Annotated in this window: 61 protein-coding genes (1 of these 61 only partly in view); 27 read left to right on the top strand and 34 right to left on the bottom strand. The window is 48.9% G+C overall.

What is annotated here, in order from left to right:
* Positions 1 to 184 precede the first annotated feature (184 nt).
* A complete protein-coding gene (locus tag K0335_RS01400; RefSeq protein WP_000457334.1) occupies positions 185 to 364 on the bottom strand; it encodes a YoaH family protein in 180 nt (59 codons plus the stop codon).
* 73 nt (positions 365 to 437) lie between these two features.
* Between K0335_RS01400 and pabB the strand changes: the two genes are divergently transcribed.
* The 4 genes from pabB (at position 438) to K0335_RS01380 (ending at position 5,658) form a co-directional block, all read left to right on the top strand.
* Positions 438 to 1,799, top strand: coding sequence for an aminodeoxychorismate synthase component 1 (gene pabB, locus K0335_RS01395; protein ID WP_000855131.1), 1,362 nt, complete (start codon positions 438 to 440; stop codon positions 1,797 to 1,799).
* Between the two features lie 2 nt (positions 1,800 to 1,801).
* Complete coding sequence (locus K0335_RS01390) at positions 1,802 to 2,380, top strand: CoA pyrophosphatase (protein WP_000456806.1); 579 nt, start codon at positions 1,802 to 1,804, stop codon at positions 2,378 to 2,380.
* Positions 2,381 to 2,563: 183 nt separating this feature from the next.
* A complete protein-coding gene (gene sdaA / locus K0335_RS01385) occupies positions 2,564 to 3,928 on the top strand; it encodes an L-serine ammonia-lyase (RefSeq protein WP_046077486.1) in 1,365 nt (454 codons plus the stop codon).
* A 176-nt stretch (positions 3,929 to 4,104) separates the two neighbouring features.
* Complete coding sequence (locus K0335_RS01380) at positions 4,105 to 5,658, top strand: EAL domain-containing protein (protein ID WP_219393698.1); 1,554 nt, start codon at positions 4,105 to 4,107, stop codon at positions 5,656 to 5,658.
* Between the two features lie 2 nt (positions 5,659 to 5,660).
* On the opposite strand, the gene yoaE is transcribed toward K0335_RS01380, so the two are convergent.
* Positions 5,661 to 7,220, bottom strand: a complete 1,560-nt coding sequence (gene yoaE / locus K0335_RS01375) for a CNNM family cation transport protein YoaE (RefSeq protein WP_000394965.1) — start codon at positions 7,218 to 7,220, stop codon at positions 5,661 to 5,663.
* A complete protein-coding gene (locus tag K0335_RS22675; RefSeq protein ID WP_370918230.1) occupies positions 7,208 to 7,366 on the bottom strand; it encodes a hypothetical protein in 159 nt (52 codons plus the stop codon). The genes yoaE and K0335_RS22675 overlap by 13 nt, the downstream gene beginning before the upstream one ends.
* A 314-nt stretch (positions 7,367 to 7,680) precedes the next feature.
* Between K0335_RS22675 and manX the strand changes: the two genes are divergently transcribed.
* The 6 genes from manX (at position 7,681) to mntP (ending at position 11,886) form a co-directional block, all read left to right on the top strand.
* Complete coding sequence (manX, locus tag K0335_RS01370) at positions 7,681 to 8,652, top strand: PTS mannose transporter subunit IIAB (RefSeq protein WP_000150517.1); 972 nt, start codon at positions 7,681 to 7,683, stop codon at positions 8,650 to 8,652.
* Between the two features lie 61 nt (positions 8,653 to 8,713).
* Positions 8,714 to 9,514 carry a PTS mannose transporter subunit IIC gene (gene manY, locus K0335_RS01365; RefSeq protein ID WP_000406455.1) on the top strand — a complete coding sequence of 267 codons (801 nt, stop codon included), beginning with the start codon at positions 8,714 to 8,716 and terminating at the stop codon, positions 9,512 to 9,514.
* A 12-nt stretch (positions 9,515 to 9,526) separates the two neighbouring features.
* Positions 9,527 to 10,378 (top strand): PTS mannose transporter subunit IID, encoded by an 852-nt coding sequence (gene manZ / locus K0335_RS01360; protein ID WP_002431581.1) that lies wholly within the window; start codon positions 9,527 to 9,529, stop codon positions 10,376 to 10,378.
* Between the two features lie 54 nt (positions 10,379 to 10,432).
* A complete protein-coding gene (locus tag K0335_RS01355) occupies positions 10,433 to 10,891 on the top strand; it encodes a DUF986 family protein (protein WP_000156309.1) in 459 nt (152 codons plus the stop codon).
* Positions 10,892 to 11,200: 309 nt separating this feature from the next.
* Positions 11,201 to 11,323 (top strand): hypothetical protein, encoded by a 123-nt coding sequence (locus K0335_RS22400; RefSeq protein ID WP_024256429.1) that lies wholly within the window; start codon positions 11,201 to 11,203, stop codon positions 11,321 to 11,323.
* Positions 11,320 to 11,886: a manganese efflux pump MntP gene (mntP, locus tag K0335_RS01350; RefSeq protein WP_002431582.1), complete on the top strand. Its 567-nt coding sequence runs from the start codon at positions 11,320 to 11,322 to the stop codon at positions 11,884 to 11,886. Before K0335_RS22400 ends, mntP begins: the two co-directional genes overlap by 4 nt.
* Here the strand turns inward: mntP and rlmA are convergent.
* From rlmA to mgrB, 5 genes are all read right to left on the bottom strand, one after another.
* Positions 11,883 to 12,692 (bottom strand): 23S rRNA (guanine(745)-N(1))-methyltransferase, encoded by an 810-nt coding sequence (gene rlmA / locus K0335_RS01345; RefSeq protein ID WP_104919672.1) that lies wholly within the window; start codon positions 12,690 to 12,692, stop codon positions 11,883 to 11,885. The genes mntP and rlmA overlap by 4 nt on opposite strands.
* 156 nt (positions 12,693 to 12,848) lie before the next feature.
* Positions 12,849 to 13,058 carry a transcription antiterminator/RNA stability regulator CspE gene (gene cspE / locus K0335_RS01340; protein WP_001062678.1) on the bottom strand — a complete coding sequence of 70 codons (210 nt, stop codon included), beginning with the start codon at positions 13,056 to 13,058 and terminating at the stop codon, positions 12,849 to 12,851.
* A gap of 12 nt (positions 13,059 to 13,070) precedes the next feature.
* On the bottom strand, positions 13,071 to 13,214 hold the full coding sequence (locus K0335_RS01335) for a DUF2627 domain-containing protein (protein ID WP_015953346.1): 144 nt from the start codon (positions 13,212 to 13,214) through the stop codon (positions 13,071 to 13,073).
* Between the two features lie 825 nt (positions 13,215 to 14,039).
* Positions 14,040 to 14,327: a YebO family protein gene (locus K0335_RS01330; RefSeq protein WP_001006712.1), complete on the bottom strand. Its 288-nt coding sequence runs from the start codon at positions 14,325 to 14,327 to the stop codon at positions 14,040 to 14,042.
* Positions 14,328 to 14,400: 73 nt separating this feature from the next.
* Complete coding sequence (gene mgrB, locus K0335_RS01325) at positions 14,401 to 14,544, bottom strand: PhoP/PhoQ regulator MgrB (RefSeq protein ID WP_024256427.1); 144 nt, start codon at positions 14,542 to 14,544, stop codon at positions 14,401 to 14,403.
* Between the two features lie 154 nt (positions 14,545 to 14,698).
* On the opposite strand from mgrB, the gene K0335_RS01320 reads away from it, so the two are divergent.
* A complete protein-coding gene (locus K0335_RS01320; protein WP_001219155.1) occupies positions 14,699 to 14,938 on the top strand; it encodes a YobH family protein in 240 nt (79 codons plus the stop codon).
* 210 nt (positions 14,939 to 15,148) lie between these two features.
* Here K0335_RS01320 and kdgR read toward each other — a convergent pair whose 3' ends face one another.
* Positions 15,149 to 15,931 carry a DNA-binding transcriptional regulator KdgR gene (gene kdgR, locus K0335_RS01315; RefSeq protein WP_000168755.1) on the bottom strand — a complete coding sequence of 261 codons (783 nt, stop codon included), beginning with the start codon at positions 15,929 to 15,931 and terminating at the stop codon, positions 15,149 to 15,151.
* A 175-nt stretch (positions 15,932 to 16,106) separates the two neighbouring features.
* Here kdgR and K0335_RS01310 point away from each other — a divergent pair, with 175 nt between their 5' ends.
* Entirely contained in the window at positions 16,107 to 17,480 is a 1,374-nt protein-coding gene (locus K0335_RS01310; protein WP_219393697.1) for an MFS transporter, read from the top strand.
* Between the two features lie 47 nt (positions 17,481 to 17,527).
* Here the strand turns inward: K0335_RS01310 and htpX are convergent, their stop codons facing one another.
* The 4 genes from htpX to K0335_RS01290 form a co-directional block, all read right to left on the bottom strand.
* Complete coding sequence (gene htpX, locus K0335_RS01305; RefSeq protein WP_000984509.1) at positions 17,528 to 18,409, bottom strand: protease HtpX; 882 nt, start codon at positions 18,407 to 18,409, stop codon at positions 17,528 to 17,530.
* A gap of 180 nt (positions 18,410 to 18,589) precedes the next feature.
* Positions 18,590 to 20,638 carry a carboxy terminal-processing peptidase gene (prc, locus tag K0335_RS01300; RefSeq protein ID WP_104919670.1) on the bottom strand — a complete coding sequence of 683 codons (2,049 nt, stop codon included), beginning with the start codon at positions 20,636 to 20,638 and terminating at the stop codon, positions 18,590 to 18,592.
* 19 nt (positions 20,639 to 20,657) lie between these two features.
* Positions 20,658 to 21,347 (bottom strand): RNA chaperone ProQ, encoded by a 690-nt coding sequence (proQ, locus tag K0335_RS01295; RefSeq protein WP_000431358.1) that lies wholly within the window; start codon positions 21,345 to 21,347, stop codon positions 20,658 to 20,660.
* 96 nt (positions 21,348 to 21,443) lie between these two features.
* The gene (locus K0335_RS01290) at positions 21,444 to 21,941 is read right to left on the bottom strand and encodes a GAF domain-containing protein (RefSeq protein WP_001043894.1); all 498 of its coding nucleotides are present in this window, start codon (positions 21,939 to 21,941) and stop codon (positions 21,444 to 21,446) included.
* 129 nt (positions 21,942 to 22,070) lie between these two features.
* Between K0335_RS01290 and yebS the strand changes: the two genes are divergently transcribed.
* From yebS to K0335_RS01265, 5 genes are all read left to right on the top strand, one after another.
* Positions 22,071 to 23,354: a membrane integrity lipid transport subunit YebS gene (gene yebS / locus K0335_RS01285; RefSeq protein ID WP_104919669.1), complete on the top strand. Its 1,284-nt coding sequence runs from the start codon at positions 22,071 to 22,073 to the stop codon at positions 23,352 to 23,354.
* The gene (gene yebT / locus K0335_RS01280; protein ID WP_002432104.1) at positions 23,323 to 25,956 is read left to right on the top strand and encodes a lipid-binding membrane homeostasis protein YebT; all 2,634 of its coding nucleotides are present in this window, start codon (positions 23,323 to 23,325) and stop codon (positions 25,954 to 25,956) included. Before yebS ends, yebT begins: the two co-directional genes overlap by 32 nt.
* 79 nt (positions 25,957 to 26,035) lie before the next feature.
* Positions 26,036 to 27,475, top strand: a complete 1,440-nt coding sequence (gene rsmF, locus K0335_RS01275; protein WP_002432103.1) for a 16S rRNA (cytosine(1407)-C(5))-methyltransferase RsmF — start codon at positions 26,036 to 26,038, stop codon at positions 27,473 to 27,475.
* A 117-nt stretch (positions 27,476 to 27,592) separates the two neighbouring features.
* The gene (locus K0335_RS01270; RefSeq protein WP_001295499.1) at positions 27,593 to 27,829 is read left to right on the top strand and encodes a YebV family protein; all 237 of its coding nucleotides are present in this window, start codon (positions 27,593 to 27,595) and stop codon (positions 27,827 to 27,829) included.
* A 104-nt stretch (positions 27,830 to 27,933) separates the two neighbouring features.
* The gene (locus K0335_RS01265) at positions 27,934 to 28,125 is read left to right on the top strand and encodes a YebW family protein (RefSeq protein WP_001296140.1); all 192 of its coding nucleotides are present in this window, start codon (positions 27,934 to 27,936) and stop codon (positions 28,123 to 28,125) included.
* Here the strand turns inward: K0335_RS01265 and pphA are convergent, their stop codons facing one another.
* The 4 genes from pphA to yobA all read right to left on the bottom strand — a co-directional run bounded on the left by pphA (position 28,126) and on the right by yobA (position 30,778).
* Entirely contained in the window at positions 28,126 to 28,782 is a 657-nt protein-coding gene (pphA, locus tag K0335_RS01260; protein ID WP_000812708.1) for a protein-serine/threonine phosphatase, read from the bottom strand.
* 393 nt (positions 28,783 to 29,175) lie between these two features.
* Complete coding sequence (locus tag K0335_RS01255; protein ID WP_000976177.1) at positions 29,176 to 29,517, bottom strand: YebY family protein; 342 nt, start codon at positions 29,515 to 29,517, stop codon at positions 29,176 to 29,178.
* Positions 29,518 to 29,528: 11 nt separating this feature from the next.
* Positions 29,529 to 30,401, bottom strand: coding sequence for a copper homeostasis membrane protein CopD (gene copD, locus K0335_RS01250; RefSeq protein WP_000928496.1), 873 nt, complete (start codon positions 30,399 to 30,401; stop codon positions 29,529 to 29,531).
* A 2-nt stretch (positions 30,402 to 30,403) separates the two neighbouring features.
* A complete protein-coding gene (gene yobA / locus K0335_RS01245) occupies positions 30,404 to 30,778 on the bottom strand; it encodes a CopC domain-containing protein YobA (RefSeq protein ID WP_000168725.1) in 375 nt (124 codons plus the stop codon).
* A 138-nt stretch (positions 30,779 to 30,916) separates the two neighbouring features.
* Here yobA and holE point away from each other — a divergent pair, with 138 nt between their 5' ends.
* From holE to exoX, 3 genes are all read left to right on the top strand, one after another.
* Positions 30,917 to 31,147 (top strand): DNA polymerase III subunit theta, encoded by a 231-nt coding sequence (gene holE, locus K0335_RS01240; RefSeq protein ID WP_000700614.1) that lies wholly within the window; start codon positions 30,917 to 30,919, stop codon positions 31,145 to 31,147.
* A gap of 106 nt (positions 31,148 to 31,253) precedes the next feature.
* On the top strand, positions 31,254 to 31,910 hold the full coding sequence (locus tag K0335_RS01235) for a carbon-nitrogen hydrolase family protein (RefSeq protein ID WP_104919666.1): 657 nt from the start codon (positions 31,254 to 31,256) through the stop codon (positions 31,908 to 31,910).
* A 23-nt stretch (positions 31,911 to 31,933) separates the two neighbouring features.
* A complete protein-coding gene (gene exoX / locus K0335_RS01230) occupies positions 31,934 to 32,596 on the top strand; it encodes an exodeoxyribonuclease X (RefSeq protein WP_000946659.1) in 663 nt (220 codons plus the stop codon).
* Here exoX and ptrB read toward each other — a convergent pair.
* The 4 genes from ptrB to yebG form a co-directional block, all read right to left on the bottom strand.
* On the bottom strand, positions 32,578 to 34,653 hold the full coding sequence (gene ptrB, locus K0335_RS01225) for an oligopeptidase B (protein WP_000936984.1): 2,076 nt from the start codon (positions 34,651 to 34,653) through the stop codon (positions 32,578 to 32,580). The genes exoX and ptrB overlap by 19 nt on opposite strands.
* Positions 34,654 to 34,741: 88 nt before the next feature.
* Positions 34,742 to 35,395 carry a tellurite resistance TerB family protein gene (locus K0335_RS01220; protein ID WP_046077479.1) on the bottom strand — a complete coding sequence of 218 codons (654 nt, stop codon included), beginning with the start codon at positions 35,393 to 35,395 and terminating at the stop codon, positions 34,742 to 34,744.
* 222 nt (positions 35,396 to 35,617) lie between these two features.
* Positions 35,618 to 35,974, bottom strand: a complete 357-nt coding sequence (gene yebF / locus K0335_RS01215; protein WP_001042118.1) for a protein YebF — start codon at positions 35,972 to 35,974, stop codon at positions 35,618 to 35,620.
* Positions 35,975 to 36,040: 66 nt separating this feature from the next.
* The gene (yebG, locus tag K0335_RS01210; RefSeq protein WP_000257719.1) at positions 36,041 to 36,331 is read right to left on the bottom strand and encodes a DNA damage-inducible protein YebG; all 291 of its coding nucleotides are present in this window, start codon (positions 36,329 to 36,331) and stop codon (positions 36,041 to 36,043) included.
* Positions 36,332 to 36,461: 130 nt separating this feature from the next.
* Between yebG and purT the strand changes: the two genes are divergently transcribed.
* Positions 36,462 to 37,640, top strand: coding sequence for a formate-dependent phosphoribosylglycinamide formyltransferase (gene purT / locus K0335_RS01205; protein ID WP_000217103.1), 1,179 nt, complete (start codon positions 36,462 to 36,464; stop codon positions 37,638 to 37,640).
* Between the two features lie 164 nt (positions 37,641 to 37,804).
* On the opposite strand, the gene kdgA is transcribed toward purT, so the two are convergent.
* From kdgA to zwf, 3 genes are all read right to left on the bottom strand, one after another.
* Entirely contained in the window at positions 37,805 to 38,446 is a 642-nt protein-coding gene (kdgA, locus tag K0335_RS01200; RefSeq protein ID WP_000800528.1) for a bifunctional 4-hydroxy-2-oxoglutarate aldolase/2-dehydro-3-deoxy-phosphogluconate aldolase, read from the bottom strand.
* Positions 38,447 to 38,482: 36 nt separating this feature from the next.
* The gene (gene edd / locus K0335_RS01195) at positions 38,483 to 40,294 is read right to left on the bottom strand and encodes a phosphogluconate dehydratase (RefSeq protein ID WP_001069489.1); all 1,812 of its coding nucleotides are present in this window, start codon (positions 40,292 to 40,294) and stop codon (positions 38,483 to 38,485) included.
* Positions 40,295 to 40,516: 222 nt separating this feature from the next.
* Positions 40,517 to 41,992, bottom strand: a complete 1,476-nt coding sequence (gene zwf, locus K0335_RS01190) for a glucose-6-phosphate dehydrogenase (RefSeq protein WP_000301714.1) — start codon at positions 41,990 to 41,992, stop codon at positions 40,517 to 40,519.
* A gap of 329 nt (positions 41,993 to 42,321) precedes the next feature.
* Here zwf and K0335_RS01185 point away from each other — a divergent pair, with 329 nt between their 5' ends.
* Positions 42,322 to 43,191: a MurR/RpiR family transcriptional regulator gene (locus K0335_RS01185; RefSeq protein WP_001056713.1), complete on the top strand. Its 870-nt coding sequence runs from the start codon at positions 42,322 to 42,324 to the stop codon at positions 43,189 to 43,191.
* 121 nt (positions 43,192 to 43,312) lie between these two features.
* On the top strand, positions 43,313 to 44,755 hold the full coding sequence (gene pyk, locus K0335_RS01180) for a pyruvate kinase (RefSeq protein ID WP_000091137.1): 1,443 nt from the start codon (positions 43,313 to 43,315) through the stop codon (positions 44,753 to 44,755).
* A 151-nt stretch (positions 44,756 to 44,906) separates the two neighbouring features.
* Here pyk and lpxM read toward each other — a convergent pair whose 3' ends face one another.
* From lpxM to znuA, 3 genes are all read right to left on the bottom strand, one after another.
* Complete coding sequence (lpxM, locus tag K0335_RS01175) at positions 44,907 to 45,878, bottom strand: lauroyl-Kdo(2)-lipid IV(A) myristoyltransferase (protein ID WP_000448374.1); 972 nt, start codon at positions 45,876 to 45,878, stop codon at positions 44,907 to 44,909.
* A 120-nt stretch (positions 45,879 to 45,998) separates the two neighbouring features.
* Positions 45,999 to 47,321 (bottom strand): murein DD-endopeptidase MepM, encoded by a 1,323-nt coding sequence (gene mepM, locus K0335_RS01170; RefSeq protein ID WP_001184051.1) that lies wholly within the window; start codon positions 47,319 to 47,321, stop codon positions 45,999 to 46,001.
* 15 nt (positions 47,322 to 47,336) lie between these two features.
* Positions 47,337 to 48,269 carry a zinc ABC transporter substrate-binding protein ZnuA gene (znuA, locus tag K0335_RS01165; protein WP_032242959.1) on the bottom strand — a complete coding sequence of 311 codons (933 nt, stop codon included), beginning with the start codon at positions 48,267 to 48,269 and terminating at the stop codon, positions 47,337 to 47,339.
* A gap of 78 nt (positions 48,270 to 48,347) precedes the next feature.
* Between znuA and znuC the strand changes: the two genes are divergently transcribed.
* Together znuC and znuB are read left to right on the top strand one after the other, a co-directional pair.
* A complete protein-coding gene (gene znuC, locus K0335_RS01160; RefSeq protein WP_000210274.1) occupies positions 48,348 to 49,106 on the top strand; it encodes a zinc ABC transporter ATP-binding protein ZnuC in 759 nt (252 codons plus the stop codon).
* Positions 49,099 to 49,884: a zinc ABC transporter permease subunit ZnuB gene (gene znuB / locus K0335_RS01155; protein ID WP_104919665.1), complete on the top strand. Its 786-nt coding sequence runs from the start codon at positions 49,099 to 49,101 to the stop codon at positions 49,882 to 49,884. Before znuC ends, znuB begins: the two co-directional genes overlap by 8 nt.
* A gap of 145 nt (positions 49,885 to 50,029) precedes the next feature.
* On the opposite strand, the gene ruvB is transcribed toward znuB, so the two are convergent.
* The 3 genes from ruvB to yobI all read right to left on the bottom strand — a co-directional run bounded on the left by ruvB (position 50,030) and on the right by yobI (position 51,864).
* Positions 50,030 to 51,040 (bottom strand): Holliday junction branch migration DNA helicase RuvB, encoded by a 1,011-nt coding sequence (gene ruvB / locus K0335_RS01150; RefSeq protein WP_219393696.1) that lies wholly within the window; start codon positions 51,038 to 51,040, stop codon positions 50,030 to 50,032.
* Between the two features lie 8 nt (positions 51,041 to 51,048).
* Positions 51,049 to 51,660, bottom strand: coding sequence for a Holliday junction branch migration protein RuvA (ruvA, locus tag K0335_RS01145; RefSeq protein WP_000580328.1), 612 nt, complete (start codon positions 51,658 to 51,660; stop codon positions 51,049 to 51,051).
* 138 nt (positions 51,661 to 51,798) lie between these two features.
* Entirely contained in the window at positions 51,799 to 51,864 is a 66-nt protein-coding gene (gene yobI, locus K0335_RS01140) for a stress response small protein YobI (RefSeq protein ID WP_001386853.1), read from the bottom strand.
* 70 nt (positions 51,865 to 51,934) lie between these two features.
* Between yobI and K0335_RS01135 the strand changes: the two genes are divergently transcribed.
* Complete coding sequence (locus tag K0335_RS01135) at positions 51,935 to 52,537, top strand: YebB family permuted papain-like enzyme (protein ID WP_001024426.1); 603 nt, start codon at positions 51,935 to 51,937, stop codon at positions 52,535 to 52,537.
* 1 nt (position 52,538) lies between these two features.
* On the opposite strand, the gene ruvC is transcribed toward K0335_RS01135, so the two are convergent.
* The 4 genes from ruvC to aspS are packed head-to-tail and all read right to left on the bottom strand — an operon-like array spanning position 52,539 to position 56,081.
* Complete coding sequence (ruvC, locus tag K0335_RS01130) at positions 52,539 to 53,060, bottom strand: crossover junction endodeoxyribonuclease RuvC (RefSeq protein WP_001295503.1); 522 nt, start codon at positions 53,058 to 53,060, stop codon at positions 52,539 to 52,541.
* Between the two features lie 34 nt (positions 53,061 to 53,094).
* On the bottom strand, positions 53,095 to 53,835 hold the full coding sequence (locus K0335_RS01125) for a YebC/PmpR family DNA-binding transcriptional regulator (RefSeq protein ID WP_000907234.1): 741 nt from the start codon (positions 53,833 to 53,835) through the stop codon (positions 53,095 to 53,097).
* Between the two features lie 28 nt (positions 53,836 to 53,863).
* A complete protein-coding gene (gene nudB, locus K0335_RS01120; RefSeq protein ID WP_077626310.1) occupies positions 53,864 to 54,316 on the bottom strand; it encodes a dihydroneopterin triphosphate diphosphatase in 453 nt (150 codons plus the stop codon).
* Positions 54,309 to 56,081 (bottom strand): aspartate--tRNA ligase, encoded by a 1,773-nt coding sequence (gene aspS / locus K0335_RS01115; protein WP_001258663.1) that lies wholly within the window; start codon positions 56,079 to 56,081, stop codon positions 54,309 to 54,311. Before aspS ends, nudB begins: the two co-directional genes overlap by 8 nt.
* Before the next feature lie 309 nt (positions 56,082 to 56,390).
* On the opposite strand from aspS, the gene K0335_RS01110 reads away from it, so the two are divergent.
* Positions 56,391 to 56,778, top strand: partial view of a hydrolase gene (locus K0335_RS01110; RefSeq protein ID WP_000891632.1) — the 5' portion only. It continues 179 nt past the right edge of the window; the window shows 388 of its 567 coding nt (coding positions 1-388); its start codon is at positions 56,391 to 56,393; its stop codon lies beyond the right edge, outside the window.

The following is a 56,778-nucleotide window of genomic DNA, read 5'->3' as shown; positions in this document are numbered from 1 at the left end:
TTAAACTCGCACATCCAGCGTTCATCAAATGGTGAGTCGTCTCTGAGATCCAGTGCGCTATCAACATTGATTTGACTTAGAAAAGCAAAAAATCCGGTTCCTCAAGTGCGACTTTCACGCCCGCCAATGCCACCAGACTCTCCATAATAAATTCCCTCTCATACTTACGACCTGACGCATAACGTTACTCGTCTTCATCCTCAAAACGCGCCACAATTCGTTCGCCAGAGTGGTTGGCACGCAGCTCTTCGGCCACCAGCGCGATTGCCTGGCCGCTGCTCATCCCTTGCGCCATCAGTTCCTGGATCCGCTCGACGGCTTTTTGCTGCTGTTCATGGGTGAGTGAAGGTAAACCTGCAAACATTGTTAACTCCTGCTAAATTGTTGGCGCTAATTATTTCATGCTACCCGGCACATAGCCAGTAGAGTCAGGACTGATGAAGACGTTAACTCCCGCTGTGATTACTTTACCCTGGCGCCAGGACGCCGCTGAATTTTATTTCTCCCGCTTAAGCCACCTGCCATGGGCGATGATTTTACATTCTGGTTATGCCGATCATCCGCATAGTCGCTTCGATATTGTGGTGGCCGAGCCGATTTGCACTTTAACCACTTTCGGTAAAGAAACCGTTGTTAGTGAAGGCGAAAAACGCACAACGACTACCGATGACCCGCTACAGGTGCTCCAGCAGGTGCTGGACCGCACCAACATTTGTCCAACACATAACGAAGATTTGCCATTTCAGGGCGGCGCACTGGGGTTGTTTGGCTACGATCTAGGCCGCCGTTTTGAATCATTGCCTGAAATTGCGGAGCAAGATCTCGATCTGCCTGATATGGCAGTGGGTATCTACGACTGGGCGCTGATTGTCGACCATCAGCGTCAGGTAATTTCTCTGCTCAGCCATTTTGATGTCAATGCCCGCCTGGACTGGCTGGAAAGCCAGCAAATCACGTCAAAACTTGATTTCCAGCTCACTTCTGCCTGGCAATCCAATATGACCCGCGAGCAGTACGGCGAAAAATTTCGCCAGGTACAGGAATATCTGCACAGCGGCGATTGCTATCAGGTGAATCTTGCCCAGCGTTTTCAAGCGACCTATTCTGGTGATGAATGGCAAATATTCGTTCAGCTTAATAAGGCCAACCGCGCGCCATTTAGTGCTTTTTTGCGTCTTGAACAGGGCGCGATTTTAAGCCTTTCGCCAGAGCGGTTTATCCTTTGCGATAATAGTGAAATTCAGACCCGCCCGATTAAAGGCACGCTGCCACGCCTGTCCGACCCTCAGAAAGATAGCAAGCAGGCAGAGAAACTGGCGAACTCCCCCAAAGATCGCGCTGAAAATCTGATGATTGTTGATTTAATGCGTAATGATATCGGTCGCGTTGCCGTAGCCGGTTCGGTAAAAGTTCCAGAGCTGTTCGTGGTCGAACCCTTTCCTGCCGTGCATCATCTGGTCAGCACCATAACGGCGCGGCTGCCAGAACAGTTACACGCCAGCGATCTGCTGCGCGCGGCTTTCCCTGGAGGCTCAATAACTGGTGCACCGAAAGTACGGGCTATGGAAATTATCGACGAACTGGAACCGCAGCGACGCAACGCCTGGTGTGGCAGCATTGGTTATTTGAGCTTTTGCGGCAACATGGACACCAACATCACCATCCGCACGCTGACGGCGGTTAACGGGCAAATTTACTGTTCCGCTGGCGGTGGTATTGTCGCTGATAGCCAGGAAGAAGCGGAATATCAGGAAACTTTTGATAAAGTTAATAAGATCCTACGTCAACTGGAGAAATAAACGTGGAATACAGTAGCCTGACGCTTGATGATTTTTTATCGCGCTTTCAACTTTTGCGTCCGCAAATTAACAGGGAAACGTTAAATCATCGTCAGGCTGCCGTGTTGATCCCCATTGTACGCCGACCACAGCCAGGGTTATTGCTTACCCAACGCTCCATTCATCTGCGTAAACACGCCGGACAGGTGGCTTTTCCTGGCGGTGCGGTGGATGACACCGACACATCAGTCATTGCCGCCGCGCTTCGCGAAGCTGAAGAAGAGGTTGCTATTCCGCCTTCCTCGGTCGAGGTTATAGGCGTACTACCGCCAGTCGATAGCGTCACTGGCTACCAGGTAACGCCAGTAGTCGGCATTATTCCCCCAGATTTACCCTATCGTGCCAGCGAAGATGAAGTATCCGCAGTGTTTGAAATGCCCCTCGCTCAGGCGCTTCATCTGGGCCGTTATCACCCTTTAGATATCTACCGCCGTGGTGATTCACATCGGGTATGGCTTTCCTGGTATGAACACTATTTTGTATGGGGAATGACAGCAGGCATAATTCGTGAGCTGGCGCTGCAAATTGGTGTTAAACCCTGACTATACTTATCTTTACACGCACAAAACACTACTTGAGACAATCATCGTAATATTAGTTAAATCGCGGTTTTTGATTAGTTTAATTCATGTGAATAGTTAAACTGATCGCCGCGTTCCCTCTTACACTATGCGCTGTAATTAGCTCGTTACTGGAAGCCCAGTCACCTTGTCAGGAGTATTATCGTGATTAGTCTATTCGACATGTTTAAGGTGGGGATTGGTCCCTCATCTTCCCATACTGTAGGGCCTATGAAGGCAGGTAAACAGTTCGTCGATGATCTGGTCGAAAAAGGCTTACTGGATAGCGTTACCCGCGTTGCCGTGGACGTTTATGGTTCACTGTCGCTGACGGGTAAAGGCCACCATACCGATATCGCCATTATTATGGGGCTGGCAGGTAACGAACCTGCTACCGTGGATATCGACAGTATTCCCGGTTTTATTCGCGACGTAGAAGAGCGCGAACGTTTGCTGCTGGCACAGGGTCGGCATGAAGTGGATTTTCCGCGTGACAACGGGATGCGTTTTCATAACGGCAACCTGCCGCTGCATGAAAACGGGATGCAGATCCACGCTTATAATGGCGATAAAGTTGTTTACAGCAAAACTTATTATTCCATCGGCGGCGGTTTTATCGTCGATGAAGAACATTTTGGTCATGATGCCGCCAACGAAGTCAGTGTGCCGTATCCGTTCAAATCCGCCACCGAACTGCTGGCTTACTGCAATGAGACCGGTTATTCCCTTTCCGGCCTGGCTATGCAGAATGAGCTGGCATTGCACAGCAAGAAAGAGATCGACGAGTATTTCGCTCATGTCTGGCAAACCATGCAGGCGTGTATCGATCGCGGCATGAACACCGAAGGGGTATTGCCAGGCCCGCTGCGCGTTCCCCGCCGTGCGTCGGCGCTGCGCCGGATGCTGGTTTCCAGCGATAAACTGTCTAACGATCCGATGAATGTCATCGACTGGGTAAACATGTTTGCGCTGGCGGTGAACGAAGAGAACGCCGCAGGTGGCCGCGTGGTGACTGCACCAACCAACGGTGCTTGTGGCATTGTTCCGGCGGTACTGGCTTACTATGACCACTTTATTGAATCTGTCAGCCCGGATATCTATACCCGCTACTTTATGGCTGCGGGCGCGATTGGCGCACTCTATAAAATGAACGCCTCTATCTCGGGTGCGGAAGTCGGTTGCCAGGGCGAAGTGGGTGTTGCCTGTTCAATGGCTGCTGCGGGTCTTGCAGAACTGCTGGGCGGTAGCCCGGAACAGGTTTGCGTAGCGGCAGAAATTGGCATGGAACACAACCTTGGTTTAACCTGCGACCCGGTTGCTGGACAAGTTCAGGTGCCGTGCATTGAGCGTAATGCCATTGCCTCTGTGAAAGCGATCAATGCCGCACGCATGGCCTTACGCCGCACCAGTGCACCGCGCGTCTCGCTGGATAAGGTCATCGAAACAATGTATGAAACCGGGAAAGATATGAACGCTAAATACCGTGAAACTTCTCGCGGTGGTCTGGCGATTAAAGTCCAGTGTGACTAATACTTTTCCTTCGCCCATCTGCAACGGATGGGCGAATTTACCCCTGCTTTCTCGTCTGCTGTAATTTTCCCCACTACACTTCCACTGTTGCGTCAGGCATTTGTCGCCATACGCTTACAGGGTGGCCCGCATGCAAAAAAGCACAACGGATCATTAAAACCTATCGCCGTAATCGAATGATTGTTTGTACAATTTGCGCACTCTTTACGCTTATCACTACATTAAGCGTACGATTTATTTCACAGCGGAACTTAAATCAGCAGCGGGTGGTGGTGTTTGCTAATCATGCGGTGGAAGAGCTGGATAACGTCTTGTTTCCTTTGCAATCCGGACGTGATGTCTTGTTACAGTTGATTGGCCTGCCCTGCTCAGTCAGCCATTTGCCTTTGCGCAAACAGGCAGCGAAGTTACAAACCGTGCGATCTATCGGTCTGGTGCAAAATGGTACGCTTTATTGTTCCAGTATTTTTGGCTACCGCAATGTCCCTGTCCGCGAGATTCAGGCCGATTTACCAGCCAGGCAGGCTTTACTTCGTTTGACGATAGATCACGTTCTCATTAAAGGCAGCCCGGTACTGATTCAATGGTATCCCTCTGCGGCTAACGCGCAAGACGGGGTGCTGGAGATGATCAATATCGAGTTGTTAACGACAATGTTACTTGAGCCGCAGTCACCACAAATTACCAGCGCCACTCTGACAGTAGCTGATCGCCATTTGCTCTATGCCAATGGTATTGTGGATTCATTGCCTCCCCTGAACGACGAAAGGCGCTATCAAGTTTCTTCGCACAATTTTCCTTTCACGATTAGTGTGGATGGCCCCGGCGCTACAGCGTTGGCACTTAAAAATCTCCCCTCACAATTACCTCTGGCGTTATTACTGAGTTTACTTGTGGGTTACATGACCTGGCTGGCAACGGCCCATCGGATGAGTTTTTACCGTGAAATACATCTGGGTCTTGCACAGAGAGAGTTTGAACTGTTTTGCCAGCCTCTGCTTAATGCAAGGAGTCAGCAATGTATCGGCGTTGAAATTTTGTTGCGCTGGAATAATCCACGTCAGGGCTGGATTTCGCCAGATGTCTTTATCCCTATTGCGGAAGAACACCATTTAATTGTGCCACTGACTCGCTACGTGATGATGGAAACTATTCGTCAGCGGCATGTATTTCCAATGAATAACCAGTTTCATATTGGTATTAACGTTGCCCCCAGTCACTTTCGCCGGGGGGTGTTATTAAAAGATCTCAATCAATACTGGTTCAGTGCAAACCCGATTCAGCAGCTCATTCTCGAAATAACAGAGCGTGATGCTTTGCTGGATGTGGATTACCGTATAGCACGTGAGTTGCATCGTAAAAATGTTAAGCTGGCAATTGATGATTTTGGTACGGGCAATAGCTCGTTTTCCTGGCTGGAAACACTACGGCCGGATGTGTTGAAAATTGATAAATCATTCACCGCTGCAATTGGTTCAGATGCCGTTAACTCTACGGTAACCGATATTATTATTGCCCTAGGGCAACGGCTAAATATTGAACTGGTGGCGGAAGGCGTGGAAACCCAACAACAGGCGAAGTATTTACGCCAGCACGGCGTACATATTTTGCAAGGTTATTTATACGCGCAGCCAATGCCACTGCGCGATTTTCCCAAATGGCTGGCAGGAAGCCAGCCCCCGGGCACCCGGCATAACGGGCATGTTACCCCCGTCATGCCATTACGTTAGCGTTACTCGTCTTCGTCGTTGAGCGGTTTATCTTTAACAATACGAACCAAATCAACGCGATAGTCGTTAGCTTCAACAATAGTGATATGCAACGGTCCAACGTCAATCACATCACCAATACGGGGAATGTGACCATTTGCGGCAATCACCAGGCCAGCAACGGTAGCGATATCATCATCGTCATCAACCAGGTGATCTACCGCCAGGGCTTGCTGTAAGGCATGTAAATCCGTTCCGCCTTTAACCAGCCAGCCGTCGCCATCAGTGATAATTTCTGGCGTTTCGTCAGCATCCGGGAACTCACCAGCTATCGCTTCCAGCACATCCAGCGGTGTAACCAGCCCCTGAACTACGCCAAACTCGTTAGTCACGATAACAAAACTACCACGAGCACGGCGCAAAACGCCCAACAGGTTGATTGGGTCGAGAGTTTCTGGCACGACAATGGCCGGAGAAGCCGAAGCAATTGCCGCAACATCCACTCCTTCTTCCAATGCCACCAGCAACTCTTTGGCACGCACAATACCGATGATTTCATCCAGTTCACCGCGACAAACCGGGAACAGACTATGAGGAGAAGAGAGCAATTGCTGACGGATTTCGTCGACACTCAGGTTGGCATCAACCCAACTTATTTCGCCGCGCGGCGTCATAATGCCACGCAGAGAACGTGAAGCCAGAGTCAACACTCCGTTGATCATATACCGTTCTTCTTCCGCAAATGCACCTTCTGGTACCGGTATTGCCACCTGATTGTCGCCATCGTGCTGAACATTTACCTGACGTTTTCCACCCATCAATCGCAAAATGGCATCCGCAGTACGCGCCCGCAAAGGCAAAGTTGACTGGTGGCGAATAAAGTTACGACGTGCAATCTGGTTAAACACTTCGATGATGATCGAGAAACCAATCGCCGCGTACAGGTAACCTTTCGGAATATGGAAGCCGAAACCTTCCGCGACCAGACTCAGACCAATCATCAACAGGAAGCTCAGGCAGAGCACCACAACCGTGGGATGTTGGTTGACGAAACGTGTCAGCGGTTTCGAGGCCAGGAGCATTACAGCCATCGCTATCACGACGGCAGCCATCATTACCGGCAGATGGTTTACCATCCCTACAGCAGTAATTACAGCATCAAGTGAGAACACGGCGTCCAGAATGACAATTTGCGTTACCACTACCCAGAAGCTGGCATAACCTTTGCCATGCCCGGAGTCATGCTCGCGATTCTCCAGCCGTTCATGCAATTCCGTTGTGGCTTTGAACAATAAGAATATCCCCCCCAACAGCATGATCAGGTCACGCCCTGAGAAGGTGAAATCCATTACTGAGAACAGCGGCTTAGTTAGCGTCACCATCCACGAAATAATCGACAACAACGCCAGACGCATGATTAACGCCAGCGATAAACCCAGTAAGCGCGCTTTATCACGCTGTTTTGGTGGCAGTTTGTCGGCAAGAATGGCGATGAAGACCAGATTATCGATCCCGAGAACAATCTCGAGAACGACAAGCGTGAGCAAACCCGCCCATATCGAGGGGTCCATTAAGAATTCCATGACAAGCTCCTGCTTAAGGAATGACAAATTGACGCCAGGATTAACGCAGGCGATACAGCTTTAGGCAAATAAGTAGAGTGGCAAAAGTTGCCAGAATGGCAGGCGTTTTGCGGCCTGAAGATGAAAAGACGTCGGTGACGATCCATACAGCGGGCTACTGCCCTATACTCCTAAGTTATTAAACGGAAGCTAAACATAACAGAGACAATTAGTTTTTGGCAAAGATTTACCTTCCTTTGCACTAAGATTTAACAGAGATATTTTGTCTTTCGAAATTTATCTTAATCGAAAGCTGATTTGCGGATCTTCATCACATAAATTAATTTTTTCGATATCTAAAATAAATCCCGCAAATCATATGTTTTCGTTGTATCCCTTATCTGAATCGATTCGAGTATGGACGGCGATTCACAAATACATCTGTACGTTGAGGTGTTAACGATAATAAAGGAGGTAGCAAGTGACCATTGCTATTGTTATAGGCACACATGGTTGGGCTGCAGAGCAGTTGCTTAAAACAGCAGAAATGCTGTTAGGCGAGCAGGAAAACGTCGGCTGGATCGATTTCGTTCCAGGTGAAAATGCCGAAACGTTGATTGAGAAGTACAACGCGCAGTTGGCAAAACTCGACACCAGTAAAGGTGTATTGTTCCTTGTTGATACCTGGGGCGGTAGTCCGTTCAACGCGGCAAGCCGTATCGTGGTTGATAAAGAGCATTATGAAGTTATTGCCGGTGTCAACATCCCCATGTTGGTGGAAACGTTGATGGCTCGTGATGACGATCCGAGTTTTGATGAACTGGTTGCGTTAGCTGTTGAAACCGGACGTGAAGGCGTTAAAGCGCTTAAAGCGAAACCGGCTGAACCTGCAAAAGCGGCCCCGGCCCCTGCTGCTGCACCTAAAGTTGCGGCTCCCGCAAAACCGATGGGACCTAATGACTATATGGTCATCGGGCTTGCCCGTATTGACGACCGACTGATTCATGGTCAGGTTGCTACCCGCTGGACTAAAGAAACAAACGTCTCTCGCATTATTGTTGTCAGTGACGAAGTGGCTGCGGATACCGTACGTAAGACACTTTTGACTCAGGTCGCACCTCCGGGCGTAACAGCTCACGTTGTTGATGTTGCCAAAATGATTCGTGTTTACAACAACCCGAAATATGCCGGCGAACGTGTGATGTTGTTATTCACTAACCCAACAGACGTAGAGCGTCTTGTTGAAGGCGGCGTGAAAATTACCTCTGTTAACGTCGGGGGTATGGCATTCCGTCAGGGTAAAACTCAGGTTAATAACGCCGTTTCGGTAGACGAAAAAGATATCGAAGCGTTTAAGAAACTGAACGAACGCGGTATCGAACTGGAAGTCCGTAAGGTCTCCACCGATCCGAAACTGAAAATGATGGATCTGATCAGCAAAATGGATAAGTAACCATTTTGTTGATTGTTAATCAGCTTTCGAACTTTAGTCTTACGTTAACAGGAGAAGTACAATGGAGATTACCGCTCTTCAGATTGTGCTGATATTTATCGTAGCCTGTGTCGCAGGTATGGGATCTATCCTCGATGAATTTCAGTTCCACCGTCCGCTAATCGCGTGTACCCTGGTGGGTATCGTTCTTGGGGACATGAAAACCGGTATTATTATCGGTGGTACCCTGGAAATGATCGCCCTGGGCTGGATGAACATCGGTGCAGCTGTTGCACCTGACGCCGCGCTGGCTTCTATTATTTCTACCATTCTGGTTATTGCTGGTCATCAGAGTATCGGTGCCGGTATCGCACTGGCTATCCCGCTTGCTGCAGCAGGCCAGGTTCTGACCATTATCGTTCGTACCATCACCGTTGCTTTCCAGCACGCTGCGGATAAGGCGGCTGAAAACGGCAACCTGACAGCGATTTCCTGGATCCATGTTTCTTCTCTGTTCCTGCAAGCAATGCGTGTGGCTATTCCAGCCGTTATCGTTGCGCTGTCTGTTGGTACCAGCGAAGTGCAGAACATGCTGAATGCGATTCCGGAAGTGGTGACCAATGGTCTGAACATTGCCGGTGGTATGATCGTGGTTGTTGGTTATGCGATGGTTATCAACATGATGCGTGCTGGCTACCTGATGCCGTTCTTCTACCTCGGCTTCGTAACCGCAGCATTCACCAACTTTAACCTGGTTGCTCTGGGTGTTATCGGTACCGTTATGGCGGTGCTCTACATTCAGCTTAGCCCGAAATATAACCGCGTCGCCGGTGCGCCAGTTCAGGCTGCTGGTAACAACGATCTCGACAACGAACTGGACTAACAGGTGAGCGAAATGGTTGATACAACTCAAAATACCACCGAGAAAAAACTCACTCAGAGTGATATTCGTGGCGTCTTCCTGCGTTCTAACCTCTTCCAGGGTTCATGGAACTTCGAACGTATGCAGGCGTTGGGCTTCTGCTTCTCTATGGTACCGGCTATTCGCCGTCTCTACCCTGAAAACAACGATGCCCGTAAACAAGCGATTAAACGTCACCTGGAATTCTTTAACACCCAACCCTTCGTGGCTGCGCCAATTCTGGGCGTAACCCTGGCACTGGAAGAGCAGCGTGCTAATGGTGCAGAGATCGACGATGGCGCAATCAACGGTATCAAAGTTGGTCTGATGGGGCCGCTGGCTGGTGTGGGCGATCCAATCTTCTGGGGTACTGTACGTCCGGTATTTGCAGCTCTGGGCGCGGGTATCGCTATGAGCGGAAGCCTGTTAGGGCCGTTGCTGTTCTTTATCCTGTTTAACCTGGTACGTCTGGCAACCCGTTACTATGGCGTGGCATATGGTTACAGTAAAGGACTTGATATCGTTAAAGATATGGGCGGTGGCTTCCTGCAAAAACTGACGGAAGGGGCGTCCATACTCGGCCTGTTTGTCATGGGGGCGCTAGTTAACAAGTGGACGCACGTTAATATCCCGATGGTTGTCTCGCGCATCACTGACCAGACGGGTAAAGAACATGTGACGACTGTTCAAACTATTCTTGATCAGTTAATGCCGGGCCTTGTACCGTTGCTGCTGACTTTCGCCTGTATGTGGCTGCTGCGCAAGAAAGTGAATCCGCTGTGGATCATTGTTGGCTTCTTTGTCATTGGTATCGCCGGTTACGCTTGCGGCCTGCTGGGACTGTAATACTGTTGTACACTACCGGGGCCTTTAGGCCCCGTTTTTTTATCTGGAGGATTAATGACAATCACGGAACTGGTACTGATTCTCTTTATTGCCGCGCTACTCGCCTTTGCCATTTATGATCAGTTCATCATGCCCCGCCGCAACGGCCCTACCCTGCTGGCAATTCCTTTGCTCCGACGTGGTCGCATCGACAGTGTTATTTTCGTCGGGCTGATTGTCATTCTTATCTATAACAATGTCACAAATCATGGTGCGCAAATAACCACCTGGTTATTAAGTGCGCTGGCATTAATGGGTTTTTATATTTTCTGGATCCGCGTGCCGAAGATCATCTTTAAACAAAAAGGTTTTTTCTTCGCCAATGTCTGGATTGAATATAGCCGGATAAAGGCGATGAACTTATCGGAAGATGGCGTGCTGGTTATGCAATTAGAACAGCGTCGTTTGTTAATCCGTGTAAGAAATATCGACGATCTTGAAAAAATTTATAAACTTCTCGTTTCCACTCAATAAGTTATAAATTTAGCCCAGGCTATGTTTAGTGTATTTTTAATAATCAGACATAGCTTAGGCTATATTATACCTTCCTTTATTTGTTATTTATTTTAACGTTTTATTGATATATAAATCTAAATGAAAATCGTTATCAACAAAACAATGAGATAATATATTCCAACAGTTGTTTTATATTCTCAAAATATGTTAAGGTTGCGCCCTCATTTGGGGAGTAGCCAATTTCCATTTTATGGAAATGTACGTGTCAACATACTCGTTGCAAAACGTGGCACGTACGGACTGAAAAGTTCAGTCAGGCGAGACCATATGCACATCAATCGCTATGTCTGTCTGTATGCTGACGCGGCAATTCCGCTCATCGTGCAACATGCATGTTTGCTGGGGGCGATGGTGTGTTTTATGGATACCCCGGTCAGGATGTTGTCATGAATATCACTGCTACTGTTCTACTTGCGTTTGGCATGTCAATGGATGCTTTTGCGGCGTCGATTGGCAAAGGTGCCACACTCCATAAGCCGAAGTTCTCAGAAGCACTGCGTACAGGCCTAATTTTTGGTGCTGTAGAAACGCTTACGCCCCTAATTGGTTGGGGTATGGGAATGTTAGCCAGCCGCTTTGTCCTCGAATGGAATCACTGGATTGCCTTTGTTTTGCTAATCTTCCTTGGTGGACGAATGATCATTGAAGGCATTCGCGGTGGTGACGATGAAGATGAAGAACCGCGTCGCCGGCATGGATTCTGGCTACTGGTAACCACTGCTATCGCCACTAGTCTGGATGCTATGGCCGTAGGTGTTGGTCTGGCCTTCCTGCAAGTCAACATTATCGCCACTGCGTTGGCAATTGGCTGTGCAACGCTGATTATGTCAACCTTAGGTATGATGGTTGGACGCTTTATCGGACCGATTCTTGGCAAAAAAGCTGAAATTCTGGGTGGGCTGGTACTGATAGGTATCGGCGTCCAGATCCTCTGGACGCATTTCCACGGTTAATTCGACCGCTGCCAGATGTGAAGATTAAAATCCGTCTGGCAGTCAAATATAGCTTTGGTAGCTAACTCTTCCCATACTTCTGTCTTCGCGCGCCACGCAAATGGTGTCATCTGAAGTAACGCAACCGCTTCACTGCCTTTCAAATGCATTGGGTAGCTTAATGAAATCCCCTTCACCAAATTGAAACCTTCCAGTACTTCTGTATGTGGATCGTGTAACCGTACCTGTTCATAAATAAGTCCTTTCAGTTCCATTAAGTGGTGTGGACCAGGCGTTGCAGTGATCACTAATCCACCGGGTTTTACCACTCGCGCTAACTCTTCAGCTTTGCAGGGTGCATAAATGCGAATAATTGCGTCCATACAGGCATCAGCAAACGGTAACCGATGACTGGAGGCCACGCAAAATTTGACTTGTGAATAACGCTTCGCTGCAGCTCTGATAGCGACCTTAGAGACATCCAACCCATAAGTCGTAACTGCGGGAACCGCATCTGCAAATGCGTGCGTGTAATACCCTTCCCCACAACCAATATCCAGAATTGCACTGGCGTTTTTGCTCAGTTGTTCAGTCAGGATGGCGACAATCGCTTCACGCAAAGGAAGATAATATCCGGCATCGAGAAAAGTCCGTCGAGCCTGCATCATTTCCGCACTATCGCCAGGATCACGAGAACGCTTATGTTGTACAGGCAGCAGATTCACATATCCCTCTTTCGCTACATCAAACTGGTGTCGCTGTGGGCAAACATAGCTGGTATGAGTTTGAGTAAGAGACTGATGACATAATGGACAGGAAAACGACATGGCTACTCCGGCAGTATACTAAAGGCCGCAAGTTTAGCGCGATTAACGGGTCCGGCAAACAACAACCCACCGGATACAGATGTTAAAAAGCCTCGCACTGGCGAGGCTTTATAGCTGAGATTGATGCGTCTTAACGCCTCAAATCAGTGGTTTCGATCAGATAGCTGTTACGTTAACAGCAGCCGGACCTTTCTGGCCGTCCTGAATTTCGAACTCAACGTTCTGGCCTTCTGCCAGAGTTTTGAAGCCATTACCCTGAATAGCAGAGAAGTGTACGAATACGTCTTTGCTACCATCTGCCGGAGTAATGAAGCCAAAACCTTTTGACTCGTTGAACCACTTAACTTGACCTTTAATCTTTGCCATTTGCAAAATTCCTTAGAGTATATTCTTCGCCCGCAGGCTTAACATAGATAAAACTGAGACATTACTGCATGAGGCACTAATATAAGGTTCGGCAGAGAAGCGGTATTCAACGTCAACGTGTTTACTCTGGACTTCTTTACTGAAAATGCCACACATAAACAGAACTGTACCTCGTTTAACCCAAAACGTGTTATCACATACAACGTTAATTATGGCAAGCCATTTTTAAACGTGTCTCGATCAGCCGCACAAATTCCAGGTAATTTTTTGCAGACTAACGCACACTTATGCGTCAGGGCACGACCTGATATATTTGTCCGTTACTTCTTTTGCATGTCAGGGAATGACCTGAGCAAGCACTTTTTTACCATAGCTCAATAACTTCGCCTCTTCCAGGCTAAGTGTTCAACTTCTCGCCAGAGCTCACACATATCACTTTTTATGCTATAGATTGCATAATTTGTCATAATAACAGTAATCGTTTTTCTTTAAACTCACGTTAGTTATGTTTTTTCATTTCTGATTAACTATCATCAGAAAATGTTATCTTTTTATCGCATTGAATAATGAACCTATGATGACATTACTCGAAAAAAGTGAGAGAAACGTTTCGCAAATAATTAAATGACAGGAATCACAATTTGGGCATAATCATAATAATGTATTATGGCGAGATATTATTGGAATCTGGATCGCAAAAGATAGAACGTGGAGTAAATTAACCCGATGACACTTTCAACCAACATATTTTCTGTTGCACTGAATTAGTGCATTTTACTTTTTGTCCGGGAAATATAGGAACCTGCCCCAACAAATCTAATTGTTGCAGGCAGTTTAGAAACACGCAGAGCGGAAAACCGGTACGTATGCGCAGTAAGTGACTATTTAGCTCATTGCCCAGGGCCCAAGTGGCAAATAAAATCGACTATCCAGGTTGGGCTCTATGTCGCTCATTGATATCGAGCGACTTTAACCAATGCATTAGCGCTCTGCGACTAAGCGGATAATGTCATCTCGATCTTCTTCATCATTCGATTCAGAAGATGCTTCTGGTGCCTTTTCCGGCTCGTTAGCTTCGCATAATCTGCGCAGCAAGGCATTTTGTCGTTTTTGCTGATCCAGCATCGCTTCAAGTAGCTCAATTTGTTCGTTTGTCCGGGAGCTTGCCCGGTTAACAAAGAACCACAAAACCAGACCAATGACCAGTACAACCACCGACACAATCAAAGACGCAAAGTTAAGTACGCCTGAATTTAATACTTCGTTCATTTCACACCTCGCTGTAGACGCAACATTCTACCACCGCCACACCGGAAGGAAATCAACAGATGCAAAAAGAGGATTACCAGGGGATAAATTTATTGATCGCACAAATTCCGCTGAAAAATTGCACATCCTGATCGCACATGATGTTTATCACCTGCGCCCAAAGCACCAGACAGGCAAGCACAACTACGATCAGAACAAGCCACCGAAACTTTTTCACTTCATGCTCCATATCAACAAACTACTCCTCTACGCTAGCACGACAAACTTAAACCGAGGCTAACTGTAACCAAAGTGTTTTTTCGGAATTATGGCCTTGTTGCGTGCCATGCTCAGGCTAATCTTAAAGTGTCATAATAATAAAAGAGGTTGTGATGCGTATATTCGTTCGCACAGTTACCGTGATAGCACTTGGATGGATTGTTTTATTAATGAGTGGATATGGGGTATTAGTGGGAAGTAAGCAGAACGCGGCGGGGCTAGGCCTGCAATGCAAGTATCTTACCGCTCGTGGTACATCGACAGCTCAGTATCTTCATACAGAGAGTGGCATAATCGGTTTTAGCGATTGCCCGGTTTTACGTAAAAGCACAGTCGTTATTGATAACGATTAATTATTAACCTGAAGAGATGTAAGGATACATTTCTCATTGATATGATTATTGCTATCAACAGGGGTATTTGTTACGCGTTTTACTAAAAGCATCCCTAAAACCTGCTTCGCGGACTGCTGGCAGGTTTTTTATCGACTGCAATTTCAATATCAAAAGTATATTGGTCATAATCGCCATACTTCAAATTGCATGTGCTGCAACTCGAAATATTTACCCTATGTATCCCATTTGAGCTGAAATTTTCCGCGCTGCATTCTGCAAAATAGCGACATACTCCTGCAAGCGTTCTTGTGAGAAACGCAGTGTAGGGAATGAAATACTCAGGCCAGCGATCACCACGCCAAAGCGGTCGAATACCGGGACAGCAATACAACGCAGCCCTGCTTCCTGCTCTTCATTGTCTTCACCATAGCCCTGAGCACGAACTTGATCCAGCACAGGCAGTAACGCTTCAGTACTAGTAATGGTGCGCTCGGTACTCCGCTTATATTCGACGTGTTCCAGGATTTGTTTGATTTCTTCATGGTCACGCCATGCCAGCAAGACTTTACCAATTGCGGTGCTGTAGAGCGGATTTCGACGACCAATACGGGAGTACATACGTAAATTGTACATGGAGTCGATTTTATGAATATAGACAATGCTGTCTTCGTCCAGCGCGCCAAGGTGAATGGTTTCTTTGGTAAGTCTGGAAAGTTCGCGCATTTGAATATCTGCGCTACGAATCAAATCGACATTTTGTAATGCACGGGCACCCAGTTCGAATAATTTCAACGTCAGGGAATATTTTTCTGACTCCCCCTCCTGAGCAACATAGCCCAACGTTTTCATGGTTTGCAAAAAGCGATAAACGGTACTTTTTGACATCATAACGCGTTGAGAAAGCTCGGTAATACCAATTTCACGCTCTTCGCCTAATGCCTGTAAAATACCGAAAACTTTCAACACGGAAGAAACAGAATCAGGTTGTTTACCCAGATCTGTACTGGCCATTCATCACCTCATTGCGAGTGTTTTAGAAAAATCAGAACCGAATTTTATTATAAATTCACGATCCTGGCGTCGCAATGCAAGTTTTGCCGCTTCGTTACAATTCTGCGACATCCCACACCAGTATCAATGCTAGAATCATTAATCTGCTTATCAATTCCTGAAGACCAAGATTCTTATGCAAAAAATTCAGGCCGATGGCCTGCCGTTGCCGCAACGGTACGGTGCCATTTTAACCATCATCATTGGCATTTCAATGGCAGTGCTGGATGGTGCTATTGCTAACGTCGCACTACCTACCATCGCATCAGATCTTAACGCCACACCTGCCAGCTCTATTTGGGTCGTTAACGCTTATCAGATCGCCATTGTCATTTCATTACTCACCTTCTCATTTTTAGGTGATATGTTTGGTTACCGACGAATTTATAAATTTGGTCTGGTGGCATTTCTTCTTTCTTCGCTGCTTTGTGCACTCTCAGATACGCTTCAACTACTCACCATGGCGCGCATCGCGCAGGGTATTGGAGGGGCCGCGTTGATGAGTGTTAATACCGCGCTCATTCGTCTTATCTATCCCCAACGCTTTTTGGGGCGCGGTATGGGTATTAACTCCTTTATTGTGGCGGTATCTTCTGCAGCAGGCCCTACGATTGCCGCAGCCATTCTCTCCGTAGCATCATGGAAGTGGCTATTTTTAATTAACGTTCCGTTGGGCATTCTGGCGTTAATTTTAGCGATGCGTTTTTTACCACCAAATGGCTCTCGTGGTAGCAAACCGCGTTTTGATCTTCCCAGCGCTATTATGAATGCGCTCACGTTTGGTCTGTTGATTACTGCTTTAAGCGGTTTTGCTCAGGGACAATCATTAACGCTTATTGCTGCGGAAGTTGCAGTGATGATTGTGGTGGGTTATTTCTTTATTCGCTGCCAACTCGCCCTTCCAGTTCCTCTGTTGCCCGTTGATTTACTGCGCATTCCCCTTTTCTCGCTCTCTATTGGCACTTCAGTTTGCTCTTTCTGCGCGCAGATGCTGGCGATGGTTTCTTTGCCCTTTTACCTGCAAACTGTACTTGGTCGAAGTGAAGTAGAAACAGGCTTGTTACTCACTCCCTGGCCTTTAGCTACCATGGTTATGGCTCCACTTGCCGGGTATTTGATTGAGCGTGTACATGCAGGATTGTTAGGCGCATTAGGGATGATCATTATGGCCTCGGGGCTTTTTGCCTTAGTGTTACTTCCTGCCTCACCAGCCGATATCAATATTATTTGGCCGATGATTCTTTGTGGTGCAGGATTTGGTTTATTTCAGTCGCCAAATAACCATACGATTATTACCTCCGCCCCGCGCGAACGTAGCGGTGGTGCCAGTGGTATGTTAGGCACAGCACGACTACTCGGGCAAAGCAGTGGCGCAGCACTGGTTGCACTTATGCTGAACCAATTTGGTGATAACGGTACACATGTGTCGTTGTTGACTGCCGGAATACTGGCGGTGATTGCGGCGGGAGTGAGTGGCTTACGCATCACACAACCTCGAGTGAAAAGGTAAAAAAAGAGCGCGTTAATCAGAACGCGCTCTTTTTGTTTTGCTATCGCTTACTTCAGATATTCACCTGTCCGCAGCGCTTCGATACGTTTATCCAGCGGTGGGTGAGTCATAAACAATTCACTCAGCGATTTCGATTTACCGTTGATGCAAAATGCCATCATGCTGGTAGCTTCTTGTGGTTCATAACTGGTTTTCAAACGCTGCAGTGCAGCAATCATTTTCTCACGACCAACCAGTTTTGCCGAACCGGCATCAGCATGGAATTCACGGTGACGCGAGAACCACATGGTGATAATGCTTGCCAGAATACCAAAGACCAACTCCAGTACTGTGGCGACTGCAAAATAAATCAGAGGGTTACCGTTACTCTCTTCACCATCATCACGGTTACCACCCATAAAACCAGCAGCCAACTGCGCGAGAATTCGTGAAATAAAGATAACGAAGGTGTTCACCACGCCCTGAATCAGCGTCATGGTCACCATGTCGCCATTGGCGATGTGGCTGATTTCATGAGCAATTACTGCCTCGGCTTCATCCGGACTCATGTTTTGCAGTAAACCAGTGCTGACAGCAACCAGAGAGGCATCACGACGGGCACCGGTCGCGAAAGCGTTGATATCCGGTGCATGGTAGATAGCTACCTGCGGCATAGCAATCCCCGCCTGACGCGCCTGAGTTGCTACAGTATTGACCAGCCAACGTTCCCTTTCGTTACGCGGTTGCTCGATCACTTCCCCGCCCACAGATCTCAACGCCATCCATTTGGACATCAGAAGCGAAACGAAGGAACCACCAAAACCGAACAGCAAGGCCATAATCATCAGCCCCTGAACGCTGCTCGACTGTATCCCTGTCAGGCTCAGTACCAGCCCGAAAACGACCATAACGGCCAGGTTCGTTAGCAGGAAGAGCGCGATTCGCATCATAATTTTCTTTTTACCTCAGTTTAACAAAACGCACTACGCGTAACCCACATCGTATGGGTTACGCCGCCATTTTCAAGTCTGAACGCTGTGTAAGTCAGTAGAAAGACACAACTTTACATTTTGTAGCATTTGGCTGACGTGTGAAAAAAAACAGGCACATTATCTTGTGCCTGTTTGACATTACTTAGTAGACGCGGGGTTTTCCGCTGGCTTCTCTTTTTCAAGATGCGCCAGGTCGAGCGCTATTTTTACCGTTTCATCAAGATACGGATCTGGCTCCTGATAATCTTTCGGCAGATCATCCAGTTTCTTCAACTGTGGTTTACCTTCCCGTTTAAACCGATCATTGAGGCGCTGCAGACGCAGTGCATCATCTTCGTTATTCTCTTTTTCGCGTTGTGCAAAATTGAGCGAGGCAATACTACGCTTCTCCTTCATCGCTTTGAAACGGGCAATATCATTCATGATGTACTGGAATTCAGGATCATTAGCGATACGAGCGTTATGCTCTTTAAGCAGCACCGGCCCAAACGATTTCAGATCACCTGATTTCACGTAAGTTGCGGCGTCAATACTGTCCCACGGTAATGCATTGTCTTCGAATTTTTCTCCGGTTTCCGTCTCTTCATTGCCCGTAGGCATGATGATGTCTGGCGTTACACCTTTACGCTGTGTACTGCCACCGTTAACACGATAAAATTTCTGGATTGTATACTGTACTGAACCTAATGCAGGCCATTCAGGACGCAACATTTGATCGTAAATACGATTCAAAGAACGGTACTGCTGTACGGTACCTTTACCAAAGGTCGGTTCGCCAACCACCAATGCCCGGCCGTAATCCTGCATCGCCGCAGCGAAGATCTCTGACGCAGAGGCACTAAAACGATCAACAAGGACAACAAGCGGACCTTTGTAATAGACCACACCATCGTTGTCGCTATCTTCACGTACCTTGCCGTTGTTATCACGCACCTGCACCACCGGGCCAGATGGGATAAACAAACCGGAAAGCGAAACTGCCTCGGTCAACGCACCACCGCCGTTACTGCGCAGATCGATAATCACACTGCTGACGTTCTGTTTTTCCAGTTTCTGCAACTGCACTTTAACGTCATCGGTTAAGCCCACGTAGAAACCAGGGATATCCAGCACACCAACTTTTTCTTTACCGACGGTTTTCACCGACATCTTAACGGCGCGATCTTCCAGGCGAATACGTTCGCGCGTCAGGGTAATCGTTTTAGTTTTAGTGCCCTTACCTGCTGGCAGGATCTCAAGTCGTACCTTACTGCCCTTAGGGCCTTTAATTAAGGCAACGACATCATCCAGACGCCAACCGATAACATCGACCATCGGTTTACCCGTTTGCCCAACACCAACAATACGATCGCCCACACTTATCGCTTTGCTCTTCGCTGCCGGACCACCGGCAACCATGGAGTTGATAACGGTGTAGTCATCATCCATCTGCAATACTGCGCCAATACCTTCCAGCGACAGGCTCATTTCAGTATTGAACTGTTCGGTATTACGTGGAGAGAGATAATTGGTATGAGGATCGATTTCACGTGCAAATGCGGTCATCGCCAGCGAGAAGACATCTTCACTGTTGGTTTGTGCCAGTCGACGAATAGCAAATTTATAACGACGCGTCAGGGTGTCACGAATTTCCTGATCGGTTTTACCGGTCAATTTCAGGCTTAATTCGTCAAATTTCACCTTGCCATCCCACAACGCATTCATTTCCGCTTCGTCTTTCGGCCACGGAGCTTTGCTGCGGTCAAGGTTATAGGTGTCGTTACCCGTGAAATCCATCGGGCGTTCCAGTACTTTCAATGCGTACTGATAACGTTCAAATCGGCGCTTTTGTGCCAGATTATAGAGATCATAAAAGACGTCCAGTTTGCCCGTACGTAATTCATCACCAAGCTGATTTTTCTTTTTAGCGAAGGCTTCTACGTCACTTGCCAGCAACACATTGTGGCTGTAATCAAGCAGATTCAGATAACGATCGAATATTTTCGCAGAAAACGCCTGATCGAGGTCAAACTGACGATAATGCGAACGCGTAAAACGAGAAGTCACGCGCTCACTTACTGTCGCGTGTTGAGTCTCTTCCTTCAAAACAGGAATTTGCTCAACACGTGTAATATCATCTACAGCGAAGGTCTGGCCTGCTATTGCAAGCAGGCCAGCAAACGCGGTAAGCCTAAAAAAATTGTTCATGCCAGGCCCGGCCTCCGTTTCAGAACACCAGGTGTTCTGCGCGCACAATCAAAGACATACCCGAATTCAGCTGTACCCGGACGCCGTCTTTGGTGATTTCGAGTACGGTGGCATCCATCGCATCGTTGCCTGCTTTCACTTTAAGCGCCTGCCCTACGGTCAGTGCAGAAATATCGGAAACAGGTGTGTGCTTCTCTTCGCGAGGTGCTCGTGGTGCTTTCGCTGCGGGCTTTTCAGCGCGAGGCTTGCGCTCTGCGCCTTCTTTACGGCGAGGTGCTGCAGGACGCGGTTTGCGCTCACGACGTGGTGCAGATTCTTTATCCCCTGCAGCCGCAGCTGCTTCACGCTTTTTCGCCTGCTGTTCAGCACGTTGCGCCTGAACGCGAGCTTTTGCTTCTTCAAGCTGCTTACGGGCATGCTCAACGTGCTGCTCCTCCAGCTCACCACACGGGTTACCGTCGAGATCGACACGTATTGCGCCTGGTTTTACGCCATACAGGTAGCGCCAGCTTGAAGTATAAAGACGTAAAGCGGATCGCAGTTGCGTTTTGCTGAGGTTCATTTCCCCGGCAACACGGTCAACCAGATCCTGAAAAATACCGATTTTCAGCGGACGCGCTTCACCTTCCGCACTGAAACAGTGGGGAAAACGCTCGGCCAGAAACGCGATTACTTCTTTACTGCTATTCAACTTAGGTTGATTTTCCATGAAATTTCCTGATTACAACGGACGTAGCCAACAAGCGCAGGCATGAACAGGCGTCATTATAATGACGCCATCAGTAATTGCTACGTTATCCGTTGATTATCCTGCGACGCTCGCAAAGAATTTTTTGTAATCCGTCATTGCAAGCACTTTTTCCAGCTCCGTCACCAGCAGGCGCAGGCCTTGTTCATCCTCTTCTGTGAAGCGGCCAAACTGAGTGCTATCAATATCCAGAACGCCAATAATCTGATCTTCAACCACCAGCGGCAAAACTATCTCCGCGTTGCTGGCTGCATCACAGGCGATATGACCATCAAAAGCGTGGACATCTTCAATACGCTGCACTTCATTGCGAGCAACAGCCGTACCGCACACGCCACGTCCAACCGGGATCCGTACACAGGCGATTTTGCCCTGAAACGGCCCCAGCACCAACGTCTCGCCTTCGAGTAAATAAAATCCTGCCCAGTTTACATCAGTCAGGCGCTCATACAGCAAAGCACTGGTATTCGCCAGTGTTGCCAGAAAGCTAGTTTCTCCAGCCATTAATGCCCGAAAATCACGGTTTAAATCCGCGTAAAATTCTGTTTTGTTCATTATATAATCACTTGGTTGTCTTACCTGGAACTGCCAGCCTATTAAAATAAGCATTAAATGCGTTAATGCTCAAGATCATTCCCATCATGGGTTATTATTAATGTTAATTCTTATTACATTTGGCACGTCATGGCTCTTAACACCCCGCAAGTTACGCCATCAAAAAAAATAACAGTAAGGTCAATTGGCGAGGAACTTCCACGTGGTGATTATCAACGTTGCCCGCAATGTGACATGCTGTTTAGTCTGCCCGAGATAAATTCTCATCAAAGTGCCTATTGTCCGCGCTGTCAGGCAAAAATTCGTGACGGGCGCGACTGGTCGCTAACGCGTCTGGCAGCAATGGCATTCACCATGCTGTTGCTGATGCCGTTTGCCTGGGGCGAACCGCTGTTGCATATCTGGCTGTTAGGCATTCGTATTGACGCCAATGTCATGCAAGGCATCTGGCAAATGACCAAACAGGGCGATGCAATAACGGGGGCGATGGTCTTTTTTTGCGTTATTGGTGCCCCCCTCATTCTGGTGACCTCCATAGCTTATTTATGGTTTGGTAACCGACTGGGAATGAATCTACGTCCGGTACTGCTGATGCTTGAGCGACTGAAAGAGTGGGTAATGCTCGATATCTACCTGGTCGGCATTGGCGTTGCTTCTATAAAGGTACAGGATTATGCCCATATCCAGGCGGGTGTCGGCTTGTTCTCTTTTGTGGCGTTGGTGATTTTAACGACGGTGACATTGTCACATCTTAATGTCGAAGAACTGTGGGAGCAATTTTATCCGCAGCGCCCCGCTACGCGTAGGGACGAGAAACTCCGTGTCTGTCTTGGGTGCCATTTTACCGGCTATCCTGATCAGCGTGGTCGCTGCCCGCGTTGCCATATTCCGCTACGCCTGCGTCGCCGTCATAGTCTGCAAAAATGCTGGGCGGCGCTGTTAGCGTCAATCGTTTTGTTGTTACCTGCCAACCTGTTGCCTATTTCTATCATTTATCTGAATGGTGGCCGGCAGGAAGATACGATACTTTCCGGGATTATGTCGCTGGCAAGTAGCAACATTGCGGTCGCCGGAATCGTCTTTATCGCCAGTATTCTGGTGCCGTTTACTAAAGTGATCGTCATGTTCACTTTACTGTTGAGTATTCATTTTAAATGCCAGCAAGGTTTACGCACACGCATTCTATTACTGCGGATGGTGACCTGGATTGGTCGCTGGTCGATGCTTGACCTGTTTGTCATATCTTTAACCATGTCGCTGATTAATCGCGATCAGATCCTCGCTTTTACTATGGGACCGGCTGCGTTTTATTTCGGCGCAGCGGTAATTTTGACTATTCTTGCTGTGGAATGGCTGGACAGCCGCTTACTTTGGGATGCACATGAGTCAGGAAACGCCCGCTTCGACGACTGAAGCGCAGATTAAAAATAAACGCCGTATCTCACCTTTCTGGCTGCTGCCGTTCATCGCGCTAATGATTGCTGGTTGGCTGATTTGGGACAGTTATCAGGATCGGGGTAATACCGTCACCATCGACTTTATGTCGGCGGACGGTATCGTCCCCGGCCGAACGCCTGTTCGTTATCAGGGTGTTGAAGTCGGAACTGTGCAGGATATCAGCCTGAGCGACGATCTTCGTAAGATTGAAGTCAAAGTCAGCATCAAGTCCGATATGAAAGATGCGCTGCGCGAAGAGACACAGTTTTGGCTGGTGACGCCAAAGGCATCGCTGGCAGGAGTCTCCGGGCTGGACGCCCTCGTCGGTGGTAACTATATCGGCATGATGCCGGGTAAAGGTAAAGAGCAGGATCACTTTGTCGCACTCGACACCCAACCAAAATATCGGCTGGATAACGGCGATCTGATGATCCACCTGCAAGCCCCCGATCTCGGTTCACTGAACAGTGGTTCACTGGTCTATTTCCGCAAGATCCCGGTGGGTAAAGTCTACGACTATGCCATCAATCCCAATAAACAAGGTGTGGTGATTGATGTCCTGATCGAGCGGCGTTTTACCGACCTGGTAAAAAAAGGTAGCCGTTTCTGGAACGTTTCCGGCGTTGATGCCAACGTCAGTATCAGTGGCGCGAAGGTGAAACTGGAAAGTCTGGCGGCACTGGTTAACGGTGCGATTGCCTTCGATTCACCTGAAGAGTCGAAACCTGCCGAGGCGGAAGATACCTTTGGTCTGTATGAAGATCTGGCCCATAGCCAGCGTGGCGTAATAATAAAACTGGAACTGCCGAGCGGTGCCGGATTAACCGCCGACTCGACGCCGTTAATGTATCAGGGGCTGGAAGTTGGACAACTAACTAAACTGGATTTAAATCCTGGTGGTAAAGTCACCGGAGAAATGACCGTTGATCCCAGCGTCGTCACGCTGTTACGGGAAAATACCCGCATCGAATTACGTAATCCAAAATTATCCCTTAGCGATGCTAATCTCAGTGCCCTGCTGACCGGCAAAACCTTCGAGTTGGTGCCGGGCGACGGTGAGCCACGTAAAGAATTTATTGTTGTTCCTGGCGAAAAAGCCCTGCTCCATGAGCCAGATGTTCTGACGCTGACCCTGACCGCGCCGGAAAGTTACGGTATTGATGCTGGTCAGCCGCTCATTCTTCACGGCGTGCAGGTAGGCCAGGTTATCGATCGTAAACTCACCAGCAAAGGCGTCACCTTTACCGTCGCCATCGAGCCTCAGCATCGCGACCTGGTAAAAGGCGATAGCAAATTTGTCGTCAACAGTCGTGTCGACGTGAAAGTGGGGCTGGACGGCGTCGAGTTTCTCGGCGCCAGCGCCTCAGAATGGATCAACGGCGGGATCCGCATTCTTCCTGGTGATAAAGGCGCAATGAAACCCAGCTATCCGCTGTATGCCAATCTGGAAAAAGCGCTGGAGAACAGCCTTAGCGATTTGCCCACCACAACCGTGAGTTTGAGTGCAGAGACATTGCCGGATGTGCAAGCGGGATCGGTAGTGCTGTACCGTAAATTTGAAGTTGGTGAAGTTATTACCGTACGTCCCCGAGCTAACGCGTTTGATATCGATCTGCATATTAAGCCGGAATACCGCAACCTCTTGACCAGTAATAGCGTGTTCTGGGCAGAAGGTGGGGCGAAAGTTCAGCTGAATGGTAGTGGCTTGACCGTACAGGCATCCCCGCTCTCCAGAGCATTAAAGGGGGCTATTAGCTTCGATAACCTCAGCGGTGCCAGCGCCAGCCAACGTAAAGGTGACAAGCGAATTCTGTATGCTTCCGAAACAGCGGCCCGTGCGGTTGGCGGACAGATTACGCTCCACGCTTTCGATGCCGGAAAACTGGCAGTCGGGATGCCAATTCGCTATCTCGGTATTGATATCGGGCAAATTCAGACGCTGGATCTGATTACCGCGCGCAATGAAGTACAGGCAAAGGCGGTGCTCTACCCGGAATATGTCCAGACCTTTGCGCGCGGAGGTACACGCTTCTCAGTGGTCACTCCGCAAATTTCGGCAGCGGGCGTTGAGCATCTTGATACTATCCTCCAGCCGTATATCAACGTCGAGCCTGGTCGGGGCAATCCTCGCCGTGACTTTGAATTACAAGAGGCCACCATAACTGATTCGCGTTACCTGGATGGCTTAAGCATTATTGTTGAAGCGCCGGAAGCCGGTTCGTTAGGCATCGGTACGCCTGTGCTGTTCCGTGGTCTGGAAGTAGGTACGGTTACCGGAATGACGCTGGGGACACTGTCAGATCGCGTGATGATTGCGATGCGCATCAGTAAACGCTATCAACACCTGGTGCGTAACAATTCCGTCTTCTGGTTGGCATCGGGTTACAGTTTGGATTTTGGTCTGACTGGCGGCGTGGTGAAAACCGGCACCTTTAACCAGTTTATCCGTGGCGGCATCGCCTTTGCCACGCCTCCGGGTACTCCGCTGGCACCGAAAGCCCAGGAAGGTAAACACTTCCTGTTGCAGGAAAGTGAACCGAAAGAGTGGCGTGAATGGGGAACTGCGCTGCCCAAATAATGTCCATTGCTCCGGCGTGCCTGCGCCGGAGCGTTTATGCTAAACTGCGCGCCTGTTTTTTTGCCTGTGGTACATGCTCGTGGCCCAACACACCGTTTATTTCCCGGACGCCTTTCTGACGCAAATGCGCGAAGCAATGCCTTCGACGCTCTCATTTGATGATTTTCTCTCCGCCTGTCAGCGCCCGTTGCGCCGCAGTATTCGCGTTAATACGCTGAAAATCTCCGTTGCTGATTTCCTGCAATTAACCGCCACTTATAACTGGACGCTTACGCCTATTCCGTGGTGTGAAGAAGGTTTCTGGATTGAACGCGACGATGAAGATGCATTGCCGTTGGGTAGTACCGCAGAGCATTTAAGTGGCCTGTTTTATATTCAGGAAGCCAGTTCAATGTTGCCCGTCGCCGCCTTGTTTGCTGACGGTAATGCACCACAGCGGGTGATGGATGTCGCTGCCGCGCCCGGCTCCAAAACGACGCAAATTGCCGCGCGGATGAATAACGAAGGGGCGATCCTTGCCAATGAGTTTTCCGCCAGTCGGGTAAAAGTGTTACATGCCAATATCAGCCGCTGTGGTATCAGTAATGTTGCGCTCACACATTTTGATGGCCGCGTGTTTGGTGCGGCATTACCCGAAATGTTCGATGCCATTTTGCTGGACGCTCCCTGCTCCGGCGAAGGCGTGGTGCGTAAAGATCCCGATGCGCTAAAAAACTGGTCACCAGAAAGCAATCAGGAAATCGCAGCTACCCAACGGGAACTGATCGACAGCGCCTTTCATGCATTACGCCCTGGCGGTACACTGGTTTACTCGACCTGTACCTTAAACCGGGAAGAAAACGAAGCCGTTTGCCTGTGGCTTAAAGAGACTTACCCCGACGCAGTAGAGTTTTTACCGCTTGGCAATCTCTTCCCTGGTGCAAACAAGGCGCTGACCGAGGAAGGCTTTTTGCATGTTTTCCCACAAATTTACGACTGCGAAGGCTTCTTCGTTGCTCGTCTGCGTAAAACTCAGGCGATTCCCGCCTTACCCGCCCCAAAATACAAAGTGGGCAATTTCCCGTTCAGCCCGGTGAAAGATCGCGAAGCTGGACAAATTCGTCAGGCGGCTGCTGGTGTTGGCTTAAACTGGGATGAAAACCTGCGCCTCTGGCAACGCGACAAAGAACTGTGGTTGTTCCCGGTGGGCATTGAAGCCTTGATCGGTAAAGTCCGATTTTCTCGGTTGGGGATTAAACTTGCCGAAACACATAACAAAGGTTATCGCTGGCAGCATGAAGCGGTTATTGCCCTTGCCTCCCCCGACAATGTGAACGCTTTTGAACTAACGGCGCAGGAAGCGGAGGAGTGGTATCGCGGGCGCGATGTTTACCCGCAAGCCGCGCCAGTTGCGGATGATGTATTGGTTACTTTCCAGCATCAACCGATTGGTTTAGCCAAACGGATTGGTTCGCGACTGAAAAACAGCTACCCGCGTGAACTGGTGCGCGATGGGAAACTTTTTACCGGTAACGCCTGAAAGCGCACAAAAAAAGCGCACGTTTTGACTGGCGCATTCGGCTACCTCAACTAGGCTGAAAAATGGCGCGATCGGACTGGTCGTACCACAACCGACAGCTAAATGGAGAGCACGAAGATGAAAACCAGTGTGCGCATAGGCGCTTTTGAAATCGACGACGGCGAGTTACACGGTGAATCGCCGGGTGATCGAACGTTAACCATTCCTTGTAAATCTGACCCCGATTTATGTATGCAACTGGATGCCTGGGATGCCGAAACCAGTATCCCTGCCCTGCTAAATGGCGAACACTCTGTCCTTTACCGTACCCGTTACGATCAACAATCTGATGCCTGGATTATGCGTCTTGCCTGATCCAAAAAGAACCCGTCGGCATGGCGGGTTATTTATCCTGGTTATTCCCTCGTTGTAAAATCTCTCCTAAACTTAACGGTACGGCACCACACTTCGGGGATGAAATGTTCGCGCTGGTACTTTTTGTTTGCTACCTGGATGGCGGTTGTGAAGATATTGTTGTGGATGTCTACAACACGGAACAGCAGTGTCTTTATTCTATGAGCGATCAACGGATCCGCCATGGCGGTTGTTTTCCGATTGAGGATTTTATTGATGGTTTCTGGCGACCTGCCCAGGAGTACGGTGATTTTTAGTTATTGCAATTGTACAAGAGTCAGTTGGCCCCCAAAGACAGCACCGGTATCAATATAATGCAGGTTGCCAATATCCACGCGATGGCGCAACGGTGTATGACCAAACCAGAAATGATCAGCACCTGTAATTTCCTTCCCTTTTTGGCCTTCACGTAATCGTGAGCGGCTCCACAAGACCTGATGCAAATCGACGTCCTTTTGCCATTCATAAACATCATTAGGATAATCGGCATGAGCAATAACATGTTTGCCGGTGCAACTGTGTACTTCAAGAATAAAGGGCAAATACTGACATTTTTCCAGCGCTGTTTTCGCTTGTTTCTGTTGATTATCTACCAACTCAACAAACCAGTCGCCGCCATTCATTAACCACAACGACATCTGCTGGGATGCCAGCGCATCCATCGCCATCTGTTCATGATTGCCTCTTACCGCACGAACCCAACGTTCTCCAAGTAACTGCAGACAACGTAAACTTTGCGGCCCACGATCGATAACATCTCCCACTGAGATAAGTAAATCTCGCCACGGATCAAAACGACAATGCCATAATTTGCGGCGCAACTGCTCCAGGCATCCATGTAAATCGCCGACCAGCCAGATATGTCGCCATTGACCACCCTCGATTTTCTGATACACGGGAGCAGGCTGTTTCATCAGTTTTTCCTCCCGCGCTAAAGATCACATAATTTTAACAAGAATGTTAAAAAACGCTGGACTAAGACCGTGGAGTGTGTGTTATGGTTGAATATAAAGTCAGCGAATGGAATATTTCTGGCTTTTAACAGATAAAAAGAGACCGAACACGATTCCTGTATTCGGTCCAGGGAAATGGCTCTTGGGAGAGAGCCGTGCGCTAAAAGTTGGCATTAATGCAGGCTTAGTTGCCTTGCCCTTTAAGAATAGATGACGACGCCAGGTTTTCCAGTTTGCGTGCAAAATGGTCAATAAAAAGCGTGGTGGTCATCAGCTTAAATGTTAAAAACCGCCCGTTCTGGTGAAAGAACTGAGGCGGTTTTTTATTGGAAATCAAAAGGCTATTTTAGGTAATTAACAGAGTTTTTCAGCTCGTTCTATAAACGGCGTCAGACTCATTTTTTCACCAGGTTTGTTGGGATCATCAATCTGAATCACCGAAATCGGTTGGGCATTGGTCTTCCCGCTGGCGACTTCCTTTTGTGCGATATCGTTCAAAGGATACTGCACCAGGGTACTCGGATTAATAACATACAAAGCATGGCCCGGTCGGCATGTCAGCATCACCTCTTCGCGGTTAAATGCCCATTTGTCTTTACCCATTTCGAAACGACTCACGGTTATCACCTGTGGAGCCGCCAGGGCAGTTGCTGAACTGGTAAGCAACAGTAGTGCGAGAGTGATTTTTTTCATCATTATTCAGTCCATCAAAAAGGTTCGAGAGTTGCAAGCAGGCTAATAATCACCAGCACCACGGCACCGATTTGCCATTCAAGTTTACTCATCCAGACAAACCAGAGATCAGCGCGGCTACTGGCTTGCCCCATTCGTGGCACAAGAACATACCGATTCACCAGAGCGATTGCCACCATCACAATGACAAGGGCACATTTAAGCAAAAGGAGTTGCCCCCATCGGGTCTGCAAAGATAGCGATAACCCATTAATAAATAATGCGTTAGCAATTCCCGTCAGCAAAACCCCCGTCACCGCAAGATGCCCATATCGGGAAAATTGCATCATGGTTACGATAGCCTGTTGTCGCCAGCGACCTTTGGCCAGGCGCATACAATAGATAACAGGCAGCAGTCCGCCAAACCACCCTGCTACGCAAATTAAATGCACTGCATGGTTTAGTCGGTGTAATGCCCCCGTAATTCCATCATGTAATGTTGCATGGCCCACTGCTGCCAGCAAAATAAACTGCGCAAGGGTCAGTGCCAGTAATAATCGAGGTAACGAACGCGGAGACATCAGTGCCACGATAAGGGTGATAAATGCAAAAACAATTTGCCAAAGCCAGACGTGACCAAATCGTGTTTGTAATACTGCGGTCCAAACTGAGGGGGAGACGACATCCTGCCAGCCATTACCCATCAAGCCACTTTGTATCACCAGCATCGTCAAGGCACTGACAAAACTAAAAGCTGCGGCATATTGCTGTGGACGGAGAAATCGACGCATCATCAGACGGCGAATTGATACCGGAGCCAGCCATGCACCGTACAAGGCATAGCCAAAGATCAGCATTAACGCAGCAAAGTGGATGAAGCGCAGCGCAATCCAGGTAAACATCAGCATGGTTATTTCACGCTAAAGGTGTATTGCCCTTTGGTTTTATGCCCGTCCACAGACACAACATGCCAGTCCACGGTATATTTTCCGGGCTTGAGTGATTCATCCAGTGGCACAATCAGTTGTGATTTATCCTGTTCGTTACGCTTTGCCGGGCGCAGTTTAATGACTTCTTGTTTCGGGCCCGTAAGGGTGGCACCGCTAAATCCCGGTTCAATGCCTTCCGAAAAATTCAATGTCAGCGCCTGGGGAGCTGCGGTCACTTCTGCATCAGCGGCAGGATACTGGTGAGTCAGATGGGCATGAGCCCATGAAGCTGGTGGAATCAGTGCAGTAACAACAAACAGAACAGTCCAGCAAATTTTTTTTACAGATGAAGCCATATTTACATTCCCTTTTGTAATAACTTATTAGCAAGAGCATAACCTTCAATAATGAATGAGTCGAGAATCATCAACTCAGACTTGCTATCGAACGCTTCTCTTAGTAACTTTTGCCCGCTATCGAATCAGGAGAAGCTCATGAAGATTAATCTGGCGCAGCTTGATCAAGTGGAAATGGATAAGGTGAATGTTGACCTTGCCGCCGCAGGAGTTGCTTTCAAAGAACGTTATAATATGCCGGTTATCGCCGAAGCCGTGGAACGTGAACAACCAGAGCATTTGCGTTCATGGTTTCGCGAACGACTGATCGCCCATCGCCTCGCTTCTGTTTCTCTTTCACGGTTGCCCTACGAACCCAAAATGAAATAAATTAGCACTATAATTACAATTCCTTACATGTTGCCTGTTAATTTATAAGCAAATTCTTAACCTATGCTTTAGAGTTGCTAACAGGCACTATGAAAAGGAAGTCATTATGTCCCCCTGGAAGATCGCAGCCGCCCAATACGAACCTCGTCAGATTTCACTATCAGAAAACATTTCTCTCCATCTGGAATTTATTCACGCTGCTGCCAAGCAGTATTGCGAATTACTGGTTTTCCCTTCCCTGTCTTTGCTCGGATGTGATGAGACCAAAGGCACGCTTCCCCCACCACCGGATGACCTGTTATTGCAACCCTTAGCGTATGCCGCAGCCTCCAGGCGGATTACAGTTATCGCTGGTTTACCTGTAGAACAAAACGACCATTTTGTCAGAGGCATTGCCGTTTTCGCCCCCTGGATGACCAAACCACATTATTTTCCCCAAAGCCACGGAGCCTGTCTTTCCAGACACTTAAAACACATTAATGTGATAACCAGGCAACCTGATGCGCTTGATTTGGACTCAACCAGTTCGCTTTTCACAACTTTCCAGAACGTAAGTGAACGAGACTTGATAGCATCGACGTCTCATTTACAGTATTTTTCCCACAAGTATTCCATTGCTGTGCTGATGGCAAATGCACGAGGTAGCAGTGCATTATGGGATGAACACGGACAGCTGATTGTTCGGGCTGATCGGGGATCATTATTATTAACCGGACAAAGAACGAATGAAGGTTGGCAAGGAGATATCATTCCTTTACGCTAAGCTTTTTGGTCAGGAGCAAAGCCATGTTGCGCGTCATCGATACAGAAACTTGTGGTTTACAGGGCGGAATTGTTGAAATCGCGTCTGTTGACGTGGTGGATGGAAAAATTACTAACCCTATGAGTCACCTGGTACGCCCTGACCGTCCAATCACCCCTCAGGCAATGGCTATCCACCGTATTACTGAAGCCATGGTCGCGGATAAACCGTGGATTGAGGAAGTGATCCCGCATTATTACGGTAGCGACTGGTATGTTGCACATAATGCCAGTTTTGACCGTCGTGTATTGCCAGAAATGCCTGGCGAGTGGATCTGCACCATGAAGCTTTCGCGGCATTTATGGCCGGGAATCAAATACAGCAATATGGCTTTGTATAAATCGCGCAAACTGAATGTTCAAACACCACCAGGGCTACATCATCACCGGGCCTTATATGACTGTTACATTACTGCGGCGTTGCTGATTGATATTATGAATGTCTCTGGCTGGACAGCAGAGCAAATGGCCAATATCACCGGACGTCCAGCCTTGCTGACGACATTTACCTTCGGCAAATATCGTGGCAAAGCGGTCTCTGAAATTGCTGAACGTGATCCGGGCTACCTGCGATGGTTGTTTAACAATCTCGACAGTATGAGCCCGGAACTACGGTTAACGCTGAAACATTATCTGGGAAATGCGTGATTGTGCGTAGTGCCTGGTAATGTTCCCTGCGCCAGTGCGATCAAAAATGCGAACTCCAGGGCTACGCCTTCATAAGATTTAAAACGCCCGGATTTCCCACCATGCCCCGAATCCATGTCTGTACAGAGCAGTAAAAGATTTTTGTCGGTTTTTAATTCCCGCAGTTTAGCGACCCATTTTGCCGGTTCCCAGTATTGTACTTGTGAATCATGCAGACCAGTTGTCACCAGCAGATGGGGGTAATCCTGCGTAGTAACATTGTCATACGGGCTGTAGCTTTTTATATAGCTGTAATACTCGGGATCTTGCGGATTGCCCCACTCTTCGAATTCTCCTGTCGTTAAAGGGATCGACTCATCAAGCATTGTTGTCAGTACATCGACAAACGGAACTTGCGCAATAACACCGTGAAACAGTTCAGGTCGTTCATTAATGGCAACCCCCATTAACATCCCGCCTGCACTCCCTCCCATGCCGAAACAAAGTGAAGGTGAACCGTAGCCCAGTTTTAATAACGCATCGCAAGCATCAAGATAGTCGTTGAAGGTATTTTTCTTTTTGAGAAACTTGCCATCTTCGTACCATTGTTGCCCCAGTTCACCGCCTCCACGCACATGCACAATGGCGTAAACAAACCCGCGATCCAACAGGCTGAGTCGGCTACTACTGAAATCCGCATCAATACTTGCCCCGTATGAGCCATAGCCATACACCAGCAACGGATTTTGTCCCTTACGAAAATGTTTTCGATGGTAAACCAGAGAAACTGGCACTTCGACGCCATCTCTCGCCGTAATCCACACATGTTCACTGCGATAGTTATCAGGATTAAAACCGGGCACTTCTGTCTGCTTAAGGACGCGTCGTTCACCGGTATCCATGTCCAGTTCAAATAAAGTATCTGGTGTGGTCATCGAGGAGTAACCATAGCGCAAACGCGAGGTTTCAGGTTCTGGATTGTAAGCAAGCCAGGTTACATATGCAGGATCATCAAAGGCTATACCAATCACTTCCCGTGTTTTGCGATTAATTTGCCGCAAACTTGTCAGGCCGCGTTGCCTCTCCTCTACCACCAGCCAGTCGGTAAACAGCGTAAATCCTTCCAGCATAATGTTTTCACGCGGCGGGATCAGTTCTTCCCACGCCTGCTCATCACGCACCCGGGTACGGTAAAGGCCAAAGTTTTTACCATTTCGATTTGAACGCAGATAAAACTTATGTTGATAGTGGTCGAGACTGTATTCGTGATCTTTACGTCTTGGCAGAAAGACAAACGGTTCGGCATCGGCTAATTCTGCGTCCAACAGTTGCACTTCGCTGGTTGTAGCACTGGCCAGATGAATCACCACATAATGTTTTGATGTGGTTTTGTGCAGACTGACATAAAACGTGTCGTCTTTCTCTTCATAGATAAGCTCATCGTGAGTGAATGGCGTGCCAACGTTATGCCGCCAAACCTGATAAGGCAAAAGTGTGGTGGGATGTTTTCGCACATAATAAAAAGTGAGCGAGTCATTGGCCCAGACAAATTCCGGTGCCACATTGTCGAGCAATTCTGGATACCAGTTACCGGTTTGCAGGTTACGAAAACGAATGCCGTATTGCCGCCGTGAAAGATAATCTTCAGCCAGTGCCATAATGGTGTTATCAGGCGAGATAGCAAGCCCACCGAGTGAATAAAACTCACTATGTGCTGCGCGTTTGTTCGCATCCAGTAATGTGGTCCACTCATCCCACTCTTCACTGAGCACCGACTGGCGTTGATAAATGGCGTATTCGCAACCTGGTTCGTAAATATGACGATAGCGATAACCGTTTTTCACGTAGGGTGCTGATTCTTCTCGCGGCGGAATACGGTCGATAATCTCCTTTAATACCCGATCCTGGAGCGCCTGCTGCGTAGACATAATTTGGTGTCCGTACGCATTTTCATCTTTGAGATACTCCAGCACTTCTGGCTGCGAGCGGGTGTCATCCCGCAGCCAGAAATAATTATCGATGCGCGTGTCGCCATGTAGCGTTAACTCATGGGGTATTCGGTTAGCTTTCGGTAGCATGTTATTGTTCTTTCTGAATGAAACATCCTATAAGGGTGGCAAAAGTCACCCGGGATGCAAGCGAAACATGCAACTCTATGATGGGACGTTAACCTGACAACACATTCTTTTGCTGTTGTAAATCATGTTCAATCCCTTCACGTACATCCTGCGGGATCTTCAGTGCATCACCCAAGGCATTCAGGTAGCTGCGCTCCATAAAATGATCGATATCTATTGCCGCGCAGCTAAGGAAGTAAATTTCCAGTGCCTCTTCCTCGTTACGAATCCCTTTTGCCAGGCGTTGAGGATCAAGCGGCTGTTCAATGGCTTGCTCAATAAGAACTCTTCCCTGCTCTTCAATACCCGCTTCACGTAGCTGAGTGTCAATCGCAGCACGTTCTTTGGCATCAATATGTCCATCGCTTTTCGCAGCAAACACCAGGGCGAGGATTAAGCGCTCAGTGCGTTCATCAAGTGGTGATGACTGATTGCCAAATTGAGGTTCATTTTGATGGGCAGCTCGCACTTTCTCTTTGTACTTATTCCACAGGACCGTACCTGCTACCGCACCACCTCCAACCAGCAGAGCACTGGTACCATATTTACTGAGTAATTTACGAGATGATTTATTGGCAATAAGCAAACCTGCCAGACCGCCTAGTGCGCCAGGTACAAGTAATTTACTTAATCCCTGAACACCAGAGGCGTTTGAAACATTTTGCCCAAGAAGAGATTGTAATTGATTCAGCCAGTTAGCCATTTTGCCTCTCAAAGAGTGATGTTGGATTTGTATAGCATACCTGACGGGTACGTCAGAAAATGTATGTGAGGAAAAAGTTTCGCAAATGAAATGAGCAGAGACGGGAAGTTAAAGAAAAGGCTATCTGCAATACTAGCCCTATCTACTGATAGTATTGCAGTTTAAAGAACAATAAAGATTTTCGACTCCTAACGGAGCCAGGATAATTGCACTAATTTTTGTTTATTGCCGATGATACTCAGCTGTACCTGCTTTGCAATCGACCGTAACCAGATAATGAATATCGGCGCTTTTACCACGAACTGTCAGTGGTACACGCCATTTATCATCCTTACCCTGAATATCCCGCACACTGACCCATGCGACAGGATCGGCCTGGCCGACTGATTTTTGATCGTCAGCCCAGCGTACAACCCTGTTTTGTTGGTAATCACGTTTGACGCTGGCAGCAATGCCATTTGCATCAAGCCCTTCACATTTGGGAAATGTTACCGATTTGCTTGTCTCGTTGTCGACAGCGATAACTGACGCACTCGCACCAAGCAGTAACATAGCCAACAACGCTCCTCTTTTATTCATCTTTTTCTCCATAGCACAATGATTCAGGAGAAAGCATGGTACAAATCGTCAGGAGCGCAAGTCGCTTTATGCTGCCTGAGAATCGTCCTCAGTATCTGAGGAAGGTTCCACCACTTGTGGCGTCGGTAGTTTGCCCGTTTTCAGAATTGTACTGAGCACATCTTTTTGTCCTGCCAGCCACAAAGAGAGCGCCTCTCGCTGTGCATCTTCCATGTGAACTGGCGAACAAGCCAGCCATGTATCGAGCATATCCGCCGTATCAAGCATTTTGTCATACGCATCGGCTTCCTTTTTGCTGGCAAACGACATTTTTTCTTCACCCTCACGAATGACTACGTATTTAACTTCAACCGCCATTTTGCAGCCTCTTACTATAACTGTGTTTTTATACAGTATATTCACTTTAGTTGAGTTTTGCAAGCAATCATAAAGACATACGCAAACGTTTTCGTTTATACTGCGGCGGAATTTTTCAGGGGATTTAGATATGACGGTATTAGGCACAGCGCTGCGTCCGGCAGCAACGCGAGTAATGTTATTGGGTTCTGGCGAACTGGGTAAAGAAGTGGCGATTGAGTGTCAGCGACTTGGCGTGGAAGTCATTGCCGTTGACCGCTATGCTGATGCCCCCGCCATGCATGTCGCGCATCGTTCATATGTAATTAATATGCTGGATGGCGATGCGCTACGTCATGTGGTGGAACAGGAAAAACCCCATTACATCGTGCCAGAAATTGAGGCTATCGCTACTGATACTCTTGTGAAGCTGGAGCAAGAAGGCCAGCATGTTGTGCCTTGTGCGCGGGCCACACAGTTGACCATGAATCGTGAAGGTATTCGGCGTCTGGCCGCAGAAGAACTTCAATTACCCACATCGACATATCGCTTCGCCGAAAGCGAAGAAAACTTCCTTACTGCGGTAGAAGAAATAGGCTATCCGTGCATTGTTAAACCAGTGATGAGTTCATCAGGCAAAGGACAAAGTTTTATTCGCAGTGCCGAACAACTGACTCAAGCCTGGGAATATGCGCAGCAAGGCGGACGTGCGGGCGCAGGCCGGGTCATCGTAGAAGGTGTGGTGAAGTTTGACTTTGAAATTACCCTGCTGACTGTCAGTGCCGTGGATGGTGTTCATTTTTGTGATCCAGTCGGGCATCGTCAGCAGGACGGTGATTATCGTGAATCCTGGCAACCACAACAGATGAGTAAGCTGGCGCTGGAACGTGCTCAGGAGATCGCCCGCAAGGTGGTACTTGCACTGGGTGGTTACGGCCTGTTTGGTGTAGAGCTTTTTGTCTGTGGCGACGAGGTCATTTTCAGTGAGGTCTCCCCTCGCCCCCATGACACCGGAATGGTGACACTAATTTCTCAGGATCTCTCTGAATTTGCACTTCACGTACGTGCTTTCCTCGGCTTACCAATTGGTGCAATTCGTCAATATGGGCCTTCTGCCTCTGCCGTAATTCTGCCGCAACTAACCAGCCAGAATGTAACCTTTGACAATGTGCAACTTGCTGTTGGGGCTGGTTTGCAGATTCGTTTATTCGGGAAACCAGAAATTGATGGCAGTCGTCGTCTGGGAGTAGTACTGGCTACGGCAGAGAGTATTGAAGAAGCAATTGAACGAGCAAAACACGCTGCGGTGCAGGTGAAAGTACAAGGTTAAATACCGACTGTTAGTACTGACCAATAAAAATGCCCGACTTATGATCGGGCATTTTTATTGCTGATATTTTGTGCTTTGTACATGCCGGATGGGGCGTAAGCGTCTTATCCGGCATACAAATTCAATGTATTGCAGGGTCCATCCGGACTTCAGCAATCTTTTTCTTACAACTTCGCGCCTTCTACTGCCTCACGCGCCAGTTTAGTAATACGGTCGTAATCACCAGCTTCCAGTGCATCCGCCGGAACCAGCCAGGAACCACCAATGCAAAGCACGCTCTTCAACGCCAGGTAGTCACGATAGTTTGCCGGAGAGATACCACCAGTCGGGCAGAAACGAACCTGAGAAAACGGTCCTGCAATCGCCTGCAACGCTTTGGTGCCACCATTTGCTTCAGCCGGGAAGAACTTAAACTCTTTCAGACCGTAATCCATACCCAGCATCAGTTCAGAAACCGTGCTGATACCAGGGATCAGTGGAATAGTGCCTTCGGTTGCTGCTTTCAACAGTGGCTCAGTCAGACCCGGGCTGATAGCAAATTGCGCGCCAGCCTCAGTCACTTCGGCCAGTTGCTGTGGATTCAGAACAGTACCTGCACCTACGATTGCTTCCGGCACTTCTTTTGCAATTGCGCGAATCGCATCAACGGCGCAGGCGGTACGTAAAGTCACTTCCAGCACACGTACACCACCAGCAACCAGCGCTTTTGCCATAGGCACCGCATGTTCCAGTTTATTAACCACAATAACCGGTACTACCGGGCCAGTGGTCAGGATGGATTCCGCACTTGTTTTCCAGTTTTTCATCAGAGTTATCTCTCGCCTGATTACAAATTTTAACTTTTAGAAGGTGATACAGGTTGCGCCCTGCTCGGCACCGGATAGTTTTTCGCGTAAAGCACTAAACATTTCACGCCCGGTCCCGATACGCGATGCACTCAGATTCGGAATATGAGGCTGACGGGCGGCAAGTTCTGCTTCATCAACCAGCAGTGTCAGTTCGCCTGTCTGACCATTCACTCGAATAATGTCGCCATCACGTACTTTTGCCAGCAGCCCACCATCGTAGGCTTCCGGTGTCACGTGGATTGCTGACGGCACTTTACCCGAAGCACCAGAAAGCCGTCCATCAGTCACCAACGCAATTTTGAAACAGCGGTCCAATAATACACCAAGTGGCGGCATGAGTTTATGTAATTCTGGCATTCCGTTCGCTTTTGGCCCCTGGTGGCGAACAACAACGACACAATCCCGGTCCAGCATTCCAGCTTCAAAGGCAGGTAAAACATCATGTTGGCTTTCAAATACGACTGCTGGCGCTTCAATAATCTGGTTTTCAAGGGGTACAGCAGACGTTTTCATGACAGCCCGGCCCAGGTTACCGCTTAATACTTTGGTGCCACCATGATGCGAGAAAGGCTTATCGAAAGACGCAATAACATTGTCGTCGAGAGATTTTTCCGCCCCTTCACGCCAATCCAGCTTACCGTTATTCAGCCACGGCTCCATGGTGTAGCGAGAAAGGCCAAATCCTGCCACGGTATTAACATCTTCATGCAGTAAACCCGCATTCAGCAATTCACGCATTAACACCGGTACACCACCTGCCGCCTGGAAGTGGTTAATATCAGCCGGGCCATTAGGATAGAGACGCGCCAGGAGAGGAACAACATCTGAAAGATCAGAGAAATCATCCCAATTGATCTGAATACCAGCGGCACGTGCCATGGCCACCAGATGCATAGTGTGGTTGGTAGATCCACCTGTCGCCAGGAGTGCAACGATACCGTTTACCACAACTTTTTCATCAATCATTTTACCAAGTGGCATCCATTCGCTACCGTTGCCGGTCATACGCGTGACCTGGCGCGCAGCGGCAGCAGTCAGCTCATCACGCAGCGGTGAATCCGGGTGGACGAAAGAGGAACCGGGTAATTGCATCCCCATAAACTCCACCACCATCTGGTTGGTGTTAGCCGTACCGTAAAAAGTACACGTGCCTGGTGCATGGTAGGAAGCGGCTTCTGATTCGAGAAGTGCCATACGATCTACTTTGCCTTCTGCATACAACTGGCGGATACGCACTTTCTCTTTATTTGGTAAACCACTTGCCATTGGTCCTGATGGTACAAACACCGCCGGGAGATGCCCAAAAGACAACGCGGCCATAGCCAGCCCCGGAACAATTTTGTCACATACCCCAAGGTAAAGCGCGCCATCAAACATGTTGTGTGAAAGCCCAACCGCAGCAGACATCGCAATGACTTCGCGGCTCAGCAAGGAAAGTTCCATCCCGTCCTGGCCCTGAGTCACACCATCACACATTGCTGGCACACCACCGGCAACCTGACCAACCGCATTCACTTCATGGAGCGCTTTGCGAATGATATCCGGGTAACGTTCGTAAGGCTGATGGGCGGAAAGCATGTCGTTATAGGAGGTGATGATCGCAATATTGTTACGCAACATGCTTTTAAGTGCGGCTTTATCTTCTGGCTGACAGGCGGCAAAACCATGTGCAAGGTTGCCACATGCCAGTTGCGAGCGATGAACGGTGTTAGTTTTCGCTTGTTCAATACGCTCAAGGTAAGCAGAACGCGTTTCTCGTGAGCGTTCTATAATGCGATTTGTTACGCGTAACATTTGCGGATTCATAATGGCTCCTGAAATTTATTCTTTGAGCAGGAGGCAAAACAAGGCGAAATTCAGTGAATAAAACGCCTGCTAACCGTAGCTCATAGCAAAAACACTACAGCCAGTGTAATAAAAAAAGCCCCACGGGTGAATCCACGTGAGGCTTAAAAGTGTAAAAATTCGGCAGCAAACTGTGCCAGATCATGTTACCGGTAAAATACCACTTTCGTGTAGCTCAGTACGTTACTCGAATTCGTTCCATGAACGACCATCGCGAGTAATCATTGCTACCGAAGCCACTGGTCCCCAGGTTCCTGCCTGGTAAGGCTTCGGCGCATCATTGTCCATCGCCCACGCTTCAGTAATGGAGTCCACCCACTTCCACGCTTCTTCGACTTCATCGCGACGTACAAACAGCGCCTGAATACCTCGCATGGTTTCCAGTAACAGACGTTCATAAGCATCTGCCAGATGCGTCTGGTTAAAGGTTTCTGAGTAACTCAGATCCAGTTTCGTAATCTGCAGATTATGCTTGTGGTCCAGTCCAGGAACTTTATTCAGTACCTGAATATCCACACCCTCATCAGGCTGTAAACGAATCGTGAGTTTATTTTGTGGCAGATCCTGCCAGGATTCTTTAAACAGATTCAGCTCAGGTGTTTTGAAATAGACCACCACTTCGGAGCATTTTGTCGGCAGACGTTTACCGGTACGCAAATAGAACGGAACACCCGCCCAACGCCAGTTGTCGATATCCACTCGAATTGCAACAAACGTTTCGGTATTGCTGCTCTTATTAGCGCCCTCTTCTTCCAGATACCCAGGTACTTTTTTGCCCTGAGCAAATCCGGCGGTGTACTGACCACGCACCGTTTTTTCGCGCACATTGGTGCGATCGATACGACGTAACGACTTCAGCACTTTCACTTTTTCATCACGAATGCTGTCGGCACTCAGGTCGGACGGCGGTGACATCGCGATCATGCAGAGAATTTGCAGCAGGTGGTTTTGAATCATATCGCGCATCTGGCCGGCTTTATCAAAGTAGCCCCAACGCCCTTCAATCCCCACCTCTTCGGCCACCGTAATTTCTACATGATCGATAGTGCGATTATCCCAGTTGTTTACAAACAGAGAGTTCGCAAAACGTAGTGCCAGCAGGTTCAGTACCGTCTCTTTCCCCAGGTAATGGTCAATACGGTAAACCTGGCACTCTTCAAAATATTCACCAACCTGATCGTTGATCTCACGCGATGTTGCTAGCGAAGTTCCCAGCGGCTTCTCCATTACCACACGCGCTGGTTTGGCATTCAGTTTTGCTTCCCCCAGGCCTTTACAGATTGCCCCGAAGGTTCCTGGTGGCATGGCGAAATAGTTGATCGTGATACGTTTTTCTTGATCCAACATGGCAGCCAGGCGAGTAAACGCTGGAGTGTCATTGACATCAAGGTTACAGAAATTCAGACGTCCGCTAAGCGTTTCCCATAAAGCTTCATCGATTTCTTCTTTCATGAAGGTTTCGAGCGCTTCACGCACCACTTTGGTATAGGCGTCTTTATCCCAGTCAGCCCGTCCGACCCCAATGATTCGGGTATCGGGGTGGAGCTGACCGGCTTTTTCCAGTTGATACAGGGAAGGCAGCAGTTTACGACGCGCCAGGTCGCCTTTCGCACCGAAAATGACCAGGTCACATGCCTGGGCTGTTTGCGTTACCGCCATGTCATTCTCCTTAGTTGGATATCCTGGTACTGTCGCCAGGCCATATTTGTAATTTTATTACGGCTCACTGTACTGCTTTTACATAATTCACGAAACCGTAACTGCTTATCCGCTTGTGCGGTTGTCATAAACAGCCGGAAATTTGCTGAAAAAAGCCACATTGAGCACAAAAAAGCTGTTGTTTTCGTACAATTATCAACCTGACAAAATCAGAGGTTGATCATGTTATGAAAAAAAACAACACCTCTTTATCCTTTTTTGCCCCTGCTACTGTGATGGAGGGGTAATATCTACAGCAATCTTCTTTCACCCTTGAGTCTTTCTACATCATGAACATGCTGGAAAAAGTCCAGGCTCAACTGGAACATTTGAGCAAATCCGAACGTAAAGTCGCTGACGTGATCCTCGCCTCGCCTGACCGGGCTATTCACTCAAGTATCGCTGCACTGGCGCTGGAAGCGAATGTCAGCGAACCAACGGTGAATCGTTTTTGCCGCAGCATGGACACTCGTGGCTTTCCTGATTTTAAACTGCATTTAGCACAAAGTCTGGCGAATGGAACGCTCTATGTTAATCATAATGTGAATGAAGATGACAGCGTAGAGTCTTATACACGGAAAATTTTCGAATCGGCGATGGCAAGCCTGGACCATGTTCGCCAGTCGCTGGATAACACGGCAATCAACCGCGCCGTTGATCTTCTCACTCAGGCAAAGAAAATTGCCTTTTTTGGCCTCGGTTCATCTGCAGCTGTTGCGCACGATGCTATGAATAAATTTTTCCGCTTTAACGTTCCAGTCATCTACTCTGATGACATCGTATTGCAGCGGATGAGCTGCATGAACTGTAATGACGATGATGTCGTAGTGCTGATTTCCCACACTGGCAGAACCAAAAATGTGGTTGAACTGGCGCAACTGGCTCGCGAAAACGATGCCATGGTCATCGCGATTACTTCTCCCGGCACGCCTCTGGCCCTGGAAGCTACTCTGGCAATAACCCTGGATGTACCGGAAGATACTGACATTTATATGCCCATGGTCTCTCGACTTGCACAGCTGACCGTGATAGATGTGCTGGCAACCGGATTTACTTTGCGCCGTGGCGCGAAATTCAGAGATAACTTGAAGCGTGTCAAGGAAGCACTTAAGGAATCGCGTTTTGATAAGGGACTTCTTATCAAGGGTGATGATCGCTAAAAGCAATAATAATGTTCTAACCTTTTCGTCATCCGGCGTGTTCATTTACCCCACGTGAAGTTGGGGAACACCCGGATCAATATTCACGCAACACCTAGTTGTTCAGTCAACGGAGTATTACATGTCCAGAAGGCTTCGCAGAACCAAAATCGTTACCACGTTAGGCCCGGCAACTGACCGCGATAACAACCTTGAAAAAATTATCGCTGCAGGCGCCAACGTTGTACGTATGAACTTCTCTCACGGATCACCTGAAGATCACAAAATGCGTGCTGATAAGGTTCGTGAGATCGCAGCAAAACTGGGGCGTCATGTGGCTATTCTGGGTGACCTCCAGGGGCCAAAAATCCGTGTATCCACCTTTAAAGAAGGGAAAGTTTTCCTCAATATTGGCGACAAATTCCTGCTCGATGCCAACCTGGGGAAAGGTGAAGGCGATAAAGAGAAAGTTGGTATTGACTATAAAGGCCTGCCTGCTGACGTCGTACCAGGCGATATCCTGTTGCTTGACGATGGCCGTGTACAGTTAAAAGTACTGGAAGTGCAGGATATGAAAGTGTTCACCGAAGTCACGGTTGGTGGTCCACTTTCTAACAATAAAGGGATCAACAAACTTGGTGGTGGTCTCTCCGCGGAAGCGCTGACTGAAAAAGACAAAGCCGATATCCAGACTGCAGCCCTGATTGGCGTTGACTATCTGGCGGTTTCATTCCCACGTTGTGGTGAAGATCTGAACTATGCACGCCGTCTGGCTCGTGACGCTGGTTGCGATGCCAAAATTGTCGCCAAAGTTGAGCGTGCCGAAGCGGTATGCAGCCAGGATGCGATGGATGACATCATTCTGGCTTCTGACGTAGTCATGGTGGCTCGTGGTGACCTGGGCGTTGAAATTGGCGATCCTGAACTGGTCGGTATTCAGAAAGCGTTGATTCGTCGGGCGCGTCAACTTAACCGTGCGGTGATTACGGCTACGCAGATGATGGAGTCGATGATCACTAACCCGATGCCAACACGTGCAGAAGTCATGGACGTCGCAAACGCAGTACTGGATGGCACCGATGCCGTTATGCTTTCAGCAGAAACGGCCGCAGGTCAGTATCCGGCAGAAACCGTAGCGGCAATGGCACGCGTTTGCCTGGGCGCAGAAAAAATCCCGAGCATCAACGTTTCTAAACACCGTCTGGACGTCCAATTCGACAATGTGGAAGAAGCAATTGCCATGTCCGCAATGTACGCGGCTAACCACCTGAAAGGCGTTACTGCGATCATTACCATGACTGAGTCTGGACGTACTGCGTTAATGACGTCTCGTATCAGCTCCGGCTTGCCGATTTTCGCCATGTCGCGCCATGAACGCACGCTGAACCTGACTGCATTGTACCGTGGTGTAACACCGGTACACTTCGACAGCGCCACTGATGGTGTAGCTGCCGCAAGTGAAGCAGTCAATCTGCTTCGCGATAAAGGTTATCTGGTTTCTGGTGATCTGGTGATTGTCACCCAGGGCGACGTGATGAGTACCGTGGGTTCAACTAATACCACGCGTATTCTGACTGTCGAGTAAATGAAGTGCCGGATGCAGCGTAAACCTCATCCGGCCTATAAAAGTATGCAAATTCAAAACATTGCAGGAACACTCTGACCCAATAGGGCGTAGCGCATCAGGCAATTTTGCATTTGTCATCAGTCTCAGCCTCTCATACCGGGAGGCTTTTTTATTTGATGGGATAAAGATCTTTGCGCTTATAAGGCTGAATTTCCCCCGGCTTACGGGTTTTCAACAGCTTCAAAATCCAGGTGTACTGTTCCGGGTGTGGGCCAACAAAAACTTCCACTTCTTCATTCATCCGGCGGGCGATAGTGCGATCATCCGCTTCTGCCAAATCATCCATAGGAGGACGTACCTGAATCGTCAGGCGATGCGTTTTGCCATCATAAATGGGAAAAAGCGGCACCACACGCGCACGGCAAACTTTCATCAGGCGCCCTATAGCCGGAAGCGTCGCTTTATACGTCGCAAAGAAATCAACGAATTCACTATGCTCAGCACCATGATCCTGATCGGGAAGATAATATCCCCAGTAGCCCTGACGAACAGACTGAATAAACGGTTTAATACCATCATTACGGGCATGTAACCGACCACCAAAACGACGACGCACGCTGTTCCATACATAATCGAAGACCGGATTGCCCTGATTATGGAACATCGCAGCCATTTTCTGCCCTTGTGAGGCCATCAGCATCGCCGGAATATCCACCCCCCAGCCATGCGGAACAAGGAAAATGACCTTTTCATTGTTACGATGCATCTCGTCGATAATTTCACGACCTTGCCATTCTACACGCGGTAGAATTTTTTCCGGGCCGCGAATAGCCAGTTCCGCCATCATAGCCATCGCCTGCGGAGCTGTAGCAAACATCTCATCGACAATGGCTTCACGCTCAGCTTCGCTGCGCTCAGGAAAGCATAACGATAAATTAATCAGTGCCCGGCGGCGGGAACTTTTTCCCAGTCGCCCGGCAAATCGCCCAAGTCGGGCCAACAAAGGATCGCGAAATGCAGGGGGCGTTAAAGCAATTCCTGCCATCGCCGCAACGCCCAGCCATGCGCCCCAGTAGCGCGGATGGCGGAAAGATTTATCAAATTCAGGAATGTATTCGCTGTTGTTCTTTTTCGTTTCCATTCTTGTCCAGTGCCTGTAGCGGCGCAATATCAAACTGGTGATAGTGTAGCGGTGCAACTTGCCCCATTCAAAATAAAAAAAGCCGGCACATATTGCGTACCGGCTTTGTCTGCAATTCTCTTAATCGAACTGAAGTTGCGGTAGCAGTTCTTTAACCTGCGCCAGATATTCAGTGCGATCAGATCCCGTCAGACCTTCTGTACGCGGCAGTTTCGCGGTTAATGGGTTAACCGCCTGCTGGTTGATCCACATTTCATAGTGCAAATGTGGCCCGGTTGAGCGCCCGGTGTTACCAGAAAGCGCAATACGATCACCCCGTTTCACTTTCTGGCCCGGTTTCACTAACAACTTACGCAGGTGCATATAACGAGTGGTGTACGTGCGACCATGACGGATAGCAATGTAGTAACCTGCTGCACCACTTCGCTTGGCAACAACCACTTCACCATCACCCACTGCCAGTACCGGAGTACCCTGCGGCATGGCGAAATCGACACCTTTATGTGGAGCAACACGCCCGGTCACCGGATTCACACGGCGCGGGTGGAAGTTGGAAGAAATACGGAATTGTTTAGTCGTCGGAAAACGCAGGAAGCCTTTTGCCAGCCCGGTACCATTGCGATCATAGAATTTCCCGTCGGCAGCACGGAAGGCATAATAGTCTTTACCTTCAGAGCGTAAACGCACACCCAACAACTGGCTCTGTTCACGTTTACCATCGAGCATTTCCCGCGACATCAGAACCGAGAATTCATCGCCTTTTTTCAGCTTACGGAAATCCATTTGCCACTGCATCGCTTTAATCACGGCGCTAACTTCGGCGCTGGTGAGACCGGCATTTTTCGCGCTGGTAACGAAACTACCACCAACAGTGCCTTTTATCACACTGTTGATCCAATCGCCCTGCTGCATTTCGCTGGTCATTTTAAAGCCGTTAGTTGCCGTGCGATCGTAGGTACGAGTTTCACGGCGGGAAACTTCCCACGTCAGGCGCTGTAAATCACCGTCGGCGGTCAAAGTCCAGGAAAGCTGCTGACCAATTTTCAGATTGCGCAGTTCTTTATCCGCAGCAGCCAACTGCGTGATATCGCTCATATCAATACCATATTGATTGAGGATACTGCTTAGCGTATCACCCGTTGAAACCACATATTCATGAACACCCGCTTCACCAGCGATTTTGTCGTCCAGTTCATCCTGTGGAATGGCTTCATCTTCCTGCGCAGCCTGATCAATTGGCTCGCTGGCCTCCGGAAGCAGAGAGCGAATTTCGTTTTGCTCCAGCTCAATTGTTTTGACAATTGGCGTGGCATCACGATGGTAAACGTAGGGCCGCCAGACAGCGACGGCCAATGTAAGAACGGTAAGCGACCCCAGCATAACGCGGTGAGGTCGCGGCAAATTGTTAAATGCCAGGGCGACAGAGCGGGCTATCTGTTGCACGTAATCACTTCCTCGTTATTCTCCTTTCAGGCAGCTCGCATATTGATTAGCGACCTGGGTCAAAAATGCTGAATAGCTCGTTTTGCCCAGTTTGATATTCGTACCGAGGGGATCCAACGTCCCCATTCGAACGGATGTCCCTCTCGCAACGCTTTCTACGACCGCTGGCCTGAACTGTGGCTCAGCAAAAACGCAAGTTGCTTTTTGCTCAACCAACTGTGTTCTAATCTCATGTAAACGCTGCGCACCAGGTTGTATCTCAGGATTAACGGTAAAATGACCGAGCGGTGTCAGTCCGAAATGTTTTTCGTAATAACCCCAGGCATCGTGGAAAACGAAATAACCTTTACCCTTGAGCGGTGCGAGCTCGTTACCCACCTGTTTGTCGGTTGTGGCTAATTGTGCCTCAAAATCCTTCAGGTTGGCGTCAAGTTTGGCTCGACTTTGCGGCATAAGTTCCACTAATTTTTTATGGATTGCAACCGCTGAGGCCCGCGCTATCTCTGGAGAAAGCCATAAGTGCATGTTGTAATCGCCATGATGGTGATGTTCGTCACTGTTTTCACCCCCGGCATGATCGTGCTCGTCTTCATCATTCCCTTTCAATAGCAATGGTTGTACGTCAGGAAGTTGCGCAATTGTAACTTGTTTCGAGGGCGGAATTTTGTTGACGGCTTTTTCCATGAATGCTTCCATTTCCGGACCAACCCAAATGACTAAGTCCGCGTTCTGTAAGCGTTTAACGTCTGATGGACGCAGTGAATAATCATGCTCAGATGCACCATCTGGTAATAATATTTCTGTATCTGTAACCCCATCAGCAATAGCTGCTGCAATAAAGCCGATTGGCTTGAGAGATGCTACTACAGCGGCATTTGCCGCCTGTGTTGCACTCCCCCATAAGGCGGCGGATAATGCCGCGAAAAGAAGCGTATTTTTATGTAACATAATGCGACCAATCATCGTACTGAATAGAAGAAATGTGATATTATAACATTTCATGACTTCTGCAAGACTAAAATTAACATGACAACCCTGGTTTCACTGGATAAGGTTTCAGTCTCCTTTGGCCAACGCCGCGTGCTGTCTGACGTGTCGCTTGAGCTTAAACCTGGCAAAATATTAACCCTTCTTGGCCCAAATGGTGCCGGTAAGTCCACCCTGGTTCGTGTAGTACTTGGGCTGGTAGCCCCGGATGAAGGTGTTATCAAGCGCAGCGGAAAACTTCGCATCGGCTATGTGCCACAAAAACTGTATCTCGATACCACTTTACCTTTAACTGTCAGCCGTTTTTTGCGTTTGCGCCCTGCCACCCACAAAGAAGATATTCTTCCCGCGCTTAAGCGCGTTCAGGCGGGCCATCTCATTGATGCGCCAATGCAAAAACTCTCTGGTGGCGAAACGCAAAGAGTACTGCTCGCCCGTGCACTGCTAAATAAACCACAATTACTGGTGCTGGATGAACCCACGCAGGGCGTGGATGTAAACGGGCAGGTGGCACTTTATGACCTTATCGATCAACTGCGCCGCGAACTGAACTGCGCGGTGCTGATGGTTTCACATGATCTGCATCTTGTGATGGCCAAAACCGACGAGGTGCTTTGTTTAAATCACCATATCTGCTGCTCTGGTACACCTGAAAGCGTTTCTATGCATCCGGAGTTCATTTCAATGTTTGGCACTCGTGGGGCTCAACAGCTGGGGATTTATCGCCACCAACACAATCACCGCCACGATCTACAGGGGCGAATTATTCTGCGCCGGGGAAATGGCACTCATGATTGAATTATTGTTACCCGGCTGGCTTGCCGGAGTTATGTTGGCCTGTGCTGCAGGTCCGTTGGGATCATTTGTAGTCTGGCGTCGAATGTCCTATTTTGGCGATACGCTGGCTCACGCATCACTGTTAGGTGTCGCCTTCGGCCTGTTGCTGGATGTTAATCCATTTTATGCAGTCATTGCCGTTACGCTACTGCTGGCTGGCGGGCTGGTATGGCTGGAAAAGCGACCGCAACTGGCGATTGATACATTGCTGGGAATTATGGCTCATAGCGCCCTTTCTCTTGGGCTGGTGGTCGTGAGTTTAATGTCTAACATTCGCGTCGATCTTATGGCGTATTTGTTTGGGGATTTACTGGCAGTAACACCGGAAGATCTTATCTCCATCGCTATTGGCGTAATCATTGTATTAGGGATTCTCTGCTGGCAATGGCGTAACTTGCTGTCGATGACGATTAGCCTGGATCTGGCGTTTGTTGATGGTGTGAAATTACAGCGCGTGAAATTGTTGTTGATGCTGGTGACGGCATTGACGATTGGTGTAGCGATGAAATTTGTCGGCGCGTTGATTATTACTTCGCTGCTGATTATTCCTGCAGCTACTGCGCGTCGCTTTGCCCGTACGCCGGAACAGATGGCTGGTGTCGCTGTGTTGGTGGGGATGGTGGCGGTAACTGGCGGTTTAACCTTTTCTGCGTTTTACGATACGCCCGCGGGTCCGTCGGTGGTGCTATGTGCGGCACTGCTGTTTATTATCAGTATGATGAAAAAGCAGGCCAGCTAATTTAAACCTAAAATGTCGGATGCGATGTGAACGTCTTATCCGACTTAAGGTATCGTTATTTCTGACACGGCCTGATAAAACGCGTACAGCGTCGCATCAGGCACTTTGCACAATTGTCGGATTAGGCTTGAATGCCTTATCCGACTTACGGCATTTCTGGCGGCGTAATTCCGAAGTGGTTCCACGCCCGCACTGTCGCCATACGCCCGCGCGGTGTACGCTGCAAAAAGCCTTGCTGAATCAAATAAGGTTCCAGTACATCCTCAATGGTTTCACGTTCTTCGCCAATGGCTGCCGCCAGGTTATCCAGGCCTACCGGCCCACCAAAGAACTTATCGATTACCGCCAGCAACAATTTGCGGTCCATATAATCAAAACCTTCAGCATCAACATTCAGCATATCCAGTGCCTGGGCGGCGATATCAGCCGAGATGGTGCCATCGTGCTTCACTTCGGCAAAATCGCGAACACGACGCAGCAGACGGTTGGCAATACGTGGCGTACCGCGCGCGCGACGAGCAACTTCCAGCGCGCCGTCATCACTCATCTCAAGCCCCATAAAGCGTGCACTGCGACTGACGATATATTGCAGATCTGGCACCTGATAAAACTCCAAACGTTGCACAATACCAAAACGGTCGCGCAACGGTGACGTCAGCGAACCTGCGCGCGTGGTTGCACCAATCAGGGTAAACGGCGGCAAATCAATTTTAATGGAGCGTGCCGCCGGACCTTCACCAATCATGATATCCAGTTGGTAGTCTTCCATTGCCGGATACAACACCTCTTCCACCACTGGCGAAAGACGGTGGATCTCATCAATAAACAGCACGTCATGCGGTTCAAGGTTAGTGAGCATCGCTGCCAGATCGCCCGCCTTTTCCAGCACTGGACCAGAAGTCGTGCGCAAATTCACGCCCATTTCATTGGCGACAATGTTGGCAAGCGTAGTTTTACCTAAACCCGGAGGACCAAAAATCAACAGATGATCGAGGGCATCGCCGCGCAGTTTCGCTGCTTTGATGAAAATCTCCATCTGTGAACGAACCTGCGGCTGACCAACATACTCTTCCAGTAATTTGGGGCGAATGGCGCGATCTGTTACATCTTCCGGCAAAGTGGTACCGGCAGAAATCAGACGGTCTGCTTCAATCATCCTTTACCTCATAACGCGGCGCGCAGGGCTTCGCGAATTAATGTTTCACTGCTGGCGTCAGGGCGAGCGATTTTGCTCACCATCCGGCTTGCTTCTTGTGGTTTATAGCCCAGCGCCACCAGCGCGGCAACCGCTTCCTGTTCAGCATCGTCGGTCGTCGGGCTGGCAGGTGACGTGAGTACCAGGTCGGCAGCTGGCGTAAAGAGATCGCCATGCAAACCTTTAAATCGGTCTTTCATTTCAACAATCAAGCGTTCGGCGGTTTTTTTGCCAATGCCCGGCAGTTTCACCAGCGCCCCCACTTCTTCACGCTCAACGGCATTAACGAACTGCTGCGCTGACATTCCGGAGAGGATTGCCAATGCCAGTTTAGGCCCAACGCCGTTGGTTTTGATCAACTCTTTGAACAACGTGCGCTCTTGTTTATTGTTAAAACCGTACAGCAGTTGCGCGTCTTCACGCACCACAAAGTGGGTGAAAACGATCGCTTCCTGACCCGCTTCAGGGAGTTCATAAAAACAGGTCATCGGCATATGCACTTCATAGCCTACGCCGCCCACTTCAATTAATACCAGCGGGGGTTGTTTTTCAATGATGATGCCTCTGAGTCTGCCTATCACATGACGCTCCTGCGTAATGAATCAAAGATAATGCTGTATGATAAAAAAATGCTGGATAGATATCCAGCGAAGGATGAAGAAAACTTGCGAGGCGTCCCGATGATCTGAAAAATGACGCAGTATAATTTATTCTACAGGTTATATTGGAAGCAAATATTTAAATATTACATATTCAGTGAAGAAATGCGTAATAAAAATATACATTGCGCCTCCTGAAAAAATAAATTTTTTATGCTATTACGTATATTCATATCTATTTCAATGGAATGACAACGTGAATATTAATTGCCCTGCTGAATATGAAATTGGTGATATCGTCTTTACATGTATAGGTGCTGCCTTATTTGGTCAAATATCAGCTGCATCAAATTGCTGGAGTAATCACGTCGGGATCATTATCGGTCATAACGGTGAAGACTTCCTGGTTGCAGAAAGCCGGGTTCCCCTTTCAACCATCACCACGCTATCTCGTTTTATTAAACGTTCTTCTAATCAACGCTATGCTATAAAGCGATTAGACGCTGGGCTGACAGAACAACAAAAAAAACGAATTGTTGAACAGGTTCCCTCCCGGCTACGCAAACTTTACCACACCGGTTTTAAATACGAATCTTCCCGCCAGTTCTGTTCAAAATTCGTTTTTGATATTTATAAAGAGGCGCTATGTATTCCGGTGGGTGAAATAGAGACGTTTGGAGAACTGTTAAATAGCAATCCGAATGCAAAACTCACTTTCTGGAAATTCTGGTTCTTAGGTTCTATTCCGTGGGAGCGTAAAACCGTCACGCCAGCCAGTTTGTGGCATCATCCGGGTTTGGTGTTGATTCATGCGGAGGGAGTAGAAACGCCTCAGCCTGAACTGACCGAGGCGGTATAACTTAACGCAGTCGCCCTCTCGCCAGGTTCAGCCGCGATTCGCTCATTTGCATCGCATTCTGACTAACGTGGCAGTGGGTGATGGCAATTGCCAGCGCATCAGCGGCATCCGCCTGCGGATTAGCGGGCAGTTTCAGCAAGGTGCGGACCATATGCTGCACCTGGCTTTTTTCGGCACTACCAATACCTACCACCGTTTGTTTTACCTGACGTGCCGCGTATTCAAATACCGGTAATTCCTGATTCACCGCCGCCACAATCGCCACGCCACGCGCCTGCCCCAGCTTCAGGGCCGAGTCGGCATTTTTAGCCATAAAGACTTGTTCAATGGCGAAATAATCAGGCTGGAACTGGGTGATGATTTCCGTCACGCCCGCATAGATGAGCTTAAGACGAGACGGTAAATCATCTACTTTGGTGCGTATACATCCGCTACCCAGGTAGGACAGCTGCCTGCCCACCTGGCGGATGACGCCATAGCCGGTCACGCGCGAACCCGGGTCAATGCCGAGAATAATAGCCATCACGCGTCTCCGTTTTGCTGTTTAGCAGGCCTCATCAGAGAGTCGCTGCAACCTCATCAGAAATTTCACCGTTATGGTAGACTTCCTGCACGTCGTCGCAATCTTCCAGCATATCGATCAGACGCATCAGTTTCGGTGCGGTTTCTGCATCCATATCAGCTTTGGTGGACGGGATCATGGAAACTTCCGCGCTGTCTGCTTTCAGACCTGCAGCTTCCAGAGCGTCGCGTACTTTGCCCATTTCCTCCCATGCAGTGTAGACGTCAATCGCTCCATCATCATAGGTCACAACATCTTCAGCACCAGCTTCCAGAGCTGCTTCCATGATGGTGTCTTCATCGCCTTTCTCAAAGGAGATCACGCCTTTTTTGCTGAACAGATAAGCTACGGAACCATCAGTACCGAGGTTACCGCCACATTTGCTGAATGCGTGACGCACTTCAGCAACGGTACGGTTGCGGTTATCAGACAGACATTCAATCATGATTGCCGTGCCGCCAGGACCGTAACCTTCGTAGATGATGGTTTCCATGTTTGCATCATCATCACCACCCACACCACGGGCAATTGCGCGGTTCAGGGTGTCACGGGTCATGTTGTTAGACAGTGCTTTATCAATGGCTGCTCGCAGACGCGGGTTAGCATCCGGATCGCCACCGCCCAACTTAGCCGCGGTTACCAGCTCACGAATGATTTTAGTGAAGATTTTACCGCGCTTAGCATCCTGCGCAGCTTTACGATGTCTGGTGTTGGCCCATTTACTATGACCTGCCATAAAAATATCTCCAGGTAGCCCTGCCTGTTCAGGCAGCGTTAATTACAAACTGTTCAATCGCCTGCCGGTTGCTCCAGGACTTAGTGAGCGCCGCCGCAGCATGCGCATCAAGCCACTTGTAGGCCAGATGTTCAGTGAAAACGATCTGACGCTCGTGCGGAAGTGCAAGACAGAACCAAGATTCCGTATTACGCGTTACGCCCGGCGCATAGCGATGACGTAAATGTGAAAAAATTTCAAACTCCACCGTGCGCTGACAGTCAATTAAGGTCAGTTGTTCAGCGACAACATCAATGGTGACCTCTTCCTTTACTTCGCGCATGGCGGCTTGCGGCGCGGTTTCCCCCTCTTCCACGCTGCCGGTTACCGACTGCCAGAAATCGGGATCATCACGCCGCTGTAACATCAGCACCCGTTTCGTATCTTGCGCATAAATAACCACCAGAATAGAAACGGGACGCTTATAAGTCATATCAATTATTCTCTGCCTTCTTCACAACCTGAATGCTCAGCTCGGACAGAGCAGTCGGGTTAGCAAAGCTTGGCGCTTCGGTCATCAGACACGCTGCCGCCGTGGTTTTCGGGAAGGCGATAACGTCACGGATGTTGTCGGTACCGGTCAGCAGCATGGTCAGACGGTCAAGACCGAATGCCAGACCTGCGTGCGGCGGAGTACCGTATTTCAGGGCGTCGAGCAGGAAGCCGAATTTCTCGCGCTGTTCCTCTTCGTTGATCCCCAGAATGCCAAACACCGTCTGCTGCATATCACCATTATGGATACGCACAGAACCACCGCCCACTTCGTAACCATTGATGACCATATCGTAAGCGTTCGCCACCGCATTTTCCGGTGCAGCTTTCAACTCTGCCGCCGTCATGTCTTTCGGTGAGGTGAACGGATGGTGCATTGCCGTCAGGCCGCCTTCACCGTCGTCTTCAAACATCGGGAAGTCGATAACCCACAGCGGTGCCCATTTGCTTTCGTCGGTCAGACCAAGGTCTTTACCCACTTTCAGACGCAATGCGCCCATCGCGTCGGCAACAATTTTCTTGTTATCAGCACCGAAGAAAATCATATCGCCATCTTGCGCGGCAGTACGATCCAGGATGGCTTCGATGATTTCAGCGTTGAGGAACTTCGCTACCGGGCTGTTGATACCTTCCAGACCTTTCGCACGTTCGTTAACTTTGATGTACGCCAGACCTTTCGCGCCGTAGATTTTAACGAAGTTACCGTATTCGTCGATCTGCTTACGGGTCAGCGATGCGCCACCCGGAACACGCAGAGCAGCAACGCGGCCTTTCGGATCGTTCGCCGGACCTGCGAATACCGCGAACTCAACGGATTTCAGCAGATCGGCAACGTCAGTCAGTTCCATCGGGTTACGCAGATCCGGTTTATCAGAACCATAACGGCGTTCTGCTTCCGCAAAGGTCATTACAGGGAAATCACCGAGATCCACGCCCTTCACTTCCAGCCACAAATGGCGTACCAGAGCTTCCATTACTTCACGCACTTGCGGCGCGGTCATGAAAGAAGTTTCCACATCGATCTGAGTAAATTCAGGCTGACGATCAGCGCGCAGGTCTTCGTCACGGAAGCATTTTACAATCTGATAGTAGCGGTCAAAACCGGACATCATCAGCAGCTGTTTGAACAACTGCGGGGATTGCGGCAGTGCGTAGAATTTACCTTTGTGCACACGAGAAGGCACCAGGTAGTCACGCGCGCCTTCCGGCGTGGCTTTGGTCAGCATCGGAGTTTCGATGTCGAGGAAGCCGTGGTCGTCCATAAAACGACGCACCAGACTGGTGATTTTCGCACGGGTTTTCAGGCGCTGAGCCATTTCCGGACGACGCAGGTCGAGGTAGCGGTATTTCAGTCGCGCTTCTTCGGTGTTGACGTGGTTAGAGTCAAGCGGCAGAACGTCTGCGCGGTTGATGATGGTCAGCGAGGAGGCCAGCACTTCGATTTCGCCGGTCGCCATATCGCGGTTGATATTTTTTTCGTCACGCGCACGTACGGTGCCCGTGACCTGAATGCAGAACTCATTACGCAGTTCAGAGGCCAGCTTTAACGCGTCCGCACGATCCGGATCGAAAAATACCTGCACGATACCTTCGCGGTCGCGCATATCGATGAAGATCAGGCTACCAAGATCACGACGACGGTTGACCCAACCACACAGAGTCACCTGCTGCCCCACGTGGGACAAACGGAGCTGTCCACAATATTCTGTACGCATGAGATATCCCTTAACTTAGCTGCCGGCGGATGTCCCCTGCTGCGCAGGTGACCAAGTCGCAGCGTTAGCTGTATGTCACAACTGAATGAAAAAAGGCGGCTATTATACTGGAAATTCTGCCGCACCGTAAGAGTCTGGCCCGTGCTGGAACGCCTCGTTACCACTTTATATCGGGCCTGAAATCAGACTCTACGCCAGTTTGCTATAAAGGTGTTGCCCGAACTCATAAAAATTAACAAAATTTGTCGTTCCGCCATCGGCTAATCGCATTAAGGTGAGAGGCACGATTTTGTTTTGTCAGGAGTCATCATGCTTGAACTTAATGCTAAAACCACTGCGCTGGTGGTGATTGATTTACAAGAAGGCATCTTACCTTTTGCCGGTGGCCCGCATACTGCTGATGAGGTGGTTAATCGCGCCGGGAAGCTGGCGGCGAAATTTCGCGCGAGCGGTCAGCCCGTGTTTCTGGTGCGCGTTGGCTGGTCTGCCGATTACGCCGAAGTATTAAAACAGCCGGTTGATGCCCCCTCCCCCGCTAAAGTATTACCCGAAAATTGGTGGCAACATCCTGCTGCATTAGGTGCAACCGACAGCGACATCGAAATCATCAAACGTCAATGGGGTGCGTTTTACGGTACGGATCTGGAGTTGCAATTACGCCGCCGGGGTATCGATACAATAGTGTTATGTGGGATCT

The sequence above is a fragment of the Escherichia sp. GZ89 genome (assembly GCF_019366485.1).
Lineage (GTDB): Bacteria > Pseudomonadota > Gammaproteobacteria > Enterobacterales > Enterobacteriaceae > Escherichia > Escherichia fergusonii.
The sequence above is the reverse complement of the archived record's forward strand: the minus strand, read 5'-3'. Positions and strand labels throughout refer to the sequence as shown.

Coding starts and splice junctions, on each gene's coding strand:
- K0335_RS01400 (WP_000457334.1), bottom strand. CDS start 364: ATGTTTGCAGGTTTACCTTCACTCACCCATGAACAGCAGCAAAAAGCC.
- pabB (WP_000855131.1), top strand. CDS start 438: ATGAAGACGTTAACTCCCGCTGTGATTACTTTACCCTGGCGCCAGGAC.
- K0335_RS01380 (WP_219393698.1), top strand. CDS start 4,105: ATGATTGTTTGTACAATTTGCGCACTCTTTACGCTTATCACTACATTA.
- yoaE (WP_000394965.1), bottom strand. CDS start 7,220: ATGGAATTCTTAATGGACCCCTCGATATGGGCGGGTTTGCTCACGCTT.
- K0335_RS22675 (WP_370918230.1), bottom strand. CDS start 7,366: ATGGATCGTCACCGACGTCTTTTCATCTTCAGGCCGCAAAACGCCTGC.
- manY (WP_000406455.1), top strand. CDS start 8,714: ATGGAGATTACCGCTCTTCAGATTGTGCTGATATTTATCGTAGCCTGT.
- manZ (WP_002431581.1), top strand. CDS start 9,527: ATGGTTGATACAACTCAAAATACCACCGAGAAAAAACTCACTCAGAGT.
- K0335_RS01355 (WP_000156309.1), top strand. CDS start 10,433: ATGACAATCACGGAACTGGTACTGATTCTCTTTATTGCCGCGCTACTC.
- K0335_RS22400 (WP_024256429.1), top strand. CDS start 11,201: ATGCACATCAATCGCTATGTCTGTCTGTATGCTGACGCGGCAATTCCG.
- mntP (WP_002431582.1), top strand. CDS start 11,320: ATGAATATCACTGCTACTGTTCTACTTGCGTTTGGCATGTCAATGGAT.
- rlmA (WP_104919672.1), bottom strand. CDS start 12,692: ATGTCGTTTTCCTGTCCATTATGTCATCAGTCTCTTACTCAAACTCAT.
- cspE (WP_001062678.1), bottom strand. CDS start 13,058: ATGGCAAAGATTAAAGGTCAAGTTAAGTGGTTCAACGAGTCAAAAGGT.
- K0335_RS01335 (WP_015953346.1), bottom strand. CDS start 13,214: ATGTGTGGCATTTTCAGTAAAGAAGTCCAGAGTAAACACGTTGACGTT.
- K0335_RS01330 (WP_001006712.1), bottom strand. CDS start 14,327: ATGAACGAAGTATTAAATTCAGGCGTACTTAACTTTGCGTCTTTGATT.
- K0335_RS01320 (WP_001219155.1), top strand. CDS start 14,699: ATGCGTATATTCGTTCGCACAGTTACCGTGATAGCACTTGGATGGATT.
- kdgR (WP_000168755.1), bottom strand. CDS start 15,931: ATGGCCAGTACAGATCTGGGTAAACAACCTGATTCTGTTTCTTCCGTG.
- K0335_RS01310 (WP_219393697.1), top strand. CDS start 16,107: ATGCAAAAAATTCAGGCCGATGGCCTGCCGTTGCCGCAACGGTACGGT.
- htpX (WP_000984509.1), bottom strand. CDS start 18,409: ATGATGCGAATCGCGCTCTTCCTGCTAACGAACCTGGCCGTTATGGTC.
- prc (WP_104919670.1), bottom strand. CDS start 20,638: ATGAACAATTTTTTTAGGCTTACCGCGTTTGCTGGCCTGCTTGCAATA.
- proQ (WP_000431358.1), bottom strand. CDS start 21,347: ATGGAAAATCAACCTAAGTTGAATAGCAGTAAAGAAGTAATCGCGTTT.
- K0335_RS01290 (WP_001043894.1), bottom strand. CDS start 21,941: ATGAACAAAACAGAATTTTACGCGGATTTAAACCGTGATTTTCGGGCA.
- yebS (WP_104919669.1), top strand. CDS start 22,071: ATGGCTCTTAACACCCCGCAAGTTACGCCATCAAAAAAAATAACAGTA.
- yebT (WP_002432104.1), top strand. CDS start 23,323: ATGAGTCAGGAAACGCCCGCTTCGACGACTGAAGCGCAGATTAAAAAT.
- K0335_RS01270 (WP_001295499.1), top strand. CDS start 27,593: ATGAAAACCAGTGTGCGCATAGGCGCTTTTGAAATCGACGACGGCGAG.
- K0335_RS01265 (WP_001296140.1), top strand. CDS start 27,934: ATGTTCGCGCTGGTACTTTTTGTTTGCTACCTGGATGGCGGTTGTGAA.
- pphA (WP_000812708.1), bottom strand. CDS start 28,782: ATGAAACAGCCTGCTCCCGTGTATCAGAAAATCGAGGGTGGTCAATGG.
- K0335_RS01255 (WP_000976177.1), bottom strand. CDS start 29,517: ATGATGAAAAAAATCACTCTCGCACTACTGTTGCTTACCAGTTCAGCA.
- copD (WP_000928496.1), bottom strand. CDS start 30,401: ATGCTGATGTTTACCTGGATTGCGCTGCGCTTCATCCACTTTGCTGCG.
- yobA (WP_000168725.1), bottom strand. CDS start 30,778: ATGGCTTCATCTGTAAAAAAAATTTGCTGGACTGTTCTGTTTGTTGTT.
- holE (WP_000700614.1), top strand. CDS start 30,917: ATGAAGATTAATCTGGCGCAGCTTGATCAAGTGGAAATGGATAAGGTG.
- K0335_RS01235 (WP_104919666.1), top strand. CDS start 31,254: ATGTCCCCCTGGAAGATCGCAGCCGCCCAATACGAACCTCGTCAGATT.
- exoX (WP_000946659.1), top strand. CDS start 31,934: ATGTTGCGCGTCATCGATACAGAAACTTGTGGTTTACAGGGCGGAATT.
- ptrB (WP_000936984.1), bottom strand. CDS start 34,653: ATGCTACCGAAAGCTAACCGAATACCCCATGAGTTAACGCTACATGGC.
- K0335_RS01220 (WP_046077479.1), bottom strand. CDS start 35,395: ATGGCTAACTGGCTGAATCAATTACAATCTCTTCTTGGGCAAAATGTT.
- yebF (WP_001042118.1), bottom strand. CDS start 35,974: ATGAATAAAAGAGGAGCGTTGTTGGCTATGTTACTGCTTGGTGCGAGT.
- yebG (WP_000257719.1), bottom strand. CDS start 36,331: ATGGCGGTTGAAGTTAAATACGTAGTCATTCGTGAGGGTGAAGAAAAA.
- purT (WP_000217103.1), top strand. CDS start 36,462: ATGACGGTATTAGGCACAGCGCTGCGTCCGGCAGCAACGCGAGTAATG.
- kdgA (WP_000800528.1), bottom strand. CDS start 38,446: ATGAAAAACTGGAAAACAAGTGCGGAATCCATCCTGACCACTGGCCCG.
- edd (WP_001069489.1), bottom strand. CDS start 40,294: ATGAATCCGCAAATGTTACGCGTAACAAATCGCATTATAGAACGCTCA.
- zwf (WP_000301714.1), bottom strand. CDS start 41,992: ATGGCGGTAACGCAAACAGCCCAGGCATGTGACCTGGTCATTTTCGGT.
- K0335_RS01185 (WP_001056713.1), top strand. CDS start 42,322: ATGAACATGCTGGAAAAAGTCCAGGCTCAACTGGAACATTTGAGCAAA.
- pyk (WP_000091137.1), top strand. CDS start 43,313: ATGTCCAGAAGGCTTCGCAGAACCAAAATCGTTACCACGTTAGGCCCG.
- lpxM (WP_000448374.1), bottom strand. CDS start 45,878: ATGGAAACGAAAAAGAACAACAGCGAATACATTCCTGAATTTGATAAA.
- znuA (WP_032242959.1), bottom strand. CDS start 48,269: ATGTTACATAAAAATACGCTTCTTTTCGCGGCATTATCCGCCGCCTTA.
- znuC (WP_000210274.1), top strand. CDS start 48,348: ATGACAACCCTGGTTTCACTGGATAAGGTTTCAGTCTCCTTTGGCCAA.
- znuB (WP_104919665.1), top strand. CDS start 49,099: ATGATTGAATTATTGTTACCCGGCTGGCTTGCCGGAGTTATGTTGGCC.
- ruvB (WP_219393696.1), bottom strand. CDS start 51,040: ATGATTGAAGCAGACCGTCTGATTTCTGCCGGTACCACTTTGCCGGAA.
- ruvC (WP_001295503.1), bottom strand. CDS start 53,060: ATGGCTATTATTCTCGGCATTGACCCGGGTTCGCGCGTGACCGGCTAT.
- K0335_RS01125 (WP_000907234.1), bottom strand. CDS start 53,835: ATGGCAGGTCATAGTAAATGGGCCAACACCAGACATCGTAAAGCTGCG.
- aspS (WP_001258663.1), bottom strand. CDS start 56,081: ATGCGTACAGAATATTGTGGACAGCTCCGTTTGTCCCACGTGGGGCAG.